Raw genomic sequence first — 57,671 nt, 5'->3', positions numbered from 1 at the left:
CACCTGTTAAAGATGAGCAGGCTCCAGAAAAAACTACTGAAAAGACTGAAGCTGTAACTGTAGCTGTAGCTGAAGCTGATGACAATAAGCGTGTCATCGCAATGCCTTCGGTACGTAAATTTGCACGAGAGCATGATGTTAATATTCGTGAAGTTAAAGGTACAGGCAAAAATGGTCGTATTTTAAAACAAGATATTGACAATTTCCTAAAAGGTGGAGGCGCTGTAGAGGTTGAAGCAGCAGCTCCGGTGGCTAATGAAGAAGCTGTGCAGCAAGAAACAACTACACAAGTAGCACCAGTAGTCCTTGAAGGTGAATTCCCTGAAACACGTGAGAAAATGTCGGGCATTCGAAAAGCGATTGCAAAAGCGATGGTTCACTCGAAACAAACGGCTCCACATGTTACACTAATGGATGAAGTCGATGTAACAGCTCTAGTAGCACATCGCAAAAAATTCAAAGATATCGCTGCTGAAAAAGGTGTCAAATTAACGTACTTACCATACGTAGTTAAAGCGCTTATTTCAACTTTACGCGAATTCCCAGAATTTAACCGCTCATTAGATGATGCAACACAAGAAATTATTCAGAAGCATTATTATAATATTGGTATTGCAGCAGATACAGAAAAAGGCTTGTTAGTACCAGTTATTAAGCACGCAGATCGTAAATCTGTTTTTGCAGTATCAAATGAGATTAATGACTTAGCGACTAAAGCACGTGAAGGTAAACTTGCACCACATGAAATGAAGGGCGCTTCGATGTCGATTACGAATATCGGTTCTGCAGGAGGACAATGGTTTACTCCGGTAATTAATCATCCTGAAGTAGCAATTCTAGGTATTGGTCGAATATCAGAAAAACCTGTAATAAAAAATGGTGAAATTGTAGCCGCACCTGTGTTAGCATTATCATTGAGCTTTGATCATCGTATGATCGATGGAGCCACTGCGCAAAATGCTTTAAATCACTTAAAGCGTTTGTTAAGTGAACCAGAATTATTATTAATGGAGGCGTAACAAAAATGGTAGTAGGAGATTTTCCAATCGAAACAGATACTCTTGTCATTGGTTCAGGTCCTGGAGGATATGTAGCAGCAATCCGTGCAGCTCAAACTGGCCAAAAAGTAACAATCGTTGAAAAAAATGTACTTGGTGGTGTGTGCTTAAACGTAGGTTGTATCCCATCAAAAGCATTAATTTCAGTAGGTCACCGTTTTGAGCATGCTAAACATTCAGATGACATGGGTATCATCGCTTCTGACGTGAAATTAGACTTCTCAAAAGCACAAGCATTTAAAGACAGCGTTGTTAAAAAATTAACTGGCGGTGTTGAAGGCTTACTTAAAGGTAATAAAGTTGAAATTGTACAAGGTGAAGCTTATTTCGTTGACGCTCATTCAGTGCGTATCATCAATGGTGAATCTGCTCAAACTTACACATTTAACAATGTAATTATCGCAACAGGTTCTCGTCCAGTTGAAATTCCAACATTCAAATTCTCTAAACGCGTACTAAATTCTACTGGCGCACTTTCTTTACAAGAAGTACCAGGTAAATTAGTCGTTATCGGTGGAGGTTATATTGGTACAGAGTTAGGTTCAGCTTATGCTAATCTTGGCTCACAAGTAACAATTATCGAAGGCGGAAAAGATATCTTAGCTGGTTTCGAAAAACAAATGACACAAATCGTGAAAAAAGGCCTTAAAAAGAAAGGCGTTGAAATTGAAGTAAACGCATCTGCAAAAGGCGTTGAAGAAACAGAAAACGGCGTAGTAGTAACATATGAAGTTGGCGGAGAAGAGAAAAAAGTTGAAGCTGACTATGTATTAGTAACTGTAGGTCGTCGTCCAAATACAGATGAAATGGGCCTTGCTGAAATCGGTATTGAATTCGGTGAACGTGGTCTTATCAATGTTGACAAACAATGTCGTACAAATATTCCAAACATCTATGCAATTGGTGATATAGTAGCTGGTCCTCAACTTGCTCATAAAGCATCTTACGAAGGTAAAGTTGCTGCTGAAGCAATCGCTGGTGAAAAATCAATCGTTGATTATTTAGCTATTCCTGCTGTATGCTTCACAGATCCAGAAATGGCAACAGTTGGTTATAATGAAGATGAAGCGAAAGCTGAAGGCATTGAATACACTGCAGCGAAATTCCCATTCGCAGCAAATGGTCGTGCACTTGCATTAAACCAAACAGAAGGTTTCGTGAAGCTTGTTGCGCGTAAAGAAGATGGCTTATTAATCGGTGCTCAAATCGTAGGTGCTGGTGCATCAGATATGATCGCTGAAATGGGCTTAGCAATTGAAGGCGGTATGACTGCTGAAGATATCGCGTTAACAATCCATGCTCACCCAACATTAGGTGAAATTACAATGGAAGCTGCTGAAGTATTACTTGGCAACCCAATCCATATTGTAGCGAAAAAATAATAAAGTTTATAAAAACGGCTATAAAGCATTTGCTTTGTAGCCGTTTTTTTGTATATTACTTGTAATTTTGATAAAGTAATACTATCGAATGAATATTCTAAAAATATAATTCGGCTTGGATTATAGTAAATAGCGAATAGATTTAGCGCATGTATTAGTTAGTCTCAGAAATTAGCTGCTAGATATTCGAAAATGCTATCGAGTTTGTGTAACAAGAGATGTTGAACAAAAAACTGGGGTGATAACAATGGAACTAGGCTTAAAGGGGAAAGTAGCAGTTATTACAGGTTCAAGTAAGGGGATTGGTTATTATACAGCAATGCAGCTTGTGAAAGAGGGGGCAAAGGTTGTACTTTGTGCTCGTGGTGAAAAACAGCTTCAAGTGGCTGCTGGCTGTATTAAAAACGAAACAGGCGAGGATGTATTAATTGTACCGACTGATATTACAAAGGAAAAAGATTGTAAATACTTAATTGAGCGAGCAGTAGAACATTTTGGCCGCCTTGATATTCTTATTAATAATGCAGGGACAGCTTCAGCTCAACCATTTGAATCAGTTAGTAGTGAGCTATGGCAAGCTGATATAGATTTAAAAGTGTTTGGTGCTGTCAATTGTTCAAAATATGCTACACCGCATTTGCGTAAGGCTGGTGGTGGTGCAATAGTTAATGTGACTGCGGTAATGGCTAAAACACCGCCTGCCAACTCACTCCCTACTACTGTAAGTCGTGCGGCAGGACTTGCGTTAACAAAGGCTATGAGCAAAGACTTAGGTAAAGATAATATTCGTGTGAATTCTGTTTGTATTGGGCTTATTCGTAGTGATCAAATAGAGAAGAAGTGGAAAGAAGAAGCGCCAGAATTATCGTGGGAAAATTATTCCCGTAATGTAGGTCAAACGATTCCGCTTGGTCGGATAGGGGATACTCAAGAAGCGGCGAATGTCATTACGTTTTTAGTCTCAGATGCAGCTAGTTATGTGACAGGAACTTCCGTAAATATTGATGGTGGTTCAGGACATGCATTATAGAAAAGCCTAAACTAGCAATTTTTTTGAGAAAAGGAAAATAAGTTGATTGGAGCGGAGGATGGGCGACTCCTTGGGGATTAGCAATAGAGGAACGAAGGCTAAAAGCATCACATCCTGTGATAATGCCTTCGTGACCAACATCGTGTTGGCCCGAGAACCTGGAGCGAGCTATGTGAGTGAAGTCGCTCATCGGACGCCCCCAGGAAGCTTTGCTCTGTGCGAAAGCGAAGCGTCGGCAACAAATGCTTTCTGTAGCGAAAGCGAAGCGGCAGCAACAAAGCGCCCAGCCGGAATGGAAATCAACCACACGTTATGGCGATGACCCACATTTACTGGTGTCTAACGAATGAATGTAGAACAGTTTTAGACAACCTATTTAAGTTATATAGAAAAAGGATGGCTCAAAGTGTTTTGGAGTCATCCTTTTTTTCTATTGTTTTCCTAAAATTATAATAGACAGAAAATTCCTGCAGATGTAGAATAAACGTTATAGGGGGTGAAATGTGGCGAAATGTTGAACGAAAAATTTGCTTTGATGTTAAAGAGAGTTGTTCGTATTATTGTTCAGATTGGGATACTCAATATTTTTTATTACATGGGTGTCGGTATTGTGGCTTTACTACATGTACCTCTTCCGGGAAGTGTAATTGGATTACTATTACTAGCACTTTCACTCAATTTCAAACTAATTAAAGTAGAATACATTCAAGATGGAGCCGGTTTCTTAATTGGCGTATTAACCTTGTTTTTCATTCCTGCAACAGTAGGAGTGATTGACTACCCTGAACTTTTTTCAACAACTGGCCTCTTGATTATGCTAGCCGTTATAGCAAGTACGCTAATTTCTATTTATGTTACAGGATTACTTAGTCAAATAGTTGAGAAAAAAGAGCTGGCTAAAAAAGAAACAGAAGCCGTTGTAGAAGAAGGAGAGGGGGGACTAACGGTTGATTGAAATGATTGTTGTCGTTGGCACCGTTGTCTTATTCGTTTTATTTACAAAACTTTATCAACGGTACCCACATCCTTTAATGATTCCACTAGTGACGACAACGATCGTCAGTGCTGTTATATTATTAGTCTTTAATATTCCATATGCTACTTATATGGAAGGAGGGCAATGGCTTCAAAAAATGCTAGGTCCAGCAGTTGTAGCCCTAGCTTATCCTCTATACAATCAACGTGAGATCATTATGAAATATAAGTATGCTATTTTGTCAGGTATTTTTATCGCTATGATTACAGGCTTAGCAACAATATTTGTTATGCTGAAATGGATTGGTGTCAATAAAAGCTGGCTACTGACAGCCTTACCTAAATCATTAACAACACCTGTAGGTATGCAGGTGAGTGAGACCATTGGCGGTATTCCACCATTAACAGCTGTACTCGTAATGCTAGCAGGGTTTGTAGGCGCTATTATTGGACCTTTAGTCATTAAATACGGCAAAATTGATTCAGCCGTTAGTAGAGGTGTTGCAGTAGGTAGTGCTTCACATGGCGTTGGGCTTGTTAAATTAAGAGAATACGGAGAACAAGAATTATCAGTAGGCTCACTATCTATGGCCTTAACGGCAATAATAGGCGCATTTTTATGTCCGCTATTTGTGTATTTATTTTTGTGAAAAAAAGCTATATACAGATATTAACTGTATATAGTCTTTTTAATTTTTTTCGATAATAAATTGAATGGTATGAGCAAGTCCTGTGTGGAGAATACCTTCATTTCGCATTTGTTCACCTGTGAAAAAATGGATAATCTTATAAGGTTGACACCATTTTAGAACATCTAAAGGGTCATATAAAAAATCAAGTTGTCTTGGGCCACCAGACGCGTAAGGTAGTTGATAAATTGAATAAAGTTCCATCATAATACGACCGCCAGATTTTACTGAGTTTACAATCTGCTTAAACACTTCTTGTTGCTGTTCGGCTTGGAAATGTCCAAACACCATAATAGCAGCATCAAACTTTTCTACTGGTAGTTCATCTTGCAGTAAGTCAGTAAGCTTTGTATGAACCGACACATTATGTTTTTCTGCGAGTTGTACTGTTTTTTTAAGACCGCTTTCCGCATAATCAAAAGCAGTTACTGTATGCCCCTGTAAAGCTAAAAATACAGCATTTCGACCTTCACCTTCGGCAAATGCAGCCACATTTTGATAATCTTTTAAATAGTGTACATAGTCTTCTATAAATGCATTTGGCTGCTCACCATAAACATATTCGATCGTTTTGAATCGTTGATCCCATGCGTTCATCTCATCACTCCCTTAACTTCTTTCAGCGGGTGTCCAAATATAAGTACCTGTCACTACGCTTTCGGCACAAAAGACATCTGCTGAAATATAATTGTAAGTGAAGTAAGCTCTAGAATCGAATTTTTTGCTTAGTTCATGAAAGTAACTATGCGTTGCGAATTAGCAAATAACAACTTCTAGAATAAAGTGTAATAATCCATTATTATTTGATCAAAATCCGATAAGTTGGAGGTGAAGTTCAATGAATTTAGAAAATCGTTTAAAGGAATTAAGAGAACAACATAAGTATACGCAAGATGATGTCGCAAGTTTTTTAAATATTTCAAGACAATCCGTTTCAAAATGGGAGTTAGGAAAGGGCCATCCTGATATTGATAATTTAAGAAGGTTAAGTGATTTATATAAAATTTCTTTAGATCAGCTTATTACAGGGGAAGAAAAATATCATAAACTAGAAGCCAAAGCCTCAGTTTCAGCTTCCAATACAAATAAATCCGATCACAAAACTATTGGTGATTTTTTATGGAGGTATTGGTGGCTTGTTTTCCCGATACTTGGTATGGTTTCTTCTTGGTATTATTATCATTAATAATCGACAAAAAGCTACCCCTTTCTGAGGTAGCTTTACTATTAAATAATAGGTTTGCGTTCTTTAATGACGCGAATTGTTTTTAATGTAGTATCTTCTGGTCCTTGTACTGGTAAACCAGCTTCAATATTCATTTGAATATAACGAATATTTTCTTGAGTAATTATTTCCCCGGGAATAAAAATCGGAATACCTGGGGGATATACCATAACGAATTCTGCGCAAATACAATTATCCGCTTCTGCAAGTGGAACAACTTCAGTATCTGCATAAAATGCATCACGTGGTGACATAGCAAGTGCAGGGATTTCTGGAACATTGACCATTGTTTCAGTAATAGCAGCTTCTGAATCGAATGCTTTTGACATACGACTAAGGGCATTGATCAGAAGATTGATGTCCTTTTTCGTATCACCTAATGTCACTAAACATAAAATATTGTATAGATCTGATAATTCTACTTCAATATTTGCATTGTGACGAAGCCATTCTTCAGCTTGATGACCAGAGATACCTAAATCTTTAACGCTTATTAATAGCTTTAAAGGATCCATATCGTAAGTTGCTGATGAATTTAATTTTTCTTTACCAGCACATTTTACATGTGGAATTTGGTTAATACGTTTACGTGCATCTTTGGCCAAGCGAAGTGCATCCCCAATTAAATCATAACCATGGATCGCTAGCTGACGCCTTGCTGTGTCAAGGGAAGCGAGTAATGGATAGGATGTCGATGTTGTTGTTAGCATCGACAGGATAGCTTGTACACGTTTTGCAGAAACAAGTCCTTCACGAACATTTAAAATAGACGTTTGAGTCATAGAACCACCAAGCTTATGTACGCTAGTTGCAGCCATATCAGCTCCAGCCTCCATTGCAGAGTATGGAAGATCATCATGAAATTTAATGTGTACACCATGTGCTTCATCGACAACTACCGGAATATTGCGACTATGGACTATTTCGACAATACGCTTTAAGTCTGCCGAGAAGCCGAAGTACGTTGGATTAATAACAAGAACTGCCTTTGTATCTGGATAAGCATTTAATGCTTTTTCAACAGCTTCAGGCGATATTCCATGAGAAATACCATACTCACTATCTACTTCGGGATGAATAAAAATCGGGATTGCCCCAGCAAAAACAATCGCCGACATAATGGATTTATGAACATTCCGAGGTACTAGAATTTTATCACCTGGACCGACAACGGTCAGAATCATCGCCATGATGGCGCCACTAGTACCTTGAACGGAAAAAAATGTATGATCAGCACCAAAGGCTTGGGCAGCAAGTGCTTGCGCTTCTTTAATGGCGCCCTTCGGTGAATGTAAATCGTCTAGTGGAGCAATATTAATTAAATCAATTGATAAAACGTTGTCGCCGACAAATTCTCGGAACGCAGGGTCCATACCTTGCCCTTTCTTATGGCCTGGAATATGGAACTGAATTGGGTGTCTGTTTCGATGTTTGAGTAATACGTCGAACAATGGAGTCTCTAATTGTGACAACGCAGGTACCACCTCACTTTATAATATGTAAGAAAACAAATGAATTATAGCACCTAATTGCAAGAAAAAATAGACTTTACTGAAAAAAATAAAATAAAAAGGATATTTTGATAATTTCGAGAAAATAGTATCGAAGGAAAGGGGAGATATTATGAATTGGAATACACGTGTGACGGAGCTTTTAAATATTAAATACCCAATTATTCAAGGGGGATTAGCCTATTTAGCATATGCTGATTTAGCAGCGGCGGTATCAAATGCTGGGGGCTTAGGGCAAATAACAGCTATGAGTTTAAGAGATCCTGACTTATTGCGCGCAGAGATCCATAAAGTAAGAACATTAACAGATAAGCCGTTTGGTGTAAATTTTGCAATTGGTATGTATGGCACTGGTTATGAGGATATGGTGCGTGTTGCAGTGGAAGAAAAAGTACCAGTTGTTACAATGACTGGAGGAAATCCAACACCTATTTTTGATATTTTGAAAGGAACGGATATTAAAAAATTAGTACTAGTTGCTGCACGTAGACAAGCTCAAAAGGCAGAAGAACTAGGCGCAGATGCTGTTATAGTTGTTGGGCAAGAGGGTGGAGGTCACCTTGGTCGCGATGATATTGGGACAATGGTACTCGTGCCACAGGTTGTAGATAGTGTGAAAATACCTGTTATTGCCTCGGGCGGAATTGGTGATGGCCGTGGCTGGATGGCAGCTCATGCACTAGGAGCAGAGGGAATTGAAATGGGTACGCGTTTTATAGCGACAAAAGAATGTGTTGATGCTTCTGAGGCTTATAAAGAAGCTTTAATTGCAAGTACGGAGGCAGATACGACTGTTATCAAACGCTCTATTGGTGCACCAGCAAGAGCGTTGAGCAGTGAATTTACGCAAAAGATTTTAGAAATTGAGCGCACTACACCTACGTATGAGGCATTGAAAGATTATATTAGCGGGAAAGCTAATAAACGTTTTATTTATGATGGTCAAAAAGATGAAGGGATTGGCTGGGCTGGACAAGTTACAGGAATGATTCATGATGTTCCAACAGTCGAGGAGCTGATCACCCGAATGCTTGCAGAAGCAGAAAGTATTCGGGTAAAATGGGCTTAACGTCATCCGAGCCAATCATTTATATCAATGTTCTAATAAAATTGTGAAAACCATGGAACATTTAAATGTAAAAGGTATGATGAAAAATAGACATCTGGCGAAGGCGGTAGCAGGGCAAAAGCACTACAAAAGTCAAAAATATGGAATTGAAGATAGTTTCCATATCAAAAACTTGTTGAAAGTTGTGGACAAATCAAAACCAATTTGAAACGGATAGACAGATTATATAGCTGCTCTTGTGGTAAAGTTGGATAGAGATTTGAACGCAAGCTCTAATTTAGTAAATTACTTAATCTAAGGAATTTAACAGAACTAGATGTGTACGCAACGATACTGCGGAATTTAAGCCTAAATGGCAGTAGATTTATGCGAAATCAGACTCGGAAAATAAGGCGAAAGTCGGAAGAAATAAGTTGTGTCACAGTAGAGATGTCTACATTTTTAGAAATGTAGATGTTTTTCGTATCGGGTCAGTAATATAAAGGTGGTTATGTTTAATGGAATACTCTTATCCGTTTTCAACTGATTGGTCAACAGAAGAAATTGTAGATGTTGTGCGATTTTTTGAAGGAATTGAACAAGCTTATGAAAAAGGCATTAAGCGTGAAGTAATGATGGCAAAATATCGTCGTTTTAAAGAAATTGTACCTTCACAGGCCGAGGAAAAATCAATTTTCCGTGAGTTTGAAGAAGCAAGTAGCTATGTCAGTTACCCTGTTGTGAAGCAAGCGAAAGAAGGAACAGATGGTACAATTATTAAAGTTGCCCCGAAGCAACGTCGATAACAATAAAAGCGCGAGAAATCAATTTTAGCAACGTTGATTTCTCGCGTTTTTTTTGATGCTTATTCCTCAAAGTTTTCGTGAAACGGTTGATGAGTGGGATCAGCATGAAAGAGGACGCGAGAAATACTCACGTCCTCTTTACACTATGTCTGTGTTAAAAATTGGCTTATTTCATATACTACATAAACAAAAAAATCCGGAATGATTTCCCTCATCCACAAATAATCTTCAAACAAATTTTCATTTGCTAGGAATAATAACGAAAATTTTCCACAATATATAAATAACGTTGAAAACTGTTTTAGTTATTATGTGCAGAGCTTAAAGCATAATCCGTTAAACTTTATTTTCCAACAATGATGTTATAAATAGGGAGTAAAAGGCTAAAGGTTTCTTCCGTTAATTGATGAAGTTGGCTAGCTGACAGCTTGACAGCTTGATCTTTTGGTATATGACGACCTACTAAAAATTCTCCTTTTTTAACATCACGTAAACGGATAAGTAATTCGTCTAGCTTGTCTTCCCTTGCATCTTGCAAGGAGATTGCTGCTGGAGACATGTGATCTCCAGAGACAATGAAATTATCAGGAAGCTGCTGTAGTATTGCTTTATTGGCCATTAAACGTTCTGCCATCACATTTTTTTGTGGCGCTTCATAAATAATAGCTAAGACAATGAATAAATGTGTGCTCCAAAGTCCAATCTGAAAGTGAGGTAATGATTTATAACCTCTTTTGTACGGAGCGAATGCAACCCAGCTATCCTTTGGGGGATTTACTGTTCTACGCGCATGCTTCGCAACATGAGGATAAAATTCTTCTCCAAGTTGACTTGAAAAGAAGGAAGAAAAATCCTCTCCAAGCAATTGGAATTTTGGTCGTACACATTCATTTAAAGCATCCATTCTCTGTTCTAGCCCGTCTATTTGAAAAACATTGAAGTCTTTGTTAGTCCACTTTATTTTCGGCATTTTTATGAACTCCTTTCGATTTATAAGGTTTATTTTATAAGGAAAATGGGAAAAAATCTTATAACAAGCATTTTATCGAATGTGATAAGTTTTTGTGAAAAATAAAAAAAGGAAGTGATTTTTATGAAACCAATCGTAAAAATTATACGTAAAGTCGACATTGAAAAGCAATATGAACACATTTTGCAGTTAGAATTAGATTATGAATTAGCCTCTCTATTCTCGGCAATGAATGAAAAAAATGAATTTGAAATTGAAAAAAGTAAAAAGCGTCTAGTTGAAATTCAGCTGGAACTTGAAAGCTTGCACGCCTATGCGTAATGAAAATTATATACCGATTTGAAAAATCACTTGCTGAATATTCCGACAGCAGGTGATTTTTATTGCTATAAAGGGTAAAATAGACAATATATCATAATGCAAAGTTATATTTTCAGGGAAGAATTATTAACAAAAAAATTTTTAACTTCTTTCAGCGGGCGTCCAAACATCTGTATCTGTCGCTACGCTTTCGGTACAAAAGACATCCGCTGAAATAGAGGAACTAGTGATGTAGGCTAAAAGCATAGGGCCTTTTCTTATAATCGAAGGGTGGGTTTTTATGGATTTACAACAAATGGATCAATTTGCGAAAAGTATTATATATGAAGCGGGTAGCCGTATTCGAGAGGCCTTTTCGTACAATCTAGTTATCGAGACAAAATCAAGCGCAAACGACCTTGTCACAAATATTGACCGTGAAACAGAATTATTCTTTATCGAAAAAATACGAGGTTTCGATCCGACCCATAAAATTTTAGGGGAAGAGGGAATGGGAGAGAAAGTAGAGTCGTTAGAAGGTGTTGTATGGATTATTGATCCAATCGATGGCACGATGAATTTTGTGAAACAACATCGTCATTTTATGATTTCTATCGGTATTTTTGTTAATGGGGTAGGCAAGCTTGGTTACATATTTGATGTCATGCGTGAAGATTTATTTTATGCTATCGCAGGTGAAGGGGCATGGTACAATGACTCACCATTACGTAAATTGCAGTCAGTTAAAATAGAAGAATCGGTCATTGGTATAAATGCTCACTGGGTAGCACCAAATCGACATATTCACAATGAAAAAGTAATTGAAATGGTTAGAAAAGTACGTGGAACAAGGTCTTATGGTTCAGCTGCAATGGAAATAGCGTTTGTTGTCAGTGGTAAATTAGATGCTTATGTGTCTATGCGACTATCGCCGTGGGATATTGCTGGAGGAACGATTATTGCTAAGGAAGTTGGTGCTATTACCACTAATTTACATGGAGAAGGCTTTGATTTCTTGCATCAGGATACGTTTATTATTGCCAATCCTTCAATACACAAAGAGTTATTAGAAAAATATATTGTGCCTTATGAATAATAAAAGGAGCCATGTCTATTGTTTAGACAGGCTCCTTTGTGCGATTAAAGTAGTCCTTGCTCACGTAGTTTACGTTTCATTTTAAAGGCTGTCATGAAGATGACACAAGTAGCCATAATGCCTGCTATTATACCTAACCAACTACTAACTGCCACGGAATATCCGATAGAACACATTGCTAAAACAGCCGCTAATGCGTAAACCGCCATTACGAATTTTGCACGATTCATAGCCGAGCCTCCTATATAAAAAATTTATAATGCAAATATATTTTTTTAGAATGATGTAAATTCTAATAAGGACATTTCTATCCTTCTTGTGCTATAATATCACAGTTAAACATTCGAAAAAAGAATATGGAGTGGAATAATGACAAACTTACGTCAAGATCTTCGCAATATCGCAATTATCGCACACGTTGACCATGGTAAAACTACTTTAGTCGACCAATTACTAAAACAATCGGGTACATTCCGTTCAAACGAACATGTTGAAGAACGTGCAATGGACTCTAATGATATTGAACGTGAACGTGGTATTACAATTTTAGCGAAAAATACTGCAGTAAATTATAACGGAACTCGTATCAACATCCTTGATACGCCTGGACACGCCGACTTTGGCGGTGAGGTAGAACGTATTTTAAAAATGGTAGATGGCGTTTTACTAGTTGTCGATGCGTATGAAGGTTGTATGCCGCAAACACGCTTCGTACTAAAAAAAGCGTTAGAACAAAAATTAACACCAATTGTGGTTGTTAATAAAGTAGATAAGGACTCAGCTCGTCCACTAGAAGTAGTAGATGAAGTATTAGAATTATTCATCGAGCTAGGTGCAGATGACGATCAATTAGACTTCCCTGTTGTTTATGCATCTGGGGTAAACGGTACTGCTTCACTTGATGCAGATCCAGCGAAACAAGAAGAAAACATGCAATGTCTATTTGAGAAAGTAATCGAATCTATTCCAGCACCTGTTGATAATTCAGCAGACCCATTACAATTCCAAGTAGCTTTACTTGACTATAATGATTACGTAGGTCGTATCGGTATCGGACGTGTATTCCGTGGTACAATCGAAGTAGGTCAACAAGTAGCACTTATGAAATTAGATGGAACAGTAAAACAATTCCGTGTTACAAAAATCTTTGGCTTCTTTGGCTTAAAACGTGAAGAAATTCAATCAGCAAAAGCTGGTGATCTAATTGCCGTTTCAGGTATGGAAGACATCAACGTTGGTGAAACTGTGTGTCCTGTTGAACACCAAGAGGCTTTAACACCGTTACGTATTGATGAACCAACTTTACAAATGACGTTCTTAGTAAACAATTCACCATTCGCAGGTCGTGAAGGTAAATTTGTAACAGCACGTAAAGTAGAGGAGCGCTTACGTTCTCAACTTCAAACAGACGTTTCTTTACGCGTTGAAGATACAGATTCTCCGGATGCTTGGACTGTTTCTGGACGTGGTGAGCTTCACCTATCTATCCTTATTGAAAATATGCGTCGTGAGGGCTTTGAGCTACAAGTATCAAAACCACAAGTAATCATTCGTGAAATTGATGGCGTGAAATGTGAGCCATTTGAACGTGTACAAATTGATGTTCCTGAAGAAAATGTTGGATCAATTATCGAATCAATCGGTACTCGTAAAGGTGAAATGTTAGATATGATTAACAATGGCAATGGCCAAGTTCGTTTAACATTCTTAGTACCTGCACGTGGTTTAATCGGTTATACTACTGAATTCATGTCAATGACTAAAGGTTTCGGTATCATCAACCATACTTTCGATTGCTACCAACCATATATTCCAGGTCGTATCGGTGGTCGTCACCAAGGTGTACTTGTATCAATGGAAACAGGTAAATCGACAACTTATGGTATGATGCAAGTAGAAGACCGTGGTACACTATTTGTAGAACCAGGTACTGAAATTTATGAAGGTATGATTGTTGGTGAAAATACACGTGATAATGATATCACTGTAAACATTACAAAAATGAAGCAAAAAACGAATGTTCGTTCTGCTACAAAAGATGCGACAAACGTAATTAAAAAGCCGCGTTTATTAACACTAGAAGAAGCATTAGAATTTTTAACTGATGATGAGTACCTAGAAATCACACCAGAATCTATTCGCCTTCGTAAACAAATTCTAGACAAAAACGAACGTGAGAAAGCAGCGAAAAAATTAAAAAACGCTGATAAATAATTTTTTGCTTCCACGAAAGGAAGATGAGTCTTGGATATTAAGTCCGCTTTATTAGGTGAACTAAATGTTATTCAAGTTGCTGCACAAACAAACGCAGAGGAAACAGCTGAAGCCTATAAAAAAATGGCAGGGATAACACGTTTTTTATATGAAAACTTACCGAACTATGATATTGCAGGCTATGTTCTGTTTGCTCTAGTGTTTTTGCTCTCTGCACTTGTTTATAAACTAGGCTTTGCAAAGAAATTAAAACTATCACAAAATATCGTTATTTATATTTTCCTGTTTTTAGGATGTATAATATTAACATTTTTTGCATTATATCTTCCGATGGTAGAAGGGCTCATTGTAGCATCGTTAATCTTGATCATCTATAAAACACGTTTATGGCGTGAAAAAAGAGAAGAGCAACAAGCTACTAATCAGTGAAATAACTTTACCTTAATTGAAACAGTCTTAGCGTTGAATCGCTAAGGCTGTTTTTTCGTTTAAAAAGTAGTGTTTTAAGAATAGCCGAAGCGACGGAAGGAATAGCTGGAGCGACGGAAAGAATGGCTGGAACGACGGATAGAATCGAAGTGACGGAAAGAATAGCCGAAGCGACGGAAAGAATAGTTGGAGCGACGGATAAAACAATCGAAGCGACGGAAAGAATAGCTGGAGCGACGGATAGAATCGAAGTGACGGAAAGAATAGCCGAAGCGACGGAAAGAACAACCGAAGCGACGGAAAGAATAGCTGGAGCGACGGATAGAATCGAAGCGACGGAAAAAATAGCCGAAGCGACGGAAAGAACAATCGAAGCGACGGAAAGAATAGCTGGAGCGACGGATAGAATCGAAGCGACGGATGGAATCGAAGCGACGGAAAAAATAGCCGAAGCGACGGAAAGAACAATCGAAGCGACGGATGGAATCGAAGTGACGGAAAGAACAATCGAAGCGACGGAAAGAATAGCTGGAGCGACGGATAGAATCGAAGTGAGGGAAAGAATAGCCGAAGCGACGGATAGAATCGAAGCGACGGAAAAAATAGCCGAAGCGGCGGATAGAACAATCGAAGTGACGGAAAGAATAGCTGGAGCGACGGAAAGAATACCGAAGCGACGGAAAGTAAAGTCGAAGCGACGAATTGAACGTCCTCCATACAATTGTTATTGAACAATTTTAAAATATAGGCACCGAACCTTCCTGATATGAATAAGTTAATGTCGATAGGCTTATTTTCATCAATCAAGGAGGAAATGGAATGCGGTGGCTTAAAAAAGGCTTACTATTTAGTGTTATTGCTTTGTTACTCCTTTCTTTGACGGCGTGTAATAATAAAACGGAGCTTGAAAAGGTCAAAGTTGGGGAAGTAACGCGCTCGATTTTCTATGCGCCGCAGTATGTAGCACTTGAAAAAGGGTACTTCAAGGATGAAGGGCTTTCCGTTGAACTACAAACAATTGCAGGTGGCGATAAGACAATGACAGCGCTACTTTCTAATGGCATTGATATCGCCTTAGTTGGATCGGAAACTTCTATTTATGTTACGCTCCAAGGCGCCAATGACCCGATTCAAAATTTTGCGCAGTTAACTCAAACAGATGGCACATTTTTAGTGGCACGTAATAAGATGGATAACTTTTCGTGGGATCAGTTAAAAGGCTCTACATTTTTAGGTCAACGTAAAGGTGGGATGCCGCAAATGGCTGGTGAGTTTGTCTTGAAAAAACATGGTATTGCCCCTACCAATGATTTAAAACTTATTCAAAACATTGATTTTGCTAATATTGCTACAGCCTTTGCATCAGGTTACAAAAAACACTACTATATATTGAATGGAGATGTTACGAATGGAGTAGATGCTATCTCATAACGCATCACAATATGTGCAGAGGATTTAATATAAAACAGGAGGCGCTAAAAAGAAGCTTACTTTGGAAGAACCATCTGCATTCATGTAAGGGAGGCTAGTCTACTATTAATCGCCCATTTGAGTGCAGACTTAACATCGCACTCATCGCATCATACATATAAGCAACTTTTAGCAGAGACTGGTATAACACTTAATCAAATTATGGAGAGGCTCTATTCATACATCAAATCTCACGAATAAAATTAATTAAAGCCAAACCCTTTCTAGGAAATGTACTTTTATCCTTAAACTTTCTGCACCGGGTACAAAAAATTCAGATAATTAGCTACAATTTAAAAGCAGAAGCTATTGAAAAAAACTGCACCGGAAAATCCAACTTCAATCAGATTTCTCAGCGCAGTTCAGTTTTTGTTACATATATTAGACTAATTCAAGTACTGCAACAGTTTCGCAGTGTGTTTAGTGTATGTGGCAACACATGGGGGTGCTGGTGAGTTTACAATTTATCCAGGTAACATTAAGGTACGAATAAAGGCACAAAATATATGAAAGTTTTTTCTTTTAAATACTTGGACAAAAAAGAAGTATTTGAAAGGTCTAAAGGTGGAAAACTGCTGTACATAGGAGTCACGCAACACCTTCTTATCTTTCCATTAGTTTTTTGCTCAGGAATCTAATTTGCCCAAATTGCTTTTCGAACATCAAATCCCATATATCGAGACATTCATTTGCAATATCTTTTATCTCAGGTATTGTTGAGTTAGAGGTTTCATCATATAATCCAATAATCAATTTAGAAATTTCATCTTCTATTCCCCAAATACCTTTAAATTTATCAACTTCATTTCGGACTAAATGGTAACTCATTGAAAGTATAATATCTTTGTAATCAACTACTGACTTTGATTCTTCTTCAAGATAATGAACAAAAGCATGTACTGTTCTACCACTTAATCCGGAATTCATTATCTCGATTATAAAATCCTTGTCTCTCTTTAAATTAATAAGATTATCATAGAATAATCTTGAAATCGGCATCTCCAGATTTAATGTACTTGCCTTAAACTTGCGTATCATATCTTTTGCTAATGAATTAAATTCATCTTTATTGAAATAATTAGTAGTCATATGAAAAACTGCTTCTGCTTGTACTTCACTCATTGTATCCACATTATTTATTATTTCGGCAAATTCACTTTTAAGAATAAACATCTCTGACAGACAATATGCACCCATTTTAATTAGTTCTTTATCTTCGGATTCGTAGCATTTCTTAATAACTTCTAATACTCGTTCACGATATTTCGGATATAGCAAAAAGAGCATATTTTTCGTATCACGGAAACCTACTAGCCTGTAATCTTGTTCAAATAGATTTAAGATTATTCCTGATGCCCAATCTCTTTCTATGTTATACGAAGGCCATAATGCGAATAAACTCGCTAATTTCACTGCAGGGTTTTCATCTAATGCCAACTTTTTAATTGTATCTTTAAACTGGTTAAACAAAGAACTTTCGTTCCATATTAGCTGAGCTACTGCTTCAGCTGCGATACCCCTTACGCAGTTTATTGCATTACTTTGTAGCATATCAAAGCTACGCATTTCTTTATCTTCATTATTAGTTATATTGGGTTTGTCGATTTCCGGGTTTTTATGGTTAATCGCAATATCCTTTAGAATATCCAAAACCTCTTGAGACCATTTTACGTTTTTCCTATTTCGAATGATTAAGCAAATGTATTTCGCCCGATGTAAGATATAATCATATGGATAGGTCAAAATCATTGTTTCTAATAACTCTACCGGCACATTATCCAGTGCCTTACTATATGCAACTCCACTAAATAAGGAATCTACATATACATCCGGAATATTCTCCTTATATGAAAGAACTAGGTTTACCATTCTTTCGGGTTCCTCGGAAACAGCATTGCTAAAGCTACTTGCAAACTCTTCAATAGAATTATGAATAAACCCTCCTGGAACCTCTTTCCATCTAGAATGACTTTTATGAATAAGTTTTGTATTAGTTAAAATCTCTAGCCACTTTTTGTTATTTAATTTTTTCCCCGCCACAGGGGAGCTTACCGTTCCGCCGTGGCCATCTGAATATTTATATAAAGTTGACCCTTCAGGAAATTTACGTCTTAAAATACGAAGCAAATCTTTTGCTTGAATACCCAATCGATTATAGGGGAGTACTTCTAGAATTTCTTTTTGAAAATCACCCCAGAAACTCCAATAAACTGTATAGCCGTTTTTTTCTCTATTATAATTAATTCTACTTCGATATAAATCTTTAGCTTGTGTCGATAGATAACTTATAACTCGGTCTTCCAATACATTAAAAATATCCTCACTGCAGTATCTCGTATGCTTTCCTAATATTTGTTTAGCAAGAAGTAATTTATCACCATTGCCACTTGTCTTATCGAATATGTTGCTGTTGAAATCACTGCATAAATAATTTATTACAATATCACTATAACTTTCTGGCAATCTGTATAATCCATCCAATATAATTTCATTAAATAAATCATTACCTTTTCCCATGAATTCTTTATAGCGATCAAAGAATTTTTCCGGTTGTTGAGAAATTATTGCTGCATTCGCTTTCTTTATAATTTGGATACAAGCCCTTTCTAGTCCTCTTTTATGAAAATATTTACCAGACCAATCACTATATATCAAGCTTACGTCTTTATCTGTAGGAACGAATGGCAATAATAAATTAAGAACCTCTTCCCCATTATTTATTAGAATTTCAGAGTCTTCATCTAGAAATTCTTCTTCATAATTATAAATTTGTTTCCCCTTGCTTTTAATTTTATTTTCCAATAAAAAAGCCACTAGCCGTATTGTTCTTATTTCACAATTTTTGAGCATCGACTTAAAGTCAAGATAGTTATCAGCCATTGGGGGATATTGTTTATAAAATTTCATTCTTAATTCAAATAACTCATCCGTATCCTGATTTATATCATGCAAAAAACAGTTAGAGAATTTATTATCGTCTTCCTGTGAATTAAATGCATATTTTTCAATGAACGTAATATCATCAACCTCAAAATGCGGGCTCATACTTACAAGCAAATTGATAACCATATCTTTCTTAGATGGGTTGTTAAACCATTTCTCTAAAATGCCATATTGCAAAAGTAACTTAATATACTTGGGCTTGGAAAATATAACGTTATTAATAATATGATTACCATATTTTTTATTTTCACAGTTTTTCACAATAAAATTTTGTATATTTTCATCTATATTATCTATCTGATTTAACACCTCGAAAAAAACAAATTTGACAAAATATCTAATTTGATTTGCCTCAACCATTCTTTGCCCAGCATTAATAAAATCGAGGCTATCAAATTCAGATAAATTTTGCATAAACATTTGCACTTGATATCTTTTTCCGGGTGTTTGTTTATCTTTAGCCCCAATAATATCTACGATATCTTCACCGTCATAATATCTCTGAAGCATCTTTTCTGCTAAAAAACAGTCTAATATAGATTGATGGGAAAACGAAACTTTATTATCTTGAATTATTAAGAAAGCATTCGAAGATAAAAATTCTAAGGATGATTTATTTTCGTTTAATATACTTAAGGGAATAAATATTTTACTAGATTTTTCTAAAAAAGTTACCATTTTATCTTTAATCTTAATTAGATTGTCTTCTCTCAATCCAAATTCAAAACATTTATCGGACAGTTGCCCCCACCATTCTGAGACCAAATGGGTTGCGGTAGAGCATTCTGCATATACTTTGCTTGAATCTAAATGTTGCCAAATATATAGATTACTTGGAATCCTTAGTATCTCTTTCAGTTTACTAGTTAGTTGCTCATAACGCTTCCCAACAATGCCCTTAACTAAATCCTCGTCCAACTCATTAACCTGAACCTTAGACCATTGAATAACTTCCTCTTTTGAATCAACCTTTTTAAATAATGATCTAATATTATTATCGTTCTCCAAGTCATGGGTTCGACATACAAAAACTACGGATATTTTATTTTCCCTCTCAACATTTAATCTCTCTACTTGATTTATAATCTGAGCGCATACCAATAATGCATCTCTAGAATGCGCCAAAGTCCAACGAAGCGCATCCAACTGATCCAAAATAATTACTGCTCTTTCATTTTTAGAAACACTGTCAATACAATGAGTAATCGATGCAGGTAATCCTAAATCTCCCCCCCACTTCTCGGCAGTCATACTTGGAATCCGTTTATCTAATTTAATTGCCAAATATGATATCGTATTTTCTTCACAATAATCGATTATATCTACTGTACACCCGCTTTTCCCTCTTCCAGCCTTTCCATGTATTATCAAAGAGTTCCCGGAATCTATTGCTTTTCTACATATAGAAAATTCTTTTCTCTTAATAAACCCATTGCCCAATGGAATAAAAGATGTTTTATATTCGTGATTCAATTCCTCTAGCCTAGGCAGGATTCGCTCATCATGCGCAAGGTTTCTATACCTTCCTAACAAATTATCATCACTTAGCTTTTCCTCAATAGTTTTAATAATTTTGCCTTCTGATTTACCAATTGATTTACCAATTGATTTACCAATTGACTCATCAACGATTGATAGAACTGCCTTCTCTTTAATGCTTAATAACGATTCTCGAAAATCACTTAGAATTTCAAATAATTCAGAGAAGTACCCTTCAAAATCACTGGGTTTCTTAACTTGCGTATGCTTAAATTTATCTTTCTTAATATTGACGAATTCGACGGCTTCTTGGGCTAGTTTCTTGGATATAGCTTCGTAATCTTCTCTTGAAGTTTTGTAAGCATTAAATACTCTTTGTATGATTGTGTCACTAATCTTATTCCGTTCAAGAAATTCTACAAAATAGTTACTATCAACCTCAGTATCATCAAAATTTCGATTAAATTCAGTAACTATATCTTCTATTTCTTTAATTAATTTCTTTTCTTTCATATCCGTTAAACCTTTTGATATAAGATAACCCGCTAAATTCGGTGCTATTAAGGTTCCCGCTATATATGTTAAAAAGCTCATTTTTGTTACCCCCTAGCTGCTGCCATATTTGCATTCCAAATCGAATAACATCCATTTTTATCCTTCAAATAACGTTTTTACATTATCTTCACATTCCTATTATCTCAAAAAATAAGTAGTTTGAGTTGTTTGAAGATATGATACTGTCTCTAAGTAAAATTATCTTTTATATCATCAATTAAAACACCTTGAATTCCTTTTAGGCAGTCGCAAATTAACTTAGCATAATTATTTAAATCTGCTGAATCCAGAGTCTTGTAACGTCTACCTCCATTTATACGGGTTAATTAAAATCATAAAAGTAAATATATCCCACTGAATTATACAATAAATGTTTAACAAACTTGATGCAAACAAAAAAGGCACTTTTGAACTATTAGATTTTCAAAATTTCCGAGTATTATGATTAAAGCTTGAAAGCCAAGGCCAATAGCAACCAATTCTATAAACTACTTTTACTAGAAAGGAGGGACTCCGCCAATGGAGAACAAACGTTATCACACAACTCCAAAATGGTATGAGCAATGTCTTGAACATTGTGGAGCCTTTGGTATTTCGAAGTCTATCATTCAGTTGTTCATCCATTTACAGGAACAAAAATATGAACAAAATAATAAAGAAACTTAAAATCCCTGGCTATAAAACAAACACTGTTATTACACCAAGAGGAAACTACGAATCGAAAGAAATTAAAGATGTTCAAATGTCACTTGATTTTGAAAAAATGAAATCTACTAATACCGAAAAAAGAAATTAAGTATAAAAAGTTCCCTCCCAGTTAAAGATGAAGGAAAAAGACTGGGGGGAACTAAATGAAAGAACAATTTCGTGTTGTAAAAGTAAGTTATTCTGAAGAACTATCATCTGAATCTGAATTATGGTTTAGAAAGTTTATTGAAAAAATACTTCTTGATCATATTGCAAAAGATGATTACAGACTACGAGCTTTACTAATCAGTAGAAAATAAATTAACAAAAGGAGTCTTTTATGAAGGAAAAAAATTTGATTATTCTTTACAAACGGGTGAGTTCCGCTGCTCAAAGCCTTGAATTACAAGACGCTGCAGCTAAACAGTATCTTGAGTCAATCGGACTTAGTGGTGAGGAAAATTTTATTATCAATCTAAATGATCATGATGTTTCAGCTACGAAACTTAAAATGAATCACAGACCCAACTTAATGCAACTAATTGCTTTAATTAAAGAAGGTAAAGTTAAAACAGTAGTTGTCTATAAACGGGACAGGTTGGCAAGGAACTTTTATGAATTTGTCGATATAGCAAAGATTTTTATTAAATATAGTGTGGAAGTCATCTATACCGCTAGTAATGAACCTCCGTTTAAGAATAAACTTGCACTTGAAGCGTTTTATGGCATGTTTGCTCAAATGGAAGGTCAAAATATCAGTACACGTACTGCGGATGCACGCAAGCAATATCCATCAAGTATTTTTGGATATAAACGAATTACTGATGAGACAAGTAAACGACGTTACATTATTAACGAGGATAAGAAATGTTTAATTGAATCATTATTTACCGACTTTAGTAAGGTTGTTAATGAAGAACAGTTCCTTGATTTTTTAATGCTTCGAAGAAAAGGATTAAAGGATCCAGACAAAATTATTAAAACCTTAACGAATCCCTTTTATTCGGGGCATTACGAAACGAAAAATAGTTATCAGCTACTGCCTCATGTAGAACCTTTTATTTCGTTGAACTTATTTCTTGAAGTAAAAACAAAATTTGATGAATTTATAGCTTACTATCTTGAAAAATTAGTAGATGTTAATAAGCAACTTTTATTTACTCCACTTTGTGGTGAATGCGGAAATTCAATGAAGCATCGGAAAGAGGATGCATTAAAACCAGGTTATTTTGTTTGTAGTGCTAATCACAAACGGATTCATATTGCCGTTGAAGAAGTTAATAATTTAGTAACAAAAACTGTTTTGAATTATGTACAATCGCTTTCGATTCCCCTTGTAAAAAACGTGATTCCAAAACAGGTTAGTGCAGCACAAAAAAAGTTACAAAATGCCTTAGAAAGTACAGCATCCAAATATTTGGATACTTCTCTGAAACTTTGCACATATGATGGAAAGGCAAAATCTCTTATCTCCACCTATTTAGAAGGAATTCAAGTCCTCAAAAACAAATACAATGACTTAGAACAGGATTTGCTATTTTTACAACAATTAAGTAGTGAAGTTAAGGACATGACACAGCTATTGTCACAGCAAAATTTTAATTTTACTGAACAGGAAATTCAACAACTCATTGAATTATTTGTTGCTAATATTTCTGTTTATAAAACGCATCTTCATATTGATCTGTTCCTATCGTCGTTTGTAAAGGATTTTGATGCATCATGAATAATACTGAAACATCTAAATTGATAAAAGCGTCTGCTTATCTTCGCTATTCTGACAAAAAACAAGATGGCAATAACTCTTTAGCAATTCAAAAAAGCCAAATCCAAGTATTAGCTGAAAGAGAAAAACTAGACATTACTAATTGGCGAGCAGATAAAGCGACTAGTGCATTTCGTAGTAACATTAGTAAACGAGAGGGTATTCAACTCATTTTTGAAGATATTGCTAATGGAGCGGAAGCAATCTGCTTTTACGAGGAATCAAGAATCACAAGAAGTATCACAGATTTCTATAATGAAGTTTACACTCCAATCAAGTTGCAGTATCCACATGTAAAATTTTTTAGTACGCATGGCGATGGTGAATGGAATCCAGACGATCCAATTGTTCAGGCTAAGCTTGTTTTTGCAGCGGAAGAATCTGAAATAAAATCCGTCCGCACTATCGATGCTCAAGGAAATCTATTAAACCGTGAACAACCAAAACGCCCAGGCTCCCGCACCCCTGTAGGTTATGATATGAAACATGGGGTTTTGCATCCAAATGACGATGCAATAGTAGTAGAGCTAATCTATTATCTTGCAAGTTGGGGGCATTCACATAGCATTATTGCTCAATTCTTAAATAAATCTGCTATTACAACAATTAAAGTAAAGAATTGGAACAGCAGCACAATTGGTTATATCCTTTCAAACCGAGCTTACTCAGGCAACTTATCTTGGAATGTAAGAACAAGTTACGAAATTAGTAAGCCAAAACCCGAAAGAGATATTGAGTTATTTAAAAATGTCCATTCTCCAATAATTAGTACAACTGTGATTCATTTAGTGAAACAAATAAATGATTTGAAAGAACGACTCGGAACGATGAATACTCCATTTTATCTTCGTTCGATTATTAAATGTAAAAGTTGTAATACTTGCTTAATAGCTAAAGATCACTCGCCTAAAGGTAAACCTGGGGCATATAGAATTTATAAGTGTTTAGAATGCAATAATAGTGTTCCAATACTACCTGCCCATGAAGCAGTTTTAAATGATCTACTGAAAAAGTGGAATACCCAACTCGATACTATTAGTACTACATCTAGGAAGCAACTTAAACAGTGGTCTACTAAACTTAAAAAGACTAAAGATAGTCTTAAGCAACAACGTGAATTAGTATTCCTTAACGAAAAAACTCTAGCAGATGACATAATAAATTCATCACTATTACGTGAAACGTTTCTGACTGCAAAGCGACACTTGGAAAATGAAATAACTTATATTAGTGAGTCGATGGACGAAATCGAACTGCTTATCAAGGATGATTATTTAATAATTACTTTAAAAGAAATACTAAATCATAGCTTTTATGATTTTTCAGATACAGAACTAAGGGTTTTTTTATTATTATTTTTCGACGAAGTACAAATCAACTTTGAAAAAAATAACGAAATCCAAATTAGTTATCGTCTCTCTCCATTTGTTTCACTAGAAAAGTCAACTGGTTATGTAACCGAAAAAATGCAATAAGTAACATTTTTGACTGGTCAGGAAACCGAAAACAAAGGGACTAAATTTACTTTCATAAAATCAACACTTCTAAAAGCCCTTGTTATCAAGGCTTTTAGAGCATGTTAGTTCGGTTCTTCAACCATCTTGGAATTCCTCGATGATTGGAAAACCGAAACCTATATTTTAATAATGGTCAAAAAACCGAAAATCTAAACCTAAGGAAATATTATTTTTTTTAAAGACTTAAAATATAAAAATACGAAGATATACTGTTATTAATAATAAAAAAATAAACGAAAAGGGAAAACCCCATAGAAAGATTTACACAAGTGTGTAGATCTTTCTATGGGGTTTTCTTTTTTAAAGAACTAAAAAGGATGTTGAATTAGGTGTTATTATAAGACATTTTGGACGTAAAAAATGACTAATATTATCGATTCAGTTCGAATACACTTTAACATCCCATAACATCGGAGTGATTTATTATGGAGGAAGTAATTCATCATCAATCGTTGGGGGAAATTGACATAGGTGGAGTAAAGTATTTACACAAACCAGATGATAAATTTGATTATTTAAAGGATATTTCAGAAAACGAAGTAAAAATACATTTGAAATTTACCAAAGATCGAGAAAAAAGAAAAGATGCTAAAAATGCATTAAAAACGTTTTTCTTAGAGATATTATAAATAGCTCTTTTTTATAACATAACAGTAACAGGCAAATGAAACGGGTGTGTGAAGATGAAACGAGCTTGGTGTCTTTATCGTGTATCTAAGAAACAACAAGTAAGTACAGATGATGATATACCGATGCAAAGAAATTCTTGTCATGAATTCGTGAAAAATAAACCAGATTGGATCATAACAAATGAGTTATACGAAAAAGGAGTATCTGGTTGGAAAAAAACAGTAAACGAACGAGATGAAATGGCAATACTAAAAGAAGGCGCATTAAATAAAGAATTTGACGTATTATTGGTTTTCATGTTCGATCGTCTAGGTCGAAGAGAAGATGAAACACCAGTAATGGTAAATTTTTTAATTCAGAACGATATTGAGATCTGGTCTGTCAAAGAGGGCCAAAGAAAAATTGAATCTCATATTGATAAGCTTCTAAATTATATAAGCTTTTGGCAATCGGATGGTGAAAGTCAAAAAACATCGATTAGGGTAAAAGAAGCAAAAAAACAGCTAAGTGAACAAGGTTATTTTCAAGGTGGCTCGGCACCAATTGGATACAAAATTGTTGAAACAGCCGAGCAACATTGGAAAAATAGAGAGAGGCTAGTTAAAGAATTAGTGCCAGATGAAGATGAATCAGAAATGATTAAGTTGATTTATAAATTATATGTAAATAAACATATGGGGTATAGAAAAATTGTTGATTATTTAAATGAAAATGGGTATCGAAATAGAGATGGTAAAGTTTTTGCGGTGAGTACCATACAGAAAATTTTATCAAATTCAGTTTACATTGGATTAAAGAGATATAAAAATGCTGTAGGAGGAATGCAGCCATTTAACGAAAAGTTAAGAATTATTCCAGATGAGTTATTTAATCAAGCTGAACAGATAAGAAATAAAAGAAGCAGTAATATTAAAGAACAAGACAAATCGGATATACCAAGAACAGGGAAATTACTATTTTCAGGTTTGGCATCTTGCAAATATTGCGGTTCAAAATTAACCCCTAATTATCTATATAGGAATTCAAAATATAACAATAAAGATGGATACTATAAAAACACCATTTACCGATATAAATGTCCTTTAAATAAAGGTAAATTATATTGTGATCATCAACAAAATATCTGGGGCGGAAAAAAATTCGATACATTAATTATTAATAAGATAAAAATGATCTTATCACAATTTGAAATGAGATCTTTTCTTGATACAAGTAAAAATATGAAAGCTGATTTGCTAAAGCTAAAGGAACGGAATGTTCATAATTTAGAAAAAGAGTATTTAGCTTTAACAAAGCAACATGAAAAATTAAACCTTGAAATTGGGAAAACTTTAGTCGGGGAAAGTTCTTTTACTGCTGAACAGTTATCAGGAGCCATTAATGCAGTAGAAAAGCAAATAGAAGAAAAGTCATCACAATTAAATTCTTTGAAAGAAGAATTAGAAAAAGAGAGAGAAAACTATTCGGATGTGAACTATTTAGCAAATGAATTAGAAAATTGGGAGCCAAAATTTAATGAAGCAGATGATGATCTAAAAAAAGCGATGCTCTCTAGAATAATTAATAAGGTTTATTTAGGAAAAAATGAAATAGAAATTGAACTGAATATATGGTTATCAGATTACTTTGAAGGGAAGTTTAATTAGAATATTTCAGTTTTAAATAAACCGGTTAGTTAGCTGGTACAAGTGTAGTTTTAAATAAATATTGAACAATTAAAGCAAAATTCAATTATCTAAAATAATGATTGATAATACAGAATTAATTTTGTTAAAAATCCTGTGTTGATATGCAGGATTTTTTCTTATTCCACATTAAACGGTAATTTCATAATGAGAAAATTATATTTGGTAATTAATAACTCTTGGAGAAAACATTGAAGAAGGGCTAGATAAATGAAAAAAGCTTTTTAAAGTGGAAATCCCAAATGACTATGAAAATAACAGTAATTAATTCAAATAGTAAGTAATAATGGCTCAAAGAGTGGATTGACTTTGAACTTTTAATAGTGCAAACTTTTGGCTTTTTCTCAAGTTATAGTTCTGGTGACTTATTGAGTTATGATAGTATCAGTTCTCATAAGGTTTTAACTATTGTTGAAATAAAAGGAAATATGGGAAATGGATTTATTCCCGATGGAAAAGAGATTGTTCATATGTTTAATATGCGACATTTTACAACATTTTCAATAATTTTTTATTGGTTTAGATTGAAGAAATCAGATAGTTAGTGTATTGAGGCATGAGACTTGAGACTAATTTACTTGTTGATTTTAACGAACTTATGGAAATTATTCATTCATAAGGAATTTTTTTATTTAACTAATGGTGAGATACTTTTCAAAAATGAGGTACCCTTTTTGTTTGTTACTGGATTATTCAGATCCCTGGAGTGATTCAGACGACTACAATTCACATACACTACCTCAAGATTAATTCTATTACCTGTATACTAATGCTATGAAGTTGGTTTGTTTCCATATTATAATTAAAAAGATTAGCAATTGAAGTGAGGTGATTATTATGCCAAGTGGAGATACGGTTAAGATTGAAGGGCTAAATGAGATCAGAAGCCAAGGTAACAAATCAGCAATTGTTTTTATTCATGGTTTAGGGGGACACCCTTTTAATACATGGACAAGAAAAGGTGAAGACTCTCTATCATTCCTTCTTAAGCAAGATCCAATTTACAATTACTATGATATATTTAGCTTTGGTTATAAGTCAGGTCCTTTTTTCAAACAGCATCACTATCATGATGTAGCCAAACTTTTACATACTGAGTTAAATGTCAGGTTGAAAGATCAAGACTTATACTTCATTGTTCACAGCATGGGAGGATTAATTGTACAGCAATTATTGATTCATCAACTGGAACGTGAGGATTATCATTTTGTTGATAGGGTAAAAGGAATTGTTTATTTTTCTGTTCCTTTTTATGGATCGTCGGTGGCAACAGGATTTAGTAGACTAGCATCTTTTTTACCTGGCTTCATAAGTCATTATGTAGTTTCTGAGCAAACAAGATCTTTACGGTTAATAGGAAAAGAAGTTGAAGACCAAGCGCATAAATGGGTCCGTTACAGTCAAAATCGTTTGAACCATATAAGACAAGAAAATATATATGGATTATCTGATAGAACGGTGAATTCGTTTTCTTCAAATCCTCCATATATTCAAGTGTCTCATCCTGTGGAGGAAAACCATAGAAGTATATGTAAAGTAGATAAAGAGAGTACGAGTTATAAAATAATTTCTGATTTCTTTAAAAACGAATCCAACTTGAAACTGCGAAATGAAAAAAAAAACCATGAAGAAACAATTGAGCTGAAGAATTATTGGAATTGGCTTGAAAAAAAGACAAGTAAGTTTATTGTACCTGGTATTCAATTACCACTTCCAATTGATACAGCATGGGCTAGTATTAATGTGTGGGACTTAGATGGCAAATCGTCAATGGACACGATAGTAAAGGCAGTCGAGAAATATCATGAATGGGAGCGGTTATCTGGTCACAATCAAATAAGACGGCGAAATGCTCAAGAAATTACTTTGTTAGGTACACGGATTGTGTTAATTGGTGGCCCAGGTACTGGAAAAAGCACATTAGCTATGCGGACTGTGAACCGGCTTATAAAAGATCAAAAAAAGGTTTTGTATATCAAATTTTCAAGATTGGCCCAAGAAGTCCGAACAGGAAAATCATTTGATGATGCATTATGGAATGTAGCTTTAGAAAATTATTCAGGTAATAAAGAGTTAGTGAAATATGCATTAGGAGAACCAGATGTGTTAATTGCGGACGGTTTGGATGAATGCGGTCCTAACAAAAAAGAAATTAGTTCGGTAATGCAGGATTGGTGTATGTCACGGAAAGATTTACAGGTTATCATAACAAGTAGACCAGTAGGCTATGAAGCAGCTTACTTTCATGATTTTCATCATGTAGAAATTTTACCGTTGAATGAAAACGAAATATATGAATATGCTCCAAAGGTACTTGAATTATTAGGGAAAAATAAGGGGGATATTTCATCTGTTTTAAAGAGGTTTAAAAAGCAATTAGAAAGTAATAAAACAGCTTCAATAGCTGCTCGTAGCCCCTTACTTTTAAACTTCCTTTTGCAATTATCTTTTTCTGGAAAAACATTCGGTAAATATCGTACGGACTTATATGATAAAGTAATTGATTTATGGATGACTCAAACGGAAAGAGGAGAACAGTTAAACGTCAACCATGAAGTTGCTATCGAGGCTTTGTATTGGCTGGGCTGGACTCTACAGTCCGCAAGGAACGAAAATGGTGTATGCTCCAAAAAACAACTAATTAGCGGTTTAGCAAATCATTTATCTGATAGAAAAGGCTTAAAGAAGCTTGAAGCTAGGGAGTTAGCAGCGAATTGTTTGTTGTACTTTACAGAAAAAGGAATTATAGAGCGATTGCAGTTCGAATACGATGACGCTTGTACATTTTTACACTTGTCATTAGAAGAATATGCGGCTGCATGCTACTTGTCAGAATTGAATGAAAGCCAACAAATTACTATCTTTCATCGTATTTTCCGAAACCCCAAATGGCGTGAAACATTACTAATGGCAGGAGGAGTTGGAACAGCTCAAATTTTTGTTGAGCAATTGCTTGGTATGGAGCAACCTGAACATGATTTGTTTAGCGATATGGTACTTGCAGCTGCGATACTTGCAGAGACTGATCCAATTCCTGATTTGAATAAGCAAGTATTAAAACGACTAACATCGAACATCATATCACCTATTCCATTGTTAGCTTATGAAGCTGCAGATGTATATGGCTTTCTTGCCGAACAAGAACCACAATGGACTCTAGAGTTAGTAGAGCCTTTGTTAGATCATAAACAAAGTTGGACAAGGTTAGTAGCAATTTATCTGACATTGAGGACAGGGAGGACTCTTTTTACATCCACAAGTTTTGTGGAATGGTTAGAAGAAGGTTTTGATGACAAGGACACGAAAAGGGGCTTGTTGGGTATTCCTACAGGTTGGCTATTATGGAATGATACGTTGGTACTAGGCTTGGAACAGTTATTACGAGACAGAATAGATGACAAAGATTTGATAAATGTTTGTAGTGCTATAACCAATACTAATAGCAATTTGAAAACAGCGGAAAAAATAGGAAAGTTAATCAGTAGTACTGGAAATAAAATTGCAATTGAAATTATTAGAAATAAATTCTCAAGTAATATTAGTAAATTGTTCGATTTTGAAGCTCAAGAGAAACGCATGAGAGAATCAGAGCAAGTTTTACTCCAATCGATTCTTAACGTAATTCCAAAACAAATAGTGAAAAGCTCTGAAAAAGTTAAGCATTTTAAACAATTAGCTACTCTTTATGAGGGCATGAAGGTTGGAGAGCATATCGCAGGTGATTTACTACGACTTCCTAAGGACAAGCAATCTTTAATTTCTATGGAGGCAGTTGTTACAGGGATGATTATGGTATTTAAGATTGATCAGGCAGAATTATATCGTGAAGTCCACGCAGTGCTTACTCAACCGGATATTAATGTTAATCGGTCTATTTATAGAATATTACCTGATGTACCAAGAATAGAACCGGACTGGGATCTTGTAAAAGAACTTGATTTGGATGCGTGGCAATTAGTTAACGCGTTATCTAATCCAGCCGATACTATAGCCTCTAATGCTACAAGATTGATTGTAAATGGTGCAGGTGGGGATCAGGCAAAATTATTAATTCCAAATATATTTCATAATAAACAAGCGTACGAGTATGGGGCGAAGGTAATTCCTTTTGTATATGATGAGGATAAAGCACTGTCAATTTATTTGGACATTCTTCGAGGTGAAATACATTACGGCTTCAGATATATCTATGAAATGATTTGCCTACTTCCGAATGCGCAGAATAATCCGAAATTACTTGAACCTATTTTAGAAGGAATTAAACTCCACGACAATGAAGTTGCTATATCTGCAGTCAGAGCTATGGAAGAGTTAAATCTGTTTGCTGATCAGACGGTAAAAGAAGTGCTTGCGCATTGGGATATTCAAGGTGTTATTTGTGATAGATGTAAAATATGGGTTACTGGTGGACACTGTCCAAACTGTAATGTTGTACCTAATACTCCGTTACCATATTTAGTAAGGTTATCTGCAAAAAGGAGTTTGTTAGACTTTGATGAGTTACAGCATTTGGCCTTACACCCAAGACATGATGTAAGTAAAGAAGGATTAATTGGATTGACCCAATACTTGACTAATAATAAAGAACAATTGGTTCGGATTGTTCAAGAAATAAAACAAGGGAACAAGTCAGAAATTTTACTTAATGCTATTTTTGATGTAGATGTACAGATTTTGAAAGAGGTAAAATGCGAAATTAAAAAACTTATAGAAAGTCCGTCAGCAAAGGTACGTAAAAGGTTTCTGCAATTTTTATCATTAGGCAAAGTATTTAGCAAAAAAGAGGCGATCGATATTTCACAGGCTAGCTTAGAGGAAACTGATACGGGTGTGAAAAGTCAAGCACTAAAATCGTTAAGAGAACTTTTATGATAGGGGTCTGTAAGCTAAGTAAATACACTATTGGATCAGGTATAATTAATCTATTCCAAAGATTGAATTACTTTGTATTAAACTAATAAAAAATATTATATGAATTGCCACCAGCCATTAATGGATAAAGAAAAAATTGTAGTATACACCACAGTCAAAATATTCACTATTTCGTAGTAAAAACATACTATGCAATAGTGAATCGATATTCGACGATCGGGCGCGATTGTGAAGCAACACAGGTAGAAATTGATTGAACTTTTCTGTGAAATCTGAATTTAGGACTGTTGATTAAAATACAAATCAACAGTCCATTTTTATTTGAATAGGAAGAAAGTCTAAACGAATTCAATACATTTAAAACATACTGATTAGCTCATTCATTTTTGCTAAGTCAACTTAAACTTAATTTGAGATTATTTTAAAAGTGTGGTTTGTACTTATACCATTCAATGTAAATTACTTCATTTAGCTTTGTAAATAGTAGTGTTTTTTGTAACCCTTAGCCTTTGCTTCTGGAACAGGGGACTATGTACAGCTATTTGAACCACAAGCTAGTATCTTTGAGAAAGAAGGTAAAGGTTATATTGTCGCTTCATTTGGTACTGAATCGGGTCAATTACCTTATACATCGTTTATGGCGAAAAGTAGCTATTTAAAAGACAATGCGAAAACAGTTCAAGGCTTTACAAATGCTTTGAAACGAGCACAGGATTTTGTACAAAAAGCAAGTCCTGCTGAAATAGCGAAAATTATTCAGCCATATTTTGAAAATGTAGACGTTGGCTTAATTGAAACCGTGGTTGAGCGTTATAAATCACAAGGTTCCTATGCTACAGATCCTATTTTGGATAAGGGGGAATGGGATAACTTGCAAAAGATCATGGAGGAAGCAGGTGAACTTCCTCAACGGGTAGATTATGAAAAGCTTGTGAATACAACCTATGCTAAAAAGGCAGCTGAGTAATATGGAAATTTTAAAAGTAGAAAATATTCACCATAGCTATTTTTCGAAAACGCAGGCTAAGGATGTTTTACAGGATATAAATTTGGAAATTCGTGAAGGTGAGTTTGTTTCTTTTATAGGACCTAGCGGATGTGGGAAAACGACGTTATTATCAATTATTGCGGGCTTGTTTTCGTCTACAGAAGGTAAGGTTTACATTGATGGTGAGGAAATTTCATCACACAATCAGTCTCTCATTGGTTACATGCTTCAGCAAGATTATTTATTTCCTTGGAAGACGATTGAAGAAAATGTCACGATTGGTTTAAAAATCATGGAGCGAAGCACTAAAACGCATAAAGTAACTGCAAATGCGCTTTTGCGAGAAATTGGTTTACCGCATGTAGGGAATAATTATCCGAGAGAGTTATCAGGTGGCATGCGTCAACGAGTAGCGCTGGCAAGAACTTTAGCGGTGGACCCTAAAATTTTATTGCTAGATGAACCGTTTTCGGCACTTGATTATCAGTCTAAATTAAAACTGGAGGATTTGGTTGTTGAAACGTTAAAGGCCTATCAAAAAACTGCAGTTCTTGTAACGCATGATATTGGTGAAGCCATTGCGATGAGTGAACGGGTATTTCTATTCTCGGCAAATCCGGGTACATTGCATAAAGTTTTTGACATACCTGCGGAGTTACAAGAGCTTTCACCTTTTGATGTTCGACAGCATCCAGCATATTCAGATATATTCCAAACTATTTGGAAGGAGCTGGAGAGTCTTGGATAATGCTTTATTTAAACAGTATCTGCAAATGTTAAAAAAAGAAAAGCGCTATGTTCGATTATATCAGCTTATCATCTTAATCGTATTTTTTTGTGGGTGGGAGCTTCTTTCAAGATTTGGATGGATTGACCGTTTAATTTTTAGTTCACCAACGCAGGTATGGCACACATTAGTAGAAAAAGTGAGCGATGGTTCGTTAACACTGCACGTTAGTGTTACGTTAATGGAAACAATCATTGGCTTTATTGCTGGTACATTAATAGGCACTTTAATAGCAATTGTATTGTGGTGGTCACCGATGCTATCAAAGGTACTAGATCCGTATTTAGTTATTTTAAACGCCATGCCGAAAGTTGCCTTAGGACCAATTTTAATAGTTGCTCTTGGTCCGGGGTATTTTTCAATTATAGCGATGGGTGCGTTGATTTCAATCATTATTACAACCATCGTAGTTTATACAGCATTTAAAGGGGTAGATCCGAACTATAGCAAAGTATTACAAACTTTTGGGGCAACTAGATGGCAAATATTTAGGGAAGTCATTTTACCTGCTTCATTTCCAACGATTATTTCTACTTTGAAAGTAAACGTAGGACTTTCTTGGGTAGGTGTTATTGTAGGTGAATTTTTAGTTGCTTCAAAAGGTCTAGGTTATTTAATTATTTATGGCTTCCAAGTGTTTAATTTTAATCTTGTGCTTATGTCACTTCTCATCATCGCTTTTTTTGCGACGATTATGTATCAGGTTGTCGAGTTGATTGAGAAGGCGATTGTAAAAAATAATGGTTAGACGACAAAGGAGGTGTCTCAAATATAATGAGCCACCTCCTTTTGTTGCTGTTAAAATTCTTTATCCATTTGTGGTGAAGTACGATAAAAACGGAAATTTCCTGTTTCAATGCGTGCAACGGTATTTTCTTCAATACGATCATGGCAAGTACCGCACATATACGTATGAATTGGTCGATTGCGTAATTTTTTTGCTAACGGTAAATTATCATCTAAATTGTTAATTGTATCGCAAATAACGCATTTTACGCGCATGGCATTCCCTCCTACTCAGCACGAATTGCTACTATATTTTTGATAGGGTTGTCTACATTTGAACCGTCTCTAAATAGCACATGAACAGGGCCATCTTCTGTTAATGGCTTGCCATCTTGGCTGTATTTTAAAATTAATGTGTAAGCTTCTTCAATTGTAAATGAATATTCTTTCCCATCTTCACATTCAATGACGATTGTTGTTGCTTCAGGTTTAATCTCAGCATTTTTCAAGAAGTGACTTAATTCAATCCCAAAAGTACCTGTTTCCATCCCTTTGCGGTCAAATTTTCGTTCTGATTTCAATGTTGGTGGGAAAGTAGCTCCTTCCATAATCTCACGCGACCAGTGAGCCCCTACTTCACGCATATATTTAATATCCGAATCTTCCTCAACTTCTTTTGTATCGAAGTACGTTTTTAAATCTAATTTACGATCATCGAAAATCCAAACAGTGGGATCTAATGTTAGTTGGAATGTAACTGCGCCCTTGATAGGAATTATTGTTTCCATTATAGAAATCCTCCTCAAATCTTGTATATCCATGAAATAGTATAACGCTAATGACTAGAGATAATAAAGAAATATAATTCGATTTCTCTATTTTCCAATGTAGACACTTGCATTTTTAACGACTAAAAGATAAACTTTATTAAGATAGAATCGAAGAAATATCAGATAATGGGGGCGTCCTCATGGATACTAAATCACAAACTTCTTTTCAGGAGAAGGCTTTGGAGCTTTTAGTTGCTGATGCAGATAAAATTGCTCGCCTCATTCGAGTACAAATGGATCATTTAACAATGCCACAATGCCCTTTATATGAAGAAGTATTAGATACACAAATGTTCGGCCTTTCACGTGAAATTGACTTTGCTGTGAAGCTTGGACTCATTGATCGCGAAAAAGGCAAAGAAATTCTCGATTCACTCGAGAAAGAGCTTTCTGTACTACATGACGCGTATACAGACAAATAAAAAGAAAAAACTCAAACGCAATTTGCGATTTGAGTTTTTTTTCTAGAATGAGGTTTTCCGATGAAACAATACTTAAAACGTTATGCACAAAACTTTGATTACCCATTATTTTTTACTGTCCTATTGTTAAGTTTATTTGGACTAGTAATGATTTATAGCTCAAGTATGATGGTAGCAATTCAAAAAGGATATGATCCTGATAACTATTATCACAAGCAAGTAATCAATTTAATTGTAGCTTTTCTTGGATTTTTAGTTGCAGCATTTTTCCCGTACAAGCATTATGCTAACAAAAATATTATGTTACTACTTACGATTGTGCTAGCTATATTATTTACTTGGGTAAAAGTAGCCGGTAATGGTGATGTGATAGGGGTAGGATCTAAAAGCTGGATAAAGGTCCCAGGTTTAGGGAACTTTCAGCCTTCTGAATATGCGAAGCTATTTATAATTTTATATTTTTCCGCTGCATTTTATCGAAAAGCACAAAAGTATACTTTTGAAAAGCTACAACCAACAGAAATATTTTATCCAATATTTCTCTGGATTCTTGTTGTTGCAGGGGTGGCATTTGAAACAGATCTAGGGGCTTGTATTATTCTTTGCGGAATAGCTGTCTCTGTTGTAGCGGCAAGTGGCATACCGTTTAAAACATTTTGGAAGTTTTTTGGGGTATTAGGGGCATTCGGTGTAGCTATTATTGGTATTCTTTGGTTGTTTAAGGGAGATCTGTTAACAGGTAATCGTAAAGGACGTATTTTATCCTACTTTAATCCGTTTGATTATGAAACCGATATGGGTCATCAAGTTGTCAATAGTTATTATGCAATTGGCGGAGGCGGTTTAGAAGGAAGAGGTCTCGGTCAGTCGATTCAAAAATTGGGGTATTTGCCTGAACCACAAACCGATTTTATTATGGCGATTATTATGGAGGAACTCGGAATTTGGGGAGTTCTTATCGTATTAGTTGGTTTGGGATATATTGTATATAAAGGGTTTTCGATTGCATTGCGCACGAAAGATCCACTAGCACGTATGATTACGGCTGGTATTGCGAGCTGGATTGGCTGGCAAACGTTTATCAATCTTGGGGGTGTAACTGGGTTAATCCCGTTAACCGGTGTAACGCTACCTTTTATTAGCTATGGCGGGACATCTATAATTATTCTATCTTTAGCAATGGGAATATTAATCAATGTTTCTATGTTTGAAAAGGTAGAAAGGAGAAAGACACAATCATAAAGGGGGATATCAATGGAGTCAATGAAAAAAATTCTCGTAGCCAATCGAGGAGAAATTGCAATTCGTATTTTCCGTGCATGTACGGAGTTGAATATCCAAACAGTAGCCATTTATTCGCGGGAGGATAGTGGTGCATTTCATCGCTTTAAAGCAGATGAGGCTTATTTAGTGGGGGCTGGCAAGAAACCAATTGATGCTTATTTAGATATTGAGGGCATTATTACAATTGCCAAAGATGCTAATGTTGATGCGATTCATCCGGGTTATGGTTTTTTATCGGAAAACGTAGAGTTTGCACGTCGATGCGAAGAAGAGGGGATTATCTTCATTGGACCGACTTCCCAGCATTTAGATATGTTTGGAGATAAGGTGAAGGCGCGTGAACAAGCAATTTCTGCAGGCATTCCTGTTATTCCTGGTACAGATGGTCCAGTAAATAATATAGCAGAGGTAGAGGCTTTTGCTAGCGCAAACGACTATCCAATTATGATTAAGGCAGCATTAGGCGGCGGTGGTCGTGGAATGCGTCTTGTTCATACAGAAGAGGAGTTAGCTTCCTCCTATGAACGTGCAAAATCAGAGGCGAAGGCAGCATTTGGCTCTGATGAGGTATATGTAGAAAAGGCTATTATTAAGCCAAAGCATATTGAAGTCCAAATTATAGGCGACCAACAAGGTAATATCATTCATTTATATGAACGTGATTGCTCGATTCAACGTCGTCATCAAAAGGTTGTTGAAATCGCACCATCGAATTCAATTTCGGAAGATTTAAGAAGCCGAATTTGCGATGCGGCGGTTCAATTAATGAAAAATGTCTCATACATAAATGCGGGGACAGTAGAGTTTTTAGTTGCAGGCGAGGATTTTTACTTCATCGAAGTTAACCCTCGTATTCAAGTAGAGCATACGATTACTGAAATGATTACTGGTGTTGATATTGTGCACGCCCAAATTAAAGTAGCAGCAGGATACGGACTGCATAGTGAGGAAATCCACATTCCACAACAGACAGATGTTCCAATGATTGGCTATGCGATTCAAGCGCGTGTCACAACGGAAGACCCGGCTAATGACTTTATGCCAGATACGGGGAAGCTTATGGTATACCGTTCAAGCGGTGGCTTCGGCGTTCGATTAGATGCCGGAAATGGCTTCCAAGGGGCTATAGTAACACCGTACTATGATTCATTGCTAGTGAAAATTTCAACGACAGGAATGACGTTTAAAGAAGCCGCAGCAAAAATGGATCGAAATTTAAAAGAGTTCCGTATTCGTGGGGTGAAAACGAATATCCCATTCTTAAATAATGTCGTGACGCACGAGAAATTTTTAACCGGAGAATTTGATACAAGCTTTATCGATACAACACCTGAGCTATTCATTTTCCCTGAGCGCAAAGACCGTGGGACAAAGCTCTTAAGCTATATTGGGAATGTGACATTAAATGGCTTCCCTGGCGTAGAGCAGAAGGCGAAACCAATTTTTGTACAGCCGAGCATCCCAAAAGTCGATAAACTAATCGTTCCTCCGGCGGGAACAAAGCAAATTTTAGATGCCCAAGGAGCAGACGGGCTAGTGAAATGGATTCTAGAGCAAGAGGATGTGCTATTAACGGATACAACTTTCCGAGATGCGCACCAATCACTTCTTGCGACACGTGTACGTTCACAAGATATGTTCGGAATTGCAGATGCAACAGCGCGTATGATGCATGATTTCTTCTCACTCGAAATGTGGGGAGGCGCGACGTTTGATGTGGCTTACCGTTTCTTAAAAGAAGATCCATGGGAGCGTCTTGCCAAGCTGCGCGAACAAGTACCGAATGTATTATTCCAAATGTTATTACGTGGTGCGAATGCAGTTGGTTACACAAACTATCCAGACAATTTAATTCGTGAATTTATCGCTGAATCAGCGGCATCAGGCATTGATGTTTTCCGTATTTTCGATAGCTTGAACTGGATTAAAGGAATGGAAGTAGCCATTGATGCTGCACGTCAATCAGGTAAAATTGCTGAAGCTGCGATCTGTTACACAGGAGATATTTTTGATGAAACAAGAGCGAAATATTCAGTTCAATACTACAAGGAAATGGCAAAGGAATTAGAGGCAGCAGGTGCCCATATTTTAGCGATAAAAGATATGGCTGGCTTATTGAAACCAGAGGCTGCCTATCGTTTAATTTCCGAGTTAAAAGAGACGACAAGCCTACCAATCCATTTGCATACGCATGATACAAGTGGCAATGGTATTTATTTATATGCCAAGGCGATTGAGGCAGGAGTGGATATCATTGATACGGCGCTCGGTTCGATGGCAGGTTTAACGTCCCAGCCAAGCGCCAATTCCTTGTACTATGCTATGAAGGGTAATAAGCGTAACGTTCGTGCCGATATCGATGCGCTTGAAAAGTTATCGTACTATTGGGAAGATGTGCGTAAATATTATAAGGATTTTGAAAGCGGCATGATTAGCCCGCATTCTGAAATTTATGTCCACGAGATGCCAGGTGGTCAATACAGTAACTTGCAGCAACAGGCCAAAGCAGTTGGCCTAGGGGACAGATGGGAAGAAGTGAAGCACATGTATTCCCGTGTAAACCTTCTATTTGGCGATATTGTCAAAGTAACCCCATCTTCGAAAGTAGTCGGTGACATGGCGTTATTTATGGTACAAAATGATTTAGATGAAAATTCTGTACTGACAAGAGGGCAAACTATCGACTTCCCAGATTCTGTGATTGAGTTCTTCCAGGGTTATTTAGGACAACCTCATGGTGGCTTCCCAGAGGCACTGCAAAAGGTTGTGTTAAAGGATCGTGAAGCAATTACAGTACGTCCTGGTGAGCTATTGGAGCCTGTGAATTTTGAGCAACTAGAGGCGGTGCTTGAGGAAAAATTAAATCGTGCCGTGACGAAACAGGATGTGCTAGCGTTTGCTTTGTATCCAAAAGTGTTTGAAGAGTATGCAAAAACAGTGAACTCCTTCGGCAATATTTCGGTATTAGATACGCCAACATTCCTCTATGGGTTAAAACTGGGTGAAGAAATTGAAGTCGAGATCGAAAAAGGAAAAACACTAATAATTAAACTTGTTTCCATTGGTGAACCACAGCACGATGGTACGCGTGTTATTTACTTTGAGCTAAACGGTCAATCCCGTGAACTAGTGATCCAAGATATGACTGTCGAAGTAGATGGTAGCTTGGCATTAAAAGCTGATCCAAGTAATCCAAACCAAATTGGCGCAACGATGCCAGGTACGGTCTTAAAGGTAGTCGTATCGAAAGGTAGCCATGTAAAACGTGGGGATCACTTATTAATTACTGAAGCAATGAAAATGGAAACGACCGTCCAAGCACCAAAAGATGGCATCGTGAAAGAAGTGTACGCAAGTGCGGGCGACGCCATTTCAACGGGTGATTTGTTAATTGAAATTGAATAGTTGATAAAAAAGAAGGTTATTAGATGGCTTTTATAGCATACTAATAACCTTTTTTATTGTGCTATTTTGGTTCATTTAGTTTTATCTGAACACTTTCAGGAAGTATCGCCTAACTTTTGAATTTTATCGACTAACTTTCGCGTTTTATCGCCCAATTTTTGAATTTTATCGACTAACTTTCATGTTTTATCACCCAATTTTTAATTTTTATCGACATCCATCTACCAATAAATATTACTATTTTTTTAATAATAAACTTGTCGATTTTTTGACATATTAGTGGATAGAAGCGTTTGACAATAAAAAAGATTCGCCGTTGAAAAATATGGCGAATCTTTTTCTACTATTATTTGTTTTTTTCATTATAATTGCTACGTGCAACTAGCATTACCATATAGCAAAGTAGACCAAACAACATTGAAATAAATAATGAATGAAGTAATGCGACTGTTAAATTCAATTTTGTTAGAACTACTAGCATACCAGCAATTACTTGTAAAATTACTATAGTAAAGGCAATAATCCAGCCATAGTAAATTACACGTTGATGTTTATATTCTTTTACAGCGTGCCACGTTATGTATGCAATCCAAATGAAAAAGATAAGAACGGCTAGACGATGCCCCATTTGCACCCATTCGTACATATTATTAAAAGCTGCGAATGGTGTATCGTTATAGCAAAATGGCCAGTCAGGACATATTAAGCTAGCATCTGTATGGCGAACAAGCGCCCCTGTATAAACGACTAAATAAGAATAAATTGTGACAGCAATCGTATGCCAACGTAGTTTTTTTCCAATAAAAACGTTATCGGCATCAAATTTGCGATCGACTTCAAATACAATCATAGAAAGGAGGAGAACAGCAGCAAAGGAAATAAGAGAAATCCCAAAGTGGAGCGCTAATATGAAATCACCTTGTCCCCACAACACTTGAGCTGCTCCGATAAGAGCTTGTGCGATTAAGAAAAACATTGCTAAGAAACCTAATAATTTTACTTCGCGAATATGGCCGAGTTTACGCCATGTCCAAACTGTTAACGCAAGAATAGAAATAGATACGATCCCAGTTATAAGACGATGTGAAAATTCAATTAAGATTGCTGGTGTAATTTCTTTTGGAATAAGAGAACCATTGCAATCAGGCCAGTTTCGACCACAGCCTAAACCACTATCTGTTTTGGTAACAAGTGCCCCGCCTAGTAAAACAAGGAGCATTCCAACTGTAGCGGCAACAGCAAACCATTTCATATACCTGTTTTGTTGCATAAAATGAGTCACCTACTTTATCTATGGACATTACATGAAAGTAATGTTTCTGCTACTAGATAATATCGAAAATACAATTAAAATACAACTTGTAAAGAGTAGGGAGTATTAGATGTCGATTCCATTTCACAAATTGTTCATAATTTCGTACTCTAACCTTCACAATTCATTTTAGAAAATGTTTTACTATAGATATGTTGTTTTTAATATATTTCTAGACAAAGCTAATTTTTACAACTTCATCTAAATTTCACTTAATGTCTAGAAATCAATCGCAAATTTCGCTATAGTAATTGGTAGCGGAATATGCTTACAAAAATGAAAGGAGAAGGTATCAATGTCAAACGGTCGTGCTCTGACGGCTACTAGAAATAGTGGACCAGCATCAACATCTGTTGTAAAAGATTTCTTAGCACTAATAAAAATTGGAATCGTTAACTCGAATCTTGTCACAACGTTTACAGGGATGTGGCTGGCATTTCAATTTACTAGTAGACACTTCTTGCAAGAGCTTGATGTCATATTATTCACCATGCTAGGTGCGGCATTAATTATAGGTGGATCAGGCGCAATGAATAACTTTATTGATCAGGATATTGATCCAATCATGAAAAGAACAAAGGGTAGACCGACAGTAACGGGTAGATTTAAGCCGAATTTTGTATTGACTATTGCCCTCTCATTTTTAATTGTAGGTGAAATTTTGTTATTTGCGGCATCGTTTGCGGCCGGCATGTGGGGACTAGTAGGGATATTTGCTTATGTCGTTCTGTACTCAATGTGGTCAAAGAGGAAGCATGTTAGTAACACGGTTGTAGGAAGTATTTCAGGGGCGATCCCACCAGTTATTGGGTTTGCAGCGGTTGAACCTGCGTTAGGTCCTGGAGCACTTGCCCTATTCCTTATCATGTTTGTATGGCAACCACCGCATTTTTATGCACTTGCTATGAAACGTACTGAGGAATATCGTGCAGCTAATATACCAATGCTACCTGTAGTAAAAGGATTTAAACGTACAAAGTACTCAATGTTTTTCTGGATTCTTTTATTATTACCATTACCATTCCTTTTACCAGAGCTTGGTGTTGGCTTCTTAATTCTTGCCACTGCATTGAATTTAGGCTGGTTGATTCTAGCTTTTAAAGGCTTTACCACAAAAGATGATATGAAATGGGCAAATAAAATGTTTATCTATTCTTTGAATCATATGACCATACTATTTGTAGCCATCATAATTTTTGCGTTGTTTAGCTAAATTTAGGAATTCTTTCTTTTCCTAAAGAATTCATATAGACAGAACTTATTTCCTAGGTACACATGAAAAATACAACAAAGAAAGAGGGGTTTAATTAAGCTATGATGAAAGGGCTTAAAAAATGGCGTCTTTTTTCACTACTAGCAGTGATGATGGTTTTCCTTTCTGGTTGTGGTGAAGATTATATTTCTGCACTGAAACCATCTGGTCAAGTAGGTAAAGAACAATTCAATCTATTAATGCTAGCTACTGGAATTATGACGTTAGTTGTAGTAGTAGTATCCGTTATCTATTTACTTGCATTCTTAAAATTCCGCCGTTCAAAAGTTGGCGAAAACGTTATTCCTAAGCAAGTAGAAGGAAGTCACACTCTTGAAATAATTTGGACAGTTATTCCAATTATTTTATTATTAATCTTAGCTGTACCAGTCGTTACGGCTACTTACAAATTTGCAGATGTTGCTGCGATGGACGAAGTAGATGAAAACGGTGACAAAACAGCACTTACAGTAAATGTAACTGCAAATTTATATTGGTGGGAGTTTGAATACCCTAACCAAGGTATTGTAACTGCACAAGAATTAGTTGTACCAACAGGTCAAAAAGTTTACTTTAACTTAAAAGCTGCCGATGTTAAGCACTCATTCTGGATTCCTGCTGTAGGCGGTAAAATGGATACGAACGTTGAAAACTTAAACAAGTTCTATCTAGAATTCGATAAAGAATCAAAAGACCTTAAAGACGGCGTATTCTATGGTAAATGTGCTGAGTTATGTGGTCCTTCACACGCTCTAATGGACTTCAAAGTTAAAGCATTAAGCCCAGATGCATTCGACGCATGGGTAGCTTCAATGAAAGCAACAGATAAAAAAATGCCAGACAAAACTTCAGCTGATCTAGGCGAAGCAACATTTGCTAATAGCTGTATGGGTTGTCATGCTGTATCTGGTACAAGCGGTCCAGGTTCAAAAGGTCCTAACTTAACTACATTTGGTGACCGTAACCGTGTCGCTGGTTTCTTAGATCATGATGAAGAAAACTTAAAAGCTTGGATTAAGAATCCTGAGCAATTCAAGCCAGGTAACTTAATGATGAACCCAGAAGGTACTGCGCCGATTTATGGCGATTTATCTGACGAAGAAATTCAAGCTCTAGCAACTTATATCATGGGCTTATCTGTTGAGAAATGATTTTAACTTTAATGTAACAAACTTTGAGGGAGGTAAAAGTTGTGAGCTCATACACACAGAAAAAGGGCTTTGGAGCAACTGTCTGGGACTACATTACAACTGTTGACCATAAAAAGTTAGCAGTAATGTATTTATTAGCCGGTACATTGTTCTTCGCTATCGCTGGTTTTGAAGCGTTATTAATGCGTATTCAATTAATGCAACCAAATAACGATTTCGTCTCAGCTGGTTTTTTCAATCAATTATTAACAATGCACGGAACAACAATGTTATTCCTAGCTGCGACTCCATTACTATTTGCATTTATGAACATGCTTGTACCATTACAAATTGGTGCACGTGACGTAGCATTCCCGTTCCTTAACTCGTTAGGGTTCTGGTTATTCTTCCTAGGTGCAGTATTCCTTCACCTGTCATTCTTTATGGGTGGCGCGCCTGATGCGGGCTGGACGTCTTACGCATCATTATCTTTATATTCTCCTGGACATGGTATTGACTTCTATGTTCTTGGTTTACAAATTTCAGGGGCGGGTACATTAATATCAGGTCTTAACTTTATTGTTACGATTATTACGATGCGTGCTCCAGGTATGACATTCATGCGTATGCCATTATTCACTTGGACAGCGCTAGTATCAAGTGCATTAATTTTATTCGCATTCCCTCCATTAACAATTGGTTTATTAATGATGTTATTTGACCGTATGTTCGGTGGTAACTTCTTTGACCATACTATGGGTGGTAACACAATTATTTGGGAACACTTATTCTGGATCTTCGGACACCCAGAGGTTTATATCTTAGTATTACCAGCGTTTGGTTTATTCTCTGAGATTATCCCAGCGTTCTCTCGTAAACGTTTATTTGGATACTCTTCAATGGTATTCGCAACAATTTTAATCGGTTTCTTAGGGTTCATGGTTTGGGCTCACCACATGTTTACAGTTGGTCTTGGGCCAACAGCAAACGCAATCTTTGCTGTTGCAACAATGGCAATTGCCGTTCCAACAGGTATGAAAGTATTTAACTGGATCTTAACTATTTGGGGAGGATCTATTAAAGTTACAACACCAATGCTTTATGCACTTGGTTTCATCCCGTCATTCGTTGCGGGTGGTGTTACAGGGGTAATGCAAGCATCTGCACCTCTTGACTACCAATTACACGATTCTTACTTTATCGTTGCTCACTTCCACTACGTAATCGTTGGTGGTATCGTAACAGCGTTATTTGGTTCAGCACACTTCTACTGGCCAATTTTCTTCAACCGTATGTTAAACGAAACACTTGGTAAAATTACTTTCTGGGTATTCTTTATTGGATTCCATTTAACGTTCTTCGTTCAACACTTCTTAGGTTTAATGGGTATGCCACGTCGCGTATTCACTTACAGAGAAGGTCAAGGTTGGGATCAGTTTAACTATATCTCTACAATCGGTGCATTAATGATGGGTGTAGGGGTTATCTTAATGGTAATCAACTGCTTAATGTCAATCAAAGGCAAACCAGCAGGTCGCGATCCATGGGGCGATGGACGTACATTAGAATGGTCAATTCCACAACCAATCCCATTCTATAACTTCCGTCAAACACCACTTGTTCGTGGTTTAGATCCATGGTGGATTGAAAAGCAAGAAGGTAATAAAGAAATTACATTTGCTGAGCCAGTCGGTGATATTCATATGCCAAACAACTCAGCCATCCCATTTGTTATTTCTATGGGCTTGTTTATCGCAGCATTCGGTGCTCTTTATAATCAAGATGCAGATAAACCATGGTCAATTTATGTTTTAATTGCAGGTCTTGCAATTACATTTGGTGCTATGATTTTCCGTTCTGTTAAGGACGATCACGGTTTCCACTTACACAAAGAAGAAATTCTTGAAATTGAAGAACATCTTTACGGCAAAGGAGGAAATAAATAATGGATTTCAATACTAAATTTACTCCTCATACTTGGCCAGATCATCCTGAACAAGCGACGATGGAAGGGAAAAATAAAGTTGTTGGTTTCTGGATTTTCCTTGCCTGTGAAGTTGTACTTTTCGCGAGTTTATTCGCTACTTACCTAGCGCTTAAGAACAAAGGGCCTGCTGGCATGGAGTTCACAACACAAGGTTTATTTGAATTACCTTTAGCTTTCGCTATGACGATGTTATTATTAACATCTTCACTAACGTCTGTTTATGCCATTTACCATATGCGTAACTTTAACTTTAAAGCTATGCAAACTTGGTTTGGTATTACATTACTTTTAGGTCTTGGATTCTTAGGTCTTGAAATCTATGAATTCAATCATTATGTAGGTCTTGGTTTTACATTTGACCAATCTGCATTCTCAACTGCGTTTTATTCTTTAGTTGGTACACATGGTTTCCACGTAACATTAGGTCTTGTGTGGTTTGCTACGTTAATGCTACGTAATGCTAAGCGCGGTCTTAACTTATACAATGCACCTAAATTTTTCGTGGCTGCTTTATACTGGCACTTTATCGACGTAGTTTGGGTATTCATCTTTACAGTAGTATACTTGATGGGAGTGATCGGATAATATGTCTACACACGATACACCTATAGTTGCTAAGACACAGGCACAATACGAGTATGATCGTCATCATAATGCCGTTCATATGCGTAAACAAGTAATCAACTTTGCGATTATGATTTTCTTTACGTTCATCGCATTCGCTGTAGTTGCTGCTGATTTTTCTAAATACTTAGTATTACCGCTTATTTTATTGCTTGCTGGTGTTCAAGTTGTTCTTCAACTTTACGCTTTCATGCACTTAGAAGACAAAAAAACACACTTCGGTGGTGTAATTGGTTTCTTCATGTGGATGGGTATACTAATCGCATTTACATTCTTCTTAGCATTTTTAACAATTATTTGGTGGTAATCACCAAAAAGAAGCACGTTCTCTACTTAATGTAGGGGCGTGCTTTTCTTTTTAAAGTATGACTTGGGCAAAACGAGGAGTTGATTTCCGTTCCGACTGGGCGCTTTGTAGCTGCCGCTTCGCTTTCGCTACAGAAAACATTTGTTGCTGCCGCTTCGCTTTCGCACAGAGCAAAGCTTCCTGGGGGTGTCCGATGAGCCGCTTCGCTTCGCTGCAGGGTCTAGGGCCAACAGATGTCTTTTGCGCGAAAGCGTGAGTGCAACGAGCGGCAGCAGCACGATGTTGGTCACGAAGGCGTTATCACAGGATGTGATGCTTTTAGCCTTCGTTCCTCTATTGCTAATCCCCGAGGAGTCGCCCAGTCTCCACTCTAATCAACTGATTTACATAGCATGTTCCTCTTAAATGTAGCTTTAATTTAAGTGATAAGACGCGACTTTATCAAAAGAGTTTCGTCTGTACGAAAGCGAAGCGGTAGCAAAAACTAATGTACAATTACGTCACTGTTATAAGTCTATTCTGTTCAATTATGGTGCGTTGTCATAGCGTCCACTTTTGAAATGTTAAAATTAATAAAAATTTTACGCTACTGTTGATTGGAGTGGAAGGCTACTCGACTCCCGTGGGAAAGCGAGACAGACGAGACCCTGAGGCCAACACGATGTTGGTCACGAAGGCGTTGTCACAGGACGTGACGCACTTAGCCTTCGTTCCTTTAGCGGAGGAAGCGGCTCGTCGCCCGCCCACAGGAAGCTCTGCTCTGCGCGAAAGCGAAGCGTCAGCGACAAAGCGAGTAGCCTGGAACGGAAATCACTCTCACGCTATGATGATGAGCTAGCAAGAAATAATATATTTCATGTTGGGTTTATATACTTCGAATATTTTTTCTATAAATATGATAATCCTGTAAGAAAGGTAAACTATAGATAGTAATTTGTTCACCTTTCGTTCATTGCAGAATAAGTGTAAGCGTTCTATAATAGGGGTACTGAAGGTAAAGGAGTGCGTTCTGTATGCCACTTAGTATATTTGGTTTCCAAGCTTTATGGAGCCCATACTTAATAGGGGTTCTTGTTTTCATAACAGTCATCTATTTTCTAGTCACAACAAAGTGGCGCAAAGATTTTAAAGTAAGTGAGCCTTTGAAAAAGGAAGAGGCTATTTATTTTGTACTGGCAATGGTAACGATTTATATTATTAAAGGATCTCCAATAGATTTAATGGCACATATTATGTTTACGATGCATATGGTGCAAATGGCTATTTTATTGTTACTTGTACCGATTTTCTTAATTAAGGGAATTCCTTGGTGGATATGGAAAGTTGCGATTGAAGCACCGGTTGTTAAATCTTTATTTAAAGTATTTACACTCCCTGTCGTTGCGGTATTTGTGTTTATTGGGTTATTTTCTTTCTATCATTTACCTGCAGTATTAGACTACATTAAATTAAACGAAACTTTACATGGTACATATACATTTGTATTATTTGTTTCTGCTACTTTAATGTACTGGCCTTTGATTCAAAAGATGCCTAATAGTTCGCAAATGAAACCCTTGTATAAATTAGCCTATATTATTGCTAACGCGGTATTAATTACACCTGCGTGTGCGTTAATTATTTTTGCGCCAAACGCAATGTATGAAACATATACAAATGGTGATGCATGGCTAAAGGCAATGGAACTTTGTGTACCTGTTTCTACATTGTCTAGTTTATCTTTATCAGGACCAGAGCTCTTTACAAATATGACACCTGTTGCCGATCAGCAATTAGGCGGCGTTTTAATGAAGATTTTACAAGAGCTTATTTTTGGTGTATTACTTGGATCAATATTTATTAAGTGGTATCGTTCAGAACAAAAGGATCCTGATAAAATTACTGCTGATGCATTAAAAGAACATCAAAAGAAATGGGAAAATCAACAACAACAACATCAGTTGTAAAAAGAAACTTTAATTTGTATAAGGGGTTTTGTAAATGGAATTGCAAATTTTGCCTACTATAAGTACGTCATTCATCGTTATTAGTGCTGTACTTGTAGCTATTGGTTGGGGCTTAATTATAAAAAGAAAAGTAGAGGCACATAAAAAAGTAATGCTTGCAGCAGGAGTTGCAGCACTTATCTTCTTTATTATTTACGCTTCACGAACAGTCTTTATTGGTAACACAGCGTTTGGTGGTGGAGAAGATTTAAAGCCATATTATACTTTCTTCTTAATTTTCCACATTACTCTCGCAACTACTGGAGCAGTATTTGGAATTGTTAGTATTATTTCTGGCTTGAAAACTAATCTCAAGCTTCACCGTCGTATTGGACCGATTACAAGTATTATTTGGTTCTTCGTAGCTATTACCGGAGTTTTAGTATACTTTTTACTATACATTTTGTTTGAACCAGGTGAAACAACATCTGTCATTAAAGCTATATTAGGCTTTTAACCTTTTTAGCGGGTGTACCTGCTACTAAACATTTGCTGCTGACGCTTCGCATTCGCGCAAAACAACATTTATTGGCCTAAAACCTTCGGATGCAGCACAAAGGCGATTCTGCCGAGGCCTAATAAAATCTCCCTCCTTATTTTTGAGAAGGTGGGAGATTTTTTATGGATGTTTGATTAAATAGGGAAACGATAACAACAACGAGTAAAGGACCAATTAAAATACCGGAAAATCCAAACATTTTAAAACCGATAAACATGGCAATAAAGGTTGTTAGTGAGGAGAGTCCAACTTTATTTCCAATAACTCTAGGCTCAATCATTCGTCGAACTAAAAATTGCGCGATCGTAAGTACGACTAACATAACAGCATAAACGTATTCACCTGTAAAGGCTTTGTATATTGCCCAAGGAAGAAGCAAAATAAATGAATCTAAAAAAGGCACGAAATCTAAAATGACTAATAAAAGTGCTAAAATAAATGGGAATGGTGTTTTAAGAAAATAAAAGGTTCCAAAAGCTATAGCAAAAATGCAAATACCAATTAAAAATTGAGCTTTTACAAAACCAAATAAAGCAAGTTTTACGCGCTGTCCAATAAATAGTATTTTTTGATGATAGTGAAACGAAATAGGTGCAAACATTTTACGGTTAATATTCGGTAATTCTAAAAGAAACATATATAGTACAATCCAATAAACGAAAATATCGAATAAACGAGAAGTTATATACGTAAGGGAAGATGACCAAACATTTACATTTGTTAAAGAAAGAGCATATTTCTCGATTGAAGAGAGCGCTCGTGCTATCATAAGTTGAATTTGTATAACAAGATCTAAGGGCAAGTGATAAGTATAATTGGAAAGCTTGGATTGTGTTTGAATCCATAGTGCTGATAGCTGGTTGAGGTACTCTGGAATATGAATGATAAATGTCGAAAATTGTTTCCAACTTATAAATATAATGAGAATACATAAAAGTAATGTCACGCTTGAGAAGAACAAGAAAAAAATAGATGCAACTATTTTGCGTTTTTTTCGGAACCGTTTACTAATTCGTATGATGACAGGTTCCAATAATAATGCAGTTACGTAGGCAAGCAGTATAGGTAATGACAGAGATATAAACCAGAGAATTGCAATTCCGATAGTTATAACAATGATCGGATGGCGAAAAAAGGGGTGTTTTAAAAATTGTAACATTTATCTCACCTACATCATGTAAAAGATATAGTTAGTATGAGAAGAAATAAAATTTTTACTCAAAATAAAAAAGACTGGACCACCAGTCTTTTCAGATTTAGCTATTTTCACTGCATGTTATCGCCGATTTATTGTAAACCCTAATAAAAAAATAAAATAATTTCGTTGTTTAATCGACATCAATGCAAAATGACATAACTATCTAAAATTAAGCATGAATTTCAAAAGCTTCTAGGTCTAATTTAACCTTTTTTAATATTTCTTCACATTTTTTTACAAGATGAGCTGGATAAACTTCATCATCACCATACTCAACGCCGTGTGGATAATAGTACTTACCAAGTACTGGTTTCATTAATGTTAGAATAGCATCGTGTGCACCAACATCACCAGATTTAGCATATGAGAATACACGTAGATAATAACGACCTTCGCGAGTATCGAAACGCTTATCAAATGTCATACGTTCGTAATCCCAGCCGCCATCACATTCTAAACCGTTTTTTTTCATGACGCTTACAATAAGTTCTTGATCAGCTGTTAAATTTTCAAGGTTAGTATTTTCGAAATACATCTTTAATCCTCCTTTAGGTTCTCGTACAAAGTATACGCTCATTTTTATAATAGAGCATATTCGACATTGTTGCAATGACAACATTGTGTCAACCCAATTACAATTGATATAATAAATAGACTAATGTGATAAGAAGGAGTCATGTATGAAAGCTTTATTTCGCATTTTTATGGTATGTGCTGCAATTACATTAATTGGCTTTATGTTTTTTAATACACCGCGTGAAAACGAACCACTAAAAGGCCCGAATGCCAATTCAAATGTTATTCCCAAAACCGAATTAAAGCAGCCTGAAATGGGAGCAACGACACGTCCAAAAAGCGGGATGTCGACATTAATCGGTCAAGAAGCTAAAGTAGTTTTGGAGAAATATGGTGAACCAGTACGAAAGGAACCATCCTCCTTTGGATATGATTGGTGGATCTATAACTCCAGTCCTTCTACTTTTTTCATGGTAGGCGTTGACAATCACATTGTGACACAAGTTTACATTGCTGGTGAAGATTTGGATGCTTCTCCTTTTAAGGTTGGTCAGAAGCGCGATGAGATATACCGAATGACAATTATTGATTATGAAGTAACGGCGAATGTCGGTGAAAATATTTTCGTTTTCTCGATGAGTGAAGAAGATATGCAGACACGATTGCTTGTAAAATTTGAAGGGCTTTTTGCACAACTTTATATAGATAGAGAAACGGGTAAGCTACAAGGAATACGTTTTACTAATAGTAAAACCCTTGTTCTTCATCAACCGTATGAAATGACTTATCAAGGTGAGCTAGTAATACCAACACCACCATCTTCCTTTTTACAGCAGGAAATTAATGAAGCAAATGCTGCGCAGCTTGACGATTTAATAAATGTAACAAGAGTTCAACATGATTTAACACCATTAAATATTGATGATTCAATAGAAGAAGTTGCAAAAATGCATAGTGAAGATATGAAGGTGCACAATTTCCTCGCTCATGAATCACCAACAAATGGAGATTTAAAAAAGAGATTAGAAACAGAGGGAATCGAATATAGTGAGGCGAATGAAAACCTTGCGACTGATTATTTTGATGCGATTGAAGCAATGCATGGCTGGCTTAATTCATCTGAGCATCGAAATGTCATTTTAAATGATAAATATACGACAGTAGGATCTGGAGTATTTTTAAACTATTATACGCAAATATTATTAGAAACATCTTCACAGGGGCTGGATAGTGAGAAAGACTCTGAGGAACCTGTAGAAAATATTGATGAATCATCACCATAAATAAAAATTTAAGACTGAAGATAAACTTGGCGAAATCAAGTTTATCTTCAGTCTTTTTCAAATGTATTAAGTATTGAAAGCAAAATGTCACCTACAGAAGTCTCCCTCTTCTATAGGTGAGATAAGCACAATGATCGCCTACATTTTTCGTCACAACGTTACATACGCCGTCATATGATAGAGAACCGAAAGGGGGAATGAAGCTTGCAATTAGCGGAGCTATTAAAAGACTGGCCGTGTAGCGTAACTGGGGGATCTATTCGCACCATTATTACAGGAGTCGAGGATTATGCTCAGGCAGTAAAACCTGGGGATATTTTTATTGTACGTAAAGGTAAGAAGACATCGGGAAGTCGTTTTGTAAAAGAAGCATTAGCCCGGGGTGCTGCCGCAATAGTTTCAGAGGAAAGTATTTCAATGCCTATTACCGATCAAAATATTCCTTTTGTTTGGGTTCCAAATACATCCTTATTTTTATCGTATGCGAGTGCAAAGCTTTCAGCCTTTCCCGCAGAAGCATTAACAGTCATTGCAATTACAGGTACAAATGGTAAAACAACAGTGAGTCATTTCGTGAGCCAATTATTAAGAGCCCTACATAAAAACGTTGCAGTTATTGGAACTGTAGGATTTTTCATCAATGAACAGAAACAACAAACCGTGTATGAGCAATTAACTACATTGCAGGCGAAAGAGTTGCATCCGATTTTAAAGCAATGTGTACGAAATGGTGTTACACATGTTGTTTTAGAAGCTTCATCAATGGGATTACAGCAAAATAGACTTGATCATTGTGATATCGATTGTGGTGTTTTTTTAAATTTATCGGAGGATCATTTAGAAGATCACGGAGGACTCGAGGCATATAAGCGTGCGAAAAAAAGGCTGGCAGATTTATCGAAAAAGCTAGTGCTAAATGGAGATGATAATTTTTGCCGTTCCGTCGGTATTTATGATAAGAAAAAATCTTGCTCATTTGGCTTTGATAATCATAATGATTTACATATCCAAATTGTCAGTGAATCATTTGGAAGAACGGTACTTTGTTTACAAACATCATCGACTGAGCATATTGTGGAAATCCCTTTTGTTGGTAAATATCATGTGCAAAATGCCGTAGCCGCGTTGATGACTTTATGGCGCCTAGGTTTCTCAATTGAAGAGATAGCCGAGCATATGTGGTTGTTAAGGCTACCAGAAGGAAGACTTGAGAAAATAGACAATCCATTTGGAATTGATGTGTATGTAGATTATGCACATACTGCAGAAGCATTACAGGCTGTTCTGCAAACTTTTGATCGCTCGAAAACCCTTTATCTTGTATTTAGCTGTGGGGGGAATCGAGATAAGGCGAAACGTTTTGCGATGGGAGCAGTAGCTAGTAAGTATGCGGATGTCATTTTTTTAACAACTGATAATCCGCGTGATGAAGACCCAATTTTAATTAATGAAAGTATTATTGCTGGTTTTACTGAGCAGCAATATTATGAAATCTATCTAGATCGGAAAGTTGCTATTCATCAAGCATTAGCAAAGGCAGAAAAAGGCGATATTGTACTTGTTGCCGGAAAAGGGCATGAACAGACCCAACAAATAAAAAATCAAAAATTCCCTTTTTCCGATCAACAATGTATTCGAGATTACTTTTTAAATCTTATGTCTAAGGACGGCGTTGAATGACAAAGAAAGAACCAGTCGCAATAGCAAGTTTTCGTCCTGTCTCATCCTCAATATCACATTCCATCACAAGTGTCTGACGCCCTTTATGTACGAAACGTCCACGCGCAATAAGTTCTTTGTTGGTTGTTGTTGCAATATAAGAGATATTCATATTTGTTGTGACAACATTAAAGCCTTCTGGTACTGAACGTGAAGCAAGTCCTCCCATTGCTGCATCTGCAATTGTTGCAATAATCCCGCCGTGTGGTACTTTAATGGTATTATGGATAACAGGTGTAATGGGCATGCGAACTTCGCTAATTTCAGGCTCAAATTTGCCAACCATGTGTAAGGTAGCATTAATATAGCGTCGATGAATACCTTGTTGTTTATCGTGAAGGCCAGACAATAAATGTAGTAAAACATCCTCATCTTCAGCTGTACTATGCTGTAAAATCTCTGCAAGTAATTGTTCTATTTCCTTTTTAGACGATGGTGCCAATTTAAAAACTCCTTCATTTAAAATTATCAATAATGTAAAATTACCATAAAATCTGTTATGATGGAAAAGAGATTGGGGGAATTAAAAATGATGATGACCTCTGACTGGGCAATCATTTTGGATGAGGCCGATGCGCTTTGTGAGATGATTCTTTCCTCTGAACCTGCGAAAATGCTGCAGCAAGCATATGATGCTGTGTATAGCGATGTCCAAATAGTCGAAGCTATTTATGCATTTAATCGCATGAAAGAGCAGTATGAAGATGTACAACGTTTCGGAAAATATCATCCGGACTATCATACAATTATGAAATCGATTCGTCAGCAAAAGCGCGCACTCGATTTAAATGAAAAGGTTTCAGCTTTAAAAATTGCTGAGAACGATTTTCAAGATTTACTTGATGAAATAAGCTTACTTATAGGGAAAAATGTTTCAGAAGCGGTAAAAGTTCCTGTAAGTAATCCGTTCTTTGCATCAGGTTCTTCATGTGGTGGAGGATGTGGCTCAGGCGGTTCTTGCTCTTGCTCTGCATAAACAAGTTAATACTTTTTCTTAGACTGTATGCAAACTCGGGTGAGTTTCTATACAGTCTTTTTTTATACTACAGTCATAAACACCAGGGTGTAATTACTGCAGAAAAATTGTATAGTAAGTGCATAGGTGTTATAGAAATTAAAGGAGGATTAACAGATGAAGACTTATCGAATTGCCGTTATACCAGGAGATGGGATTGGTAAAGAGGTAGTACCAGCGGCGATAGAAGTTCTTGATAAAGCCGCTCAATTAGATGGCAGCTTTCAATTTGAATGGACTACATTCCCATGGGGTTGTGATTATTATTTAGAGACAGGTAAAATGATGCCTGATAATGGTATTGAAATTTTGAAAGGTTACGATCAAATCTTTTTAGGTGCTGTAGGTATGCCAGATTTAGTACCAGACCATATTTCATTATGGGGCCTACTTATTAAAATTCGCCGTGAGATGAAGCAAGCTATTAATGTGCGTCCAGCAAAATTGCTTCAAGGTTTACCTTCACCTTTACGTAACCCAAATGGCTTTGATTTTGTTGTTGTACGTGAAAACTCAGAGGGAGAATATGCGGAGAGTGGTGGCAGAATACATAGTGGACAGGATGAGGTGGCTATCCAAAATGCTATTTTTACAAGGAAGGGAACAGAGCGTGCCATGCGATATGCATTTGAAATGGCGAAAACTCGACGCCAGCATGTTACAAGTGCCACAAAATCTAATGGAATTACATACAGTATGCCTTTTTGGGATGAAATATTTGCGCAAGTAGGTAAAGATTACGAGAATATAGGACAAGTATCTAATCATATTGATGCTTTAGCTGCCTTTTTAGTAATGAAGCCAGAAAACTTTGATGTCATTGTTGCATCCAATTTATTTGGGGATATTTTAACAGACTTAGGTGGTGCAATTATGGGAAGTATCGGAATTGCTCCAGCTGCAAATTTAAATATAGAAAGACAATATCCATCCATGTTTGAACCAGTCCATGGCTCTGCTCCAGACATTGCAGGACAAGGTATAGCAAATCCACTTGGACAAATTTGGACAGGTAAAATGATGCTTGATTTCTTAGGCTATCATGAAATCGGTACAAAAGTGCTAAATGCGATGGAGGCAACACTAGCAGAAGGTATTAAAACAGGCGATTTGGGCGGAACAGCGACATTACGTGATGTAACGGATGCAGTATTACATCATCTACACTAAAGCAAAACTTTAAACAGTGGGGTTTTCTTCAGCCCCGCTGTTTAAAAATTAATTGGAATAATATAAATGAAACCGTAGGGAGAATATTCTTCCTTTTTTTTATGGGAAAATGTAAATTAGTTAAGCTAAATCATGAACTAAATTGTCTAATGTATAGAAGGGAGTGAGTTACATTATTCGTTTAATTAAAAAAGCCCAAAAAGGAAATGAAAAAGCCTTTTTAAAACTTTTTCAAATGTATGAAGCAGATATATATCGAATGGCGTTTGTTTATTTAAAGAATGAAGAGGAGGCTCTAGATATTGTACAAGAAACCGCTTATAAAGCGTTCGATAAAATTGAAAGCTTAAAAGAACCTGCGTACATTAAAACATGGCTTATTAAGATTACCATTAGTAATTCACTGAATCGTTTGAAAAAGTTGGAAAAGATTGTGCCTATGCAAAATGAATACATAGACAATATACAGTTTGAACAGGGTGACCATACCGTTAAAGTCTTGCTACAACAGATGCTAGAGGAATTAACAAGTGATGAAAAAGGAATTGTATTACTGAAATATTATGAGGGCTATACTTTTCAAGAAATTGCTGACACGCTCCAAATCCCATTAGGAACAGTAAAGTCAATTCTTTATCGTGCATTGAAAAAGTTACGTGTTCAAGTAGAGGAGGCAGATTTTTATGGATAAGTTAAAAGAGTCAGTAGAGTCGATTCCATTGCCGCAGGATTTACACAAAAGAGCGAAAATGGGTGTTAGCCAAGTAAAGAAAAAAAGGAAGAGAACATGGCTCATTCCATCAGTGGCTACCGTATTTCTAGCTAGCTCTATTACAGTTGGTGCTGCAATGAATGACAATGTAAAAAATTTGCTATGGCAAATTAGCCCTGAAATA

At 36.2% G+C, this 57,671-nt stretch carries 49 protein-coding genes and 2 pseudogenes (2 of these 51 cut by a window edge); 40 read left to right on the top strand and 11 right to left on the bottom strand.

Annotated features, from left to right (window positions below):
* The 5 genes from ACIQ7N_RS11110 to ACIQ7N_RS11090 all read left to right on the top strand — a co-directional run.
* Positions 1–1,019 carry the 3' portion of a dihydrolipoamide acetyltransferase family protein gene (locus ACIQ7N_RS11110; RefSeq protein WP_402931965.1) on the top strand. It extends 337 nt beyond the left edge of the window, so the window shows 1,019 of its 1,356 coding nt (coding positions 338–1,356); its start codon lies off the left edge, out of view; its stop codon occupies positions 1,017–1,019.
* Positions 1,020–1,024: 5 nt separating this feature from the next.
* Entirely contained in the window at positions 1,025–2,440 is a 1,416-nt protein-coding gene (gene lpdA / locus ACIQ7N_RS11105; RefSeq protein WP_132357676.1) for a dihydrolipoyl dehydrogenase, read from the top strand.
* A gap of 247 nt (positions 2,441–2,687) precedes the next feature.
* The gene (locus ACIQ7N_RS11100) at positions 2,688–3,470 is read left to right on the top strand and encodes an SDR family NAD(P)-dependent oxidoreductase (protein ID WP_402931963.1); all 783 of its coding nucleotides are present in this window, start codon (positions 2,688–2,690) and stop codon (positions 3,468–3,470) included.
* A 511-nt stretch (positions 3,471–3,981) separates the two neighbouring features.
* Positions 3,982–4,425: a CidA/LrgA family protein gene (locus ACIQ7N_RS11095; protein ID WP_402931961.1), complete on the top strand. Its 444-nt coding sequence runs from the start codon at positions 3,982–3,984 to the stop codon at positions 4,423–4,425.
* Between the two features lies 1 nt (position 4,426).
* Complete coding sequence (locus ACIQ7N_RS11090) at positions 4,427–5,095, top strand: LrgB family protein (RefSeq protein WP_248719140.1); 669 nt, start codon at positions 4,427–4,429, stop codon at positions 5,093–5,095.
* A gap of 39 nt (positions 5,096–5,134) precedes the next feature.
* On the opposite strand, the gene ACIQ7N_RS11085 is transcribed toward ACIQ7N_RS11090, so the two are convergent.
* Positions 5,135–5,731, bottom strand: coding sequence for a class I SAM-dependent methyltransferase (locus ACIQ7N_RS11085; protein ID WP_402931959.1), 597 nt, complete (start codon positions 5,729–5,731; stop codon positions 5,135–5,137).
* Positions 5,732–5,972: 241 nt separating this feature from the next.
* Between ACIQ7N_RS11085 and ACIQ7N_RS11080 the strand changes: the two genes are divergently transcribed.
* Positions 5,973–6,320 (top strand): helix-turn-helix transcriptional regulator, encoded by a 348-nt coding sequence (locus tag ACIQ7N_RS11080; protein ID WP_402931957.1) that lies wholly within the window; start codon positions 5,973–5,975, stop codon positions 6,318–6,320.
* 41 nt (positions 6,321–6,361) lie between these two features.
* Here the strand turns inward: ACIQ7N_RS11080 and ACIQ7N_RS11075 are convergent, their stop codons facing one another.
* The gene (locus tag ACIQ7N_RS11075) at positions 6,362–7,831 is read right to left on the bottom strand and encodes an aminotransferase class I/II-fold pyridoxal phosphate-dependent enzyme (protein ID WP_274068497.1); all 1,470 of its coding nucleotides are present in this window, start codon (positions 7,829–7,831) and stop codon (positions 6,362–6,364) included.
* A 151-nt stretch (positions 7,832–7,982) separates the two neighbouring features.
* On the opposite strand from ACIQ7N_RS11075, the gene ACIQ7N_RS11070 reads away from it, so the two are divergent.
* Together ACIQ7N_RS11070 and ACIQ7N_RS11065 are read left to right on the top strand one after the other, a co-directional pair.
* Positions 7,983–8,939: an NAD(P)H-dependent flavin oxidoreductase gene (locus ACIQ7N_RS11070; RefSeq protein ID WP_402931955.1), complete on the top strand. Its 957-nt coding sequence runs from the start codon at positions 7,983–7,985 to the stop codon at positions 8,937–8,939.
* 497 nt (positions 8,940–9,436) lie between these two features.
* Complete coding sequence (locus ACIQ7N_RS11065) at positions 9,437–9,724, top strand: UPF0223 family protein (RefSeq protein WP_402931953.1); 288 nt, start codon at positions 9,437–9,439, stop codon at positions 9,722–9,724.
* A 343-nt stretch (positions 9,725–10,067) separates the two neighbouring features.
* Here the strand turns inward: ACIQ7N_RS11065 and ACIQ7N_RS11060 are convergent, their stop codons facing one another.
* On the bottom strand, positions 10,068–10,694 hold the full coding sequence (locus ACIQ7N_RS11060) for a YktB family protein (RefSeq protein ID WP_402931951.1): 627 nt from the start codon (positions 10,692–10,694) through the stop codon (positions 10,068–10,070).
* 123 nt (positions 10,695–10,817) lie between these two features.
* Here ACIQ7N_RS11060 and ACIQ7N_RS11055 point away from each other — a divergent pair, with 123 nt between their 5' ends.
* On the top strand, positions 10,818–11,015 hold the full coding sequence (locus ACIQ7N_RS11055; protein WP_132357656.1) for a hypothetical protein: 198 nt from the start codon (positions 10,818–10,820) through the stop codon (positions 11,013–11,015).
* 280 nt (positions 11,016–11,295) lie between these two features.
* On the top strand, positions 11,296–12,090 hold the full coding sequence (locus ACIQ7N_RS11050) for an inositol monophosphatase family protein (protein ID WP_274068494.1): 795 nt from the start codon (positions 11,296–11,298) through the stop codon (positions 12,088–12,090).
* A 44-nt stretch (positions 12,091–12,134) separates the two neighbouring features.
* Here the strand turns inward: ACIQ7N_RS11050 and ACIQ7N_RS11045 are convergent, their stop codons facing one another.
* Positions 12,135–12,320: a DUF5325 family protein gene (locus tag ACIQ7N_RS11045; RefSeq protein WP_132357652.1), complete on the bottom strand. Its 186-nt coding sequence runs from the start codon at positions 12,318–12,320 to the stop codon at positions 12,135–12,137.
* 139 nt (positions 12,321–12,459) lie between these two features.
* Here ACIQ7N_RS11045 and typA point away from each other — a divergent pair, with 139 nt between their 5' ends.
* From typA to ACIQ7N_RS11025, 4 genes and pseudogenes are all read left to right on the top strand, one after another.
* The gene (typA, locus tag ACIQ7N_RS11040) at positions 12,460–14,304 is read left to right on the top strand and encodes a translational GTPase TypA (RefSeq protein ID WP_132357650.1); all 1,845 of its coding nucleotides are present in this window, start codon (positions 12,460–12,462) and stop codon (positions 14,302–14,304) included.
* A 30-nt stretch (positions 14,305–14,334) separates the two neighbouring features.
* Positions 14,335–14,733 (top strand): YlaH-like family protein, encoded by a 399-nt coding sequence (locus ACIQ7N_RS11035; RefSeq protein ID WP_402931948.1) that lies wholly within the window; start codon positions 14,335–14,337, stop codon positions 14,731–14,733.
* Between the two features lie 122 nt (positions 14,734–14,855).
* Positions 14,856–15,464: a hypothetical protein gene (locus tag ACIQ7N_RS11030; protein ID WP_402931946.1), complete on the top strand. Its 609-nt coding sequence runs from the start codon at positions 14,856–14,858 to the stop codon at positions 15,462–15,464.
* Between the two features lie 47 nt (positions 15,465–15,511).
* A pseudogene (locus ACIQ7N_RS11025) lies at positions 15,512–16,101 on the top strand (ABC transporter substrate-binding protein); the annotation flags it as partial.
* A gap of 705 nt (positions 16,102–16,806) precedes the next feature.
* Here the strand turns inward: ACIQ7N_RS11025 and ACIQ7N_RS11020 are convergent.
* The gene (locus ACIQ7N_RS11020; RefSeq protein WP_402931944.1) at positions 16,807–21,219 is read right to left on the bottom strand and encodes a hypothetical protein; all 4,413 of its coding nucleotides are present in this window, start codon (positions 21,217–21,219) and stop codon (positions 16,807–16,809) included.
* Positions 21,220–21,699: 480 nt separating this feature from the next.
* Here ACIQ7N_RS11020 and ACIQ7N_RS11015 point away from each other — a divergent pair, with 480 nt between their 5' ends.
* From ACIQ7N_RS11015 to ACIQ7N_RS10970, 10 genes and pseudogenes are all read left to right on the top strand, one after another.
* Positions 21,700–21,846, top strand: coding sequence for a hypothetical protein (locus tag ACIQ7N_RS11015; protein ID WP_402931943.1), 147 nt, complete (start codon positions 21,700–21,702; stop codon positions 21,844–21,846).
* A gap of 185 nt (positions 21,847–22,031) precedes the next feature.
* Entirely contained in the window at positions 22,032–22,187 is a 156-nt protein-coding gene (locus tag ACIQ7N_RS11010; protein WP_402931941.1) for a hypothetical protein, read from the top strand.
* A 20-nt stretch (positions 22,188–22,207) separates the two neighbouring features.
* The gene (locus tag ACIQ7N_RS11005; RefSeq protein ID WP_402931939.1) at positions 22,208–23,593 is read left to right on the top strand and encodes a recombinase family protein; all 1,386 of its coding nucleotides are present in this window, start codon (positions 22,208–22,210) and stop codon (positions 23,591–23,593) included.
* Positions 23,590–25,107 (top strand): recombinase family protein, encoded by a 1,518-nt coding sequence (locus tag ACIQ7N_RS11000; RefSeq protein ID WP_402931937.1) that lies wholly within the window; start codon positions 23,590–23,592, stop codon positions 25,105–25,107. Before ACIQ7N_RS11005 ends, ACIQ7N_RS11000 begins: the two co-directional genes overlap by 4 nt.
* Before the next feature lie 467 nt (positions 25,108–25,574).
* Positions 25,575–25,778 carry a hypothetical protein gene (locus ACIQ7N_RS10995; protein ID WP_402931935.1) on the top strand — a complete coding sequence of 68 codons (204 nt, stop codon included), beginning with the start codon at positions 25,575–25,577 and terminating at the stop codon, positions 25,776–25,778.
* 54 nt (positions 25,779–25,832) lie between these two features.
* Positions 25,833–27,425, top strand: a complete 1,593-nt coding sequence (locus ACIQ7N_RS10990; protein WP_402931933.1) for a recombinase family protein — start codon at positions 25,833–25,835, stop codon at positions 27,423–27,425.
* An 876-nt stretch (positions 27,426–28,301) separates the two neighbouring features.
* Positions 28,302–32,336, top strand: a complete 4,035-nt coding sequence (locus tag ACIQ7N_RS10985; protein WP_402931931.1) for an NACHT domain-containing protein — start codon at positions 28,302–28,304, stop codon at positions 32,334–32,336.
* 505 nt (positions 32,337–32,841) lie between these two features.
* A pseudogene (locus tag ACIQ7N_RS10980) lies at positions 32,842–33,303 on the top strand (ABC transporter substrate-binding protein); the annotation flags it as partial.
* 1 nt (position 33,304) lies between these two features.
* Positions 33,305–34,072, top strand: coding sequence for an ABC transporter ATP-binding protein (locus ACIQ7N_RS10975; RefSeq protein ID WP_274067361.1), 768 nt, complete (start codon positions 33,305–33,307; stop codon positions 34,070–34,072).
* A complete protein-coding gene (locus ACIQ7N_RS10970) occupies positions 34,065–34,859 on the top strand; it encodes an ABC transporter permease (protein WP_402931929.1) in 795 nt (264 codons plus the stop codon). Before ACIQ7N_RS10975 ends, ACIQ7N_RS10970 begins: the two co-directional genes overlap by 8 nt.
* A gap of 50 nt (positions 34,860–34,909) precedes the next feature.
* Here the strand turns inward: ACIQ7N_RS10970 and ACIQ7N_RS10965 are convergent, their stop codons facing one another.
* The gene (locus ACIQ7N_RS10965; protein ID WP_053483434.1) at positions 34,910–35,113 is read right to left on the bottom strand and encodes a YlaI family protein; all 204 of its coding nucleotides are present in this window, start codon (positions 35,111–35,113) and stop codon (positions 34,910–34,912) included.
* An 11-nt stretch (positions 35,114–35,124) separates the two neighbouring features.
* Positions 35,125–35,625 carry a molybdopterin-binding protein gene (locus tag ACIQ7N_RS10960; protein ID WP_132357640.1) on the bottom strand — a complete coding sequence of 167 codons (501 nt, stop codon included), beginning with the start codon at positions 35,623–35,625 and terminating at the stop codon, positions 35,125–35,127.
* A gap of 182 nt (positions 35,626–35,807) precedes the next feature.
* On the opposite strand from ACIQ7N_RS10960, the gene ACIQ7N_RS10955 reads away from it, so the two are divergent.
* Genes ACIQ7N_RS10955 through pyc form a run of 3 tightly spaced genes read left to right on the top strand, consistent with a single transcriptional unit; the run spans position 35,808 to position 40,778 of the window.
* Positions 35,808–36,089: an Fpa/YlaN family protein gene (locus ACIQ7N_RS10955; protein WP_053483432.1), complete on the top strand. Its 282-nt coding sequence runs from the start codon at positions 35,808–35,810 to the stop codon at positions 36,087–36,089.
* Positions 36,090–36,149: 60 nt separating this feature from the next.
* Positions 36,150–37,331, top strand: coding sequence for an FtsW/RodA/SpoVE family cell cycle protein (locus tag ACIQ7N_RS10950; RefSeq protein WP_132357638.1), 1,182 nt, complete (start codon positions 36,150–36,152; stop codon positions 37,329–37,331).
* A gap of 12 nt (positions 37,332–37,343) precedes the next feature.
* Positions 37,344–40,778 (top strand): pyruvate carboxylase, encoded by a 3,435-nt coding sequence (gene pyc / locus ACIQ7N_RS10945; RefSeq protein WP_402931926.1) that lies wholly within the window; start codon positions 37,344–37,346, stop codon positions 40,776–40,778.
* A gap of 346 nt (positions 40,779–41,124) precedes the next feature.
* Here pyc and ACIQ7N_RS10940 read toward each other — a convergent pair whose 3' ends face one another.
* The gene (locus tag ACIQ7N_RS10940; RefSeq protein ID WP_402931925.1) at positions 41,125–42,048 is read right to left on the bottom strand and encodes a COX15/CtaA family protein; all 924 of its coding nucleotides are present in this window, start codon (positions 42,046–42,048) and stop codon (positions 41,125–41,127) included.
* Positions 42,049–42,385: 337 nt separating this feature from the next.
* Here ACIQ7N_RS10940 and cyoE point away from each other — a divergent pair, with 337 nt between their 5' ends.
* The 7 genes from cyoE to ACIQ7N_RS10905 all read left to right on the top strand — a co-directional run bounded on the left by cyoE (position 42,386) and on the right by ACIQ7N_RS10905 (position 49,832).
* Complete coding sequence (gene cyoE / locus ACIQ7N_RS10935) at positions 42,386–43,303, top strand: heme o synthase (protein ID WP_132357632.1); 918 nt, start codon at positions 42,386–42,388, stop codon at positions 43,301–43,303.
* A gap of 101 nt (positions 43,304–43,404) precedes the next feature.
* The gene (gene coxB, locus ACIQ7N_RS10930) at positions 43,405–44,493 is read left to right on the top strand and encodes a cytochrome c oxidase subunit II (RefSeq protein WP_402931923.1); all 1,089 of its coding nucleotides are present in this window, start codon (positions 43,405–43,407) and stop codon (positions 44,491–44,493) included.
* A gap of 41 nt (positions 44,494–44,534) precedes the next feature.
* A complete protein-coding gene (gene ctaD / locus ACIQ7N_RS10925) occupies positions 44,535–46,418 on the top strand; it encodes a cytochrome c oxidase subunit I (protein ID WP_248718077.1) in 1,884 nt (627 codons plus the stop codon).
* Positions 46,418–47,044 (top strand): cytochrome c oxidase subunit 3, encoded by a 627-nt coding sequence (locus ACIQ7N_RS10920; RefSeq protein WP_142507582.1) that lies wholly within the window; start codon positions 46,418–46,420, stop codon positions 47,042–47,044. The genes ctaD and ACIQ7N_RS10920 overlap by 1 nt, the downstream gene beginning before the upstream one ends.
* Position 47,045: 1 nt before the next feature.
* Positions 47,046–47,390, top strand: a complete 345-nt coding sequence (locus ACIQ7N_RS10915) for a cytochrome C oxidase subunit IV family protein (protein WP_402931921.1) — start codon at positions 47,046–47,048, stop codon at positions 47,388–47,390.
* A gap of 1,013 nt (positions 47,391–48,403) precedes the next feature.
* Complete coding sequence (ctaG, locus tag ACIQ7N_RS10910; RefSeq protein ID WP_248718079.1) at positions 48,404–49,336, top strand: cytochrome c oxidase assembly factor CtaG; 933 nt, start codon at positions 48,404–48,406, stop codon at positions 49,334–49,336.
* A 34-nt stretch (positions 49,337–49,370) separates the two neighbouring features.
* A complete protein-coding gene (locus ACIQ7N_RS10905) occupies positions 49,371–49,832 on the top strand; it encodes a DUF420 domain-containing protein (RefSeq protein WP_402931919.1) in 462 nt (153 codons plus the stop codon).
* Between the two features lie 136 nt (positions 49,833–49,968).
* On the opposite strand, the gene ytvI is transcribed toward ACIQ7N_RS10905, so the two are convergent.
* Together ytvI and ACIQ7N_RS10895 are read right to left on the bottom strand one after the other, a co-directional pair.
* Positions 49,969–51,033, bottom strand: coding sequence for a sporulation integral membrane protein YtvI (ytvI, locus tag ACIQ7N_RS10900; RefSeq protein WP_402931917.1), 1,065 nt, complete (start codon positions 51,031–51,033; stop codon positions 49,969–49,971).
* Positions 51,034–51,241: 208 nt separating this feature from the next.
* Positions 51,242–51,607: a YugN family protein gene (locus tag ACIQ7N_RS10895; protein ID WP_132357615.1), complete on the bottom strand. Its 366-nt coding sequence runs from the start codon at positions 51,605–51,607 to the stop codon at positions 51,242–51,244.
* 145 nt (positions 51,608–51,752) lie between these two features.
* Here ACIQ7N_RS10895 and ACIQ7N_RS10890 point away from each other — a divergent pair, with 145 nt between their 5' ends.
* The gene (locus ACIQ7N_RS10890; protein ID WP_402931915.1) at positions 51,753–52,871 is read left to right on the top strand and encodes a CAP domain-containing protein; all 1,119 of its coding nucleotides are present in this window, start codon (positions 51,753–51,755) and stop codon (positions 52,869–52,871) included.
* A 204-nt stretch (positions 52,872–53,075) separates the two neighbouring features.
* Positions 53,076–54,551 carry a UDP-N-acetylmuramoyl-L-alanyl-D-glutamate--2,6-diaminopimelate ligase gene (locus ACIQ7N_RS10885; RefSeq protein WP_132357611.1) on the top strand — a complete coding sequence of 492 codons (1,476 nt, stop codon included), beginning with the start codon at positions 53,076–53,078 and terminating at the stop codon, positions 54,549–54,551.
* Here the strand turns inward: ACIQ7N_RS10885 and ACIQ7N_RS10880 are convergent.
* Entirely contained in the window at positions 54,532–55,032 is a 501-nt protein-coding gene (locus tag ACIQ7N_RS10880) for a PaaI family thioesterase (protein ID WP_402931913.1), read from the bottom strand. The genes ACIQ7N_RS10885 and ACIQ7N_RS10880 overlap by 20 nt on opposite strands.
* Positions 55,033–55,119: 87 nt before the next feature.
* Here ACIQ7N_RS10880 and ACIQ7N_RS10875 point away from each other — a divergent pair, with 87 nt between their 5' ends.
* The 4 genes from ACIQ7N_RS10875 to ACIQ7N_RS10860 all read left to right on the top strand — a co-directional run.
* Positions 55,120–55,566, top strand: coding sequence for a YlbF/YmcA family competence regulator (locus tag ACIQ7N_RS10875; protein WP_132357606.1), 447 nt, complete (start codon positions 55,120–55,122; stop codon positions 55,564–55,566).
* A gap of 156 nt (positions 55,567–55,722) precedes the next feature.
* Complete coding sequence (locus ACIQ7N_RS10870; protein WP_402931911.1) at positions 55,723–56,775, top strand: tartrate dehydrogenase; 1,053 nt, start codon at positions 55,723–55,725, stop codon at positions 56,773–56,775.
* Between the two features lie 163 nt (positions 56,776–56,938).
* Entirely contained in the window at positions 56,939–57,466 is a 528-nt protein-coding gene (locus tag ACIQ7N_RS10865; RefSeq protein WP_274067366.1) for an RNA polymerase sigma factor, read from the top strand.
* Positions 57,459–57,671, top strand: the start of a protein-coding gene (locus ACIQ7N_RS10860; RefSeq protein WP_402931908.1) for a hypothetical protein. It continues 1,059 nt past the right edge of the window; the window shows 213 of its 1,272 coding nt (coding positions 1–213); its start codon is at positions 57,459–57,461; the stop codon falls past the right edge of the window. The genes ACIQ7N_RS10865 and ACIQ7N_RS10860 overlap by 8 nt, the downstream gene beginning before the upstream one ends.

Source organism: Lysinibacillus sp. NPDC095746 (assembly GCF_044763535.1).
In the GTDB taxonomy this organism is placed as follows: domain Bacteria; phylum Bacillota; class Bacilli; order Bacillales_A; family Planococcaceae; genus Lysinibacillus.
This window is presented reverse-complemented; position numbering and strand designations above follow the sequence as displayed.

Bases quoted from the DNA above. Each gene is read 5' to 3' on its own strand.
- lpdA (WP_132357676.1), top strand. From the start codon at position 1,025: ATGGTAGTAGGAGATTTTCCAATCGAAACAGATACTCTTGTCATTGGT.
- ACIQ7N_RS11100 (WP_402931963.1), top strand. From the start codon at position 2,688: ATGGAACTAGGCTTAAAGGGGAAAGTAGCAGTTATTACAGGTTCAAGT.
- ACIQ7N_RS11095 (WP_402931961.1), top strand. From the start codon at position 3,982: ATGTTGAACGAAAAATTTGCTTTGATGTTAAAGAGAGTTGTTCGTATT.
- ACIQ7N_RS11090 (WP_248719140.1), top strand. From the start codon at position 4,427: ATGATTGTTGTCGTTGGCACCGTTGTCTTATTCGTTTTATTTACAAAA.
- ACIQ7N_RS11085 (WP_402931959.1), bottom strand. From the start codon at position 5,731: ATGAACGCATGGGATCAACGATTCAAAACGATCGAATATGTTTATGGT.
- ACIQ7N_RS11080 (WP_402931957.1), top strand. From the start codon at position 5,973: ATGAATTTAGAAAATCGTTTAAAGGAATTAAGAGAACAACATAAGTAT.
- ACIQ7N_RS11070 (WP_402931955.1), top strand. From the start codon at position 7,983: ATGAATTGGAATACACGTGTGACGGAGCTTTTAAATATTAAATACCCA.
- ACIQ7N_RS11065 (WP_402931953.1), top strand. From the start codon at position 9,437: ATGGAATACTCTTATCCGTTTTCAACTGATTGGTCAACAGAAGAAATT.
- ACIQ7N_RS11060 (WP_402931951.1), bottom strand. From the start codon at position 10,694: ATGCCGAAAATAAAGTGGACTAACAAAGACTTCAATGTTTTTCAAATA.
- ACIQ7N_RS11055 (WP_132357656.1), top strand. From the start codon at position 10,818: ATGAAACCAATCGTAAAAATTATACGTAAAGTCGACATTGAAAAGCAA.
- ACIQ7N_RS11050 (WP_274068494.1), top strand. From the start codon at position 11,296: ATGGATTTACAACAAATGGATCAATTTGCGAAAAGTATTATATATGAA.
- ACIQ7N_RS11045 (WP_132357652.1), bottom strand. From the start codon at position 12,320: ATGAATCGTGCAAAATTCGTAATGGCGGTTTACGCATTAGCGGCTGTT.
- typA (WP_132357650.1), top strand. From the start codon at position 12,460: ATGACAAACTTACGTCAAGATCTTCGCAATATCGCAATTATCGCACAC.
- ACIQ7N_RS11030 (WP_402931946.1), top strand. From the start codon at position 14,856: ATGGCTGGAACGACGGATAGAATCGAAGTGACGGAAAGAATAGCCGAA.
- ACIQ7N_RS11020 (WP_402931944.1), bottom strand. From the start codon at position 21,219: ATGAGCTTTTTAACATATATAGCGGGAACCTTAATAGCACCGAATTTA.
- ACIQ7N_RS11015 (WP_402931943.1), top strand. From the start codon at position 21,700: ATGGAGAACAAACGTTATCACACAACTCCAAAATGGTATGAGCAATGT.
- ACIQ7N_RS11010 (WP_402931941.1), top strand. From the start codon at position 22,032: ATGAAAGAACAATTTCGTGTTGTAAAAGTAAGTTATTCTGAAGAACTA.
- ACIQ7N_RS11005 (WP_402931939.1), top strand. From the start codon at position 22,208: ATGAAGGAAAAAAATTTGATTATTCTTTACAAACGGGTGAGTTCCGCT.
- ACIQ7N_RS11000 (WP_402931937.1), top strand. From the start codon at position 23,590: ATGAATAATACTGAAACATCTAAATTGATAAAAGCGTCTGCTTATCTT.
- ACIQ7N_RS10995 (WP_402931935.1), top strand. From the start codon at position 25,575: ATGGAGGAAGTAATTCATCATCAATCGTTGGGGGAAATTGACATAGGT.
- ACIQ7N_RS10990 (WP_402931933.1), top strand. From the start codon at position 25,833: ATGAAACGAGCTTGGTGTCTTTATCGTGTATCTAAGAAACAACAAGTA.
- ACIQ7N_RS10985 (WP_402931931.1), top strand. From the start codon at position 28,302: ATGCCAAGTGGAGATACGGTTAAGATTGAAGGGCTAAATGAGATCAGA.
- ACIQ7N_RS10975 (WP_274067361.1), top strand. From the start codon at position 33,305: ATGGAAATTTTAAAAGTAGAAAATATTCACCATAGCTATTTTTCGAAA.
- ACIQ7N_RS10965 (WP_053483434.1), bottom strand. From the start codon at position 35,113: ATGCGCGTAAAATGCGTTATTTGCGATACAATTAACAATTTAGATGAT.
- ACIQ7N_RS10960 (WP_132357640.1), bottom strand. From the start codon at position 35,625: ATGGAAACAATAATTCCTATCAAGGGCGCAGTTACATTCCAACTAACA.
- ACIQ7N_RS10955 (WP_053483432.1), top strand. From the start codon at position 35,808: ATGGATACTAAATCACAAACTTCTTTTCAGGAGAAGGCTTTGGAGCTT.
- ACIQ7N_RS10950 (WP_132357638.1), top strand. From the start codon at position 36,150: ATGAAACAATACTTAAAACGTTATGCACAAAACTTTGATTACCCATTA.
- pyc (WP_402931926.1), top strand. From the start codon at position 37,344: ATGGAGTCAATGAAAAAAATTCTCGTAGCCAATCGAGGAGAAATTGCA.
- ACIQ7N_RS10940 (WP_402931925.1), bottom strand. From the start codon at position 42,048: ATGCAACAAAACAGGTATATGAAATGGTTTGCTGTTGCCGCTACAGTT.
- cyoE (WP_132357632.1), top strand. From the start codon at position 42,386: ATGTCAAACGGTCGTGCTCTGACGGCTACTAGAAATAGTGGACCAGCA.
- coxB (WP_402931923.1), top strand. From the start codon at position 43,405: ATGATGAAAGGGCTTAAAAAATGGCGTCTTTTTTCACTACTAGCAGTG.
- ACIQ7N_RS10920 (WP_142507582.1), top strand. From the start codon at position 46,418: ATGGATTTCAATACTAAATTTACTCCTCATACTTGGCCAGATCATCCT.
- ACIQ7N_RS10915 (WP_402931921.1), top strand. From the start codon at position 47,046: ATGTCTACACACGATACACCTATAGTTGCTAAGACACAGGCACAATAC.
- ctaG (WP_248718079.1), top strand. From the start codon at position 48,404: ATGCCACTTAGTATATTTGGTTTCCAAGCTTTATGGAGCCCATACTTA.
- ACIQ7N_RS10905 (WP_402931919.1), top strand. From the start codon at position 49,371: ATGGAATTGCAAATTTTGCCTACTATAAGTACGTCATTCATCGTTATT.
- ytvI (WP_402931917.1), bottom strand. From the start codon at position 51,033: ATGTTACAATTTTTAAAACACCCCTTTTTTCGCCATCCGATCATTGTT.
- ACIQ7N_RS10895 (WP_132357615.1), bottom strand. From the start codon at position 51,607: ATGTATTTCGAAAATACTAACCTTGAAAATTTAACAGCTGATCAAGAA.
- ACIQ7N_RS10890 (WP_402931915.1), top strand. From the start codon at position 51,753: ATGAAAGCTTTATTTCGCATTTTTATGGTATGTGCTGCAATTACATTA.
- ACIQ7N_RS10875 (WP_132357606.1), top strand. From the start codon at position 55,120: ATGATGATGACCTCTGACTGGGCAATCATTTTGGATGAGGCCGATGCG.
- ACIQ7N_RS10870 (WP_402931911.1), top strand. From the start codon at position 55,723: ATGAAGACTTATCGAATTGCCGTTATACCAGGAGATGGGATTGGTAAA.